Raw genomic sequence first — 55191 nt, 5'->3', positions numbered from 1 at the left:
CGATCACGCGCCAACGGCTCCAGCGCGACGATCACGTCGAGCGGCGGGAACGCCTTCGGGTGCACCTTGGAATAGTAGGTCTGGAGAGTCGATTTGCCGACACGACAGAATAAGGCCGCTGCCTCGACCCCGCCGACCGCTTCGATCAGCGCCTCGAAAGATTGCTTGAGGTGATGCTCGCGAGGCGTCATGCCGCCCCTCCGCTGGAAATCTCCGCTGGAGTTCCGGATGACGCTTCGCCCCCGTTACATGTACCACCTGCCTGGTGTCCGACGTCAGATCGTAGGGGCTTGAGCATAACGCCATGATCAGCCGCGAGTGCCATGACTTGGCTGCCCAGACCTGCGTCCTCAGCGATGCGGCGCAGGTGATTGAGACGCGACTCCGTCAGCCGTCGGCGCATGTTGTGCACCGTGGACATGGGCGTCTCAGCCAAACTGGCGACCTTGGCCGTGCCCCCCAGCGCGTCGATAAGAGCAGATGCAAAAGTGGACATAAGCGCTCAGATGCCAAGATGGCATGTAGATCGCAAGCTCAAAAGTGCCGCAACGGCATTTGCCATTATGGCAGAGATCGGGCCTTACGCGTGGTCATGGAAATCAGCGCCATCCGTCAGGCCATGAAGGAACGCGGCCTTAATCAGGCTGACCTCGCCGAGTTGCTCGGCATCGATCCCACTGCTGTATCCAAGCGGCTAACCGGCAAACGCCCGTTCAAGCACGACGAGATGCTCAAGGTCGAAGCATGGCTGGGCATGCCGAGCGCACCGCCGTTGACGGGTGACCCCGTGCGATTCCTTCCGATCATCGGGCAGGTTGCGGCGGGTGCATGGCGCGAAGCGATTGAGCGCCCGCTCGGGCGATTGCCGGTGCCGGACGACATGCCCCAGAACACGATTGCCCTTCGGGTTCAGGGCGACTCGATGGATCTGGAAATCGAAGATGGCGGCATCGTCCTAGTGGACGTTGACGACAAGGCATTATTCCCCGGACGCTTGTTCGTCGTGTTGAATGGCGACGGAGAAGCCACGTTCAAGCAGTTCGAGGCTGACCCCGCGCGACTTGAGCCGCGATCCTCGAATCCTGTGCATACCACGATCGCCATTGGCGACGGCCAGCCGTTTACGGTGCTCGGCCGCGTGATTGCCCTTCACCGTTCGCGCTAACGCCGCTGCTTCCTCCAGACTTACCCGCTCGCTGCGGACCTCCATGCCGCCGGGTACGGTGGTGTAAAAGCAGCCATATTCGTCGTACGAGCCTAAGTCCCGCGCAATAAGGTCGCGGCGAGCCCCGCCGTATCCAAATCGCCACGGTCCGCATGGAACGCCGAGGCACGTTGCACGACACCAATGAACGACGATGGACATTCTACCTCTCACGAACATCGTTGCGGGGGTGAAACATACATAGAACAAGAACGCAAGCGACATTGAAGATGCCGCAATGGCATTTTTGTGCTTGCGACAAAATATGCCATTATGGCATTTGCAGCTCGAAGGGAGCTGCGCATGCCTCAAGACGACAATCCAATCATTCCGCCGGTCCTGCTGCCCCAAGCGGATGAACAGAGGGACTGGACTGAGGGCGCCTGCCTCATCCACGTCGCGGTCGGAGTCGTCTATTTCGTAGCGCACTTCGTCGTTGCCGCTGCGCGGGGACTGTTGTGGTGAACCCGCGGCAAATGGCCGAGGCGCTCCGCAACACGCCGGCCCAAGCACTCCGGGACGCGGGCTACCTCGATCGAGCGGCCGAGATGCTCGATGCGTTCGTTGCCCCACCACGCGCGCCCGAGAAAGTGGAACGGGACGATGACAAACCGGCCGCATGGGCCGTTGCAGCCGAGCGCGCGGCGCAGGAGGCATACGCGCAGCACATGGGCGATCCTGACGGAAAAGACGATTGCCGCACCGCCAGCGGCGCGGCAGCACGCACGATCGAGCGTCACGCTATTGCCGCCCTCTCTCCGCAGGGGCTGGACGCGGTTACGGTCGAGCGGTGCGCGCAAATGGCGGAAGGCTTCAACGACCCTAACCGCGACTGGCTGAACCGTTCTGTTTGGGACAACATCAAGCGCGACACTGCGGCTCGCATCCGCGCGCTCCTCACCAAGCCGCGCCAGCAAAGCGCGGGCAGCGGAACGAGGTCCGATGCCTGACCTGCCCTTCACCAACGACTTGCCCTACTGCGGCTGGGCAGCGCTTCGGCTGCTGCGCGAACGCGAGCAGGGTTACAGCCGCCGCGTCGCCGCCGGGCAGATGACGAAGGTCGAGGCTTCGCACCAGGTCGCCATCGCCTCGGCGCTGGTCGCCCAGTGGCGCTGGGCAATCGACCCGCTCGTCCCGCCCTTTCCTGCCAGCGTTCCGCACACCCGCCCATTCGGCGCACTTCAAGCGGAACTGCTCCGACAACTGCGTGACACGGTCGCGTGGGAGCAGCGCCGCGCCGCCGCTGCGCCGGCCGACGCCGAGCACCGCGAACGCAAGCTACTGGCAGAGGCGTTGCTGTGGCATCAGGATGCGCCAGACGCCTGCTGGCCGCCGATCATCCACTATGGGCTTATCGCCCGCCGCACGCCCTCGCAGCGCTACGTTCCCGATCCTGAGGATGAGCCCTTCTATCAGGCGCTCGGCCTCTCGCTTCCGCCACTGGCGCGGGTCGGCTGATGGGCGTGTTACAAGCCTCAGCTGTCGGCATATGCCCGGAGTGTCAGGCAGCGTTCGTGCCTCAGCAGAACACACAGCTGTTCTGCTGCTCTCAGCATCGCGCCGCGTGGAACAACCGGATGACGGTGCGCGGTCGAGTCGCGACGCCGCTGATGATCGCGGCGCGCCTCACGCGTAACGGGACGCGTGGGGGATCGACGAGCGGCTATCGCGCCAGCGTCGACCTCGACACGCTCATTCGCCGCTGGCGGCAAGAGGATCAGGACGCCCGCCGCATGGCGACCGTTGCCTATGTCGACCGCCGCTACGCGCTGGGCTTCGACCCGATATGAGGCATGCGTCGCACACATCAGGCGAAAGCCTGCCACACCGCTCGATCGTGACCGCATGGCCGCGGCTGCTGTCGGTCGAGCTTGCCGCACAATATCTGTCGCTCAGCATGTCCACGCTTCGGGCGGCCGGGCCGGAGCCGAAGCGCCATGGTCGCCGCGTACTTTACGATATCCGCGATCTCGATCGCTGGGCGGATCGCCTCGACGGCCAGCCTCTGGACGAGCGCGAAGAAGAAGAAGAAGCTGCTGCTTTCGAGAAGCGGTGGATGGACAAGAGACGTGCCCGTGGCTGACGTTCCCTACACCTACGTGATCCGCAAACCGAGCGGCCGCGAATACTGGCGCTTCCGCCGGGGTCAGTTGCACACCGCGCTTCCCGGCAAGCCCGGCGAGGTGGCGTTCCAGAAGGAATATGCGCGGCTGCTGGAGCTGTCACAGGCACCAGCGCCCAGCAAGGCGGCGGAGGGCTCCTTCGCCTCGCTGATCGCCGCCTATCGTCTCAGCGCCGAGTTCAAGGCGCTGCGACCGACGACGCAGAAGGACTATGAGTACACGCTCGACCTGCTCAAGGACGAGCTGGGCGACGCGCCTTATCGGCTGGTGACGCAGGCGATGGTGAAGGCGATACGCGACGATCTCGCCGCAACACCGCGCAAGGCGCATAAGGTCAAGCAGATGGTCAGCCGGCTCTACAGTTGGGCGGGCGAGGAAAACCTCGTCAAGGAAGGCCACAACCCGGCCGCGAAAATCAAGCGACTCAAGGTGCGCGCCAAAACGATCACGCCATGGTCGGACAGCGAGATCGCGCTGTTCCTCGCCCATGCGCCGGCACATCTTCGCATGGCCGTGACGCTGATGCTCTACACTGGCCAGCGGGTGGAGGACGTCGCTTCGATGGAGTGGACGCAATATCAAGGCCGCTTCGTGCGCGTTCGCCAGTCGAAGACCGACGAGATGCTGGAGGTGGCGGTGCACCCGAACCTCGCCGCGCTGCTCGACCCGGTCAAAATACGCCGCGGTCGGATCTGCAAGTCGGCGAAGGGTCGCCCCTACACCGCCAACGCGCTTCGCAAGGCGATCAGCGACCAATGCGCCGCGATCGACGGCATGCCCGCGCGATCATCCCACGGGCTGCGCTACGCGGCTGCCGGCATGCTGGAGGAAGCGGGCTGCACCGTGGGTGAGATCACCTCGGTGATCGGTCACCGGACTTATCAGATGGCAATGAAGTACCTGACCGCCCGTCGCAATAGTCAGGCCGCTATGGCCAGGATATCAGCACTCACGGCCGGGAACCCAAATTCTTGATATTCGCTAAGTTGTAGATACTCGGCCCCATTAAACCTCCCCAAGACCCGCGAAACTCCTGATCCAGCTTTGCCACCCTGTCCTTAAACTCGTCGACAGTTATTGGTCCAAAGACTTTTGGAGCCCAGCTGTTGAAGAAGGAAACAGACTCAGACCTCGCAAAAAGCTCTGCGACACCACTCCGCCCTTTATTTGCAAAGGTTGTGGGCCACCAATTTTCCCAGCCGTTTGAGTCTTGCACGACCTGCCCCCTCAGGAAGAGTACCAAGTCAGCTTGGTTTAATGAGGTCAAATCCGGGTAACTGCTCAGATATGTCTCAGCTAGCAAATCAGCAAAAAGGTCTAGCCTTTTTACATTAAGACGATCCTTCCTGCGACGAAAACTTTCAATATCCTGACAAAATACCCGGTAAGTTACTGTAGCAGGACCGTCGCCCTTAGGCCGCCAATCAATAAGGTAAGGGTGTGACAAAGCCATACCGAGAAGGTCAAATCGACCTTCCTCAATGAGGACCGCAGAAAGTGAAAGGAATCCCTCGTAGCATATCACGCGATAGGAATCGTAATCAGTCTCACTCCAAGCCATTACCTCCGGCGGCCGGTACATTAAGCTGCCCATGCGCTCGAACAACTTAATGAACCTAGCAAAGTTTTTTCCGGCATATCGCGCCTCAGCTGCAACCAGTTGCACCAGATTCCGCAAAGCCGGCCGCATTTTTTCCGCCGAGTCAATGACTATTTGGTCCCATTGCCCGTCACTTGCGGTATCGGGCCGTAAGCCAACTAATTCATCTAATAGGCTGTCGCTAAAATCAGCGATGGAGCCGCCGGCTTGTGGTAAGTCCGCCTTTATAAACTGCTCGGCTTGTTTCATTTTCGATGTAGTGGCAGTACTAAATGACTCAGGCTCGTTGATGAACGAGGGCGTTGATCCGATCGCAGGCTTTTTATGTTGGGGCCAGTTGTAGAGCCATCTCAGCAGCTCCTGATACCGCTCTTCATGTCTTACCGGATCTGAGAAGTCGATATATTGGCGACTATGATAGTACGCTGGAGTAAAAGCCTTTCCATCGGCATCTTTTTCGGTGATAAGCGCGGCAAATTTGTCTTCGGACGCTTTATCGTAGATTTGAGCTGTAAGAATCTGAGTCTCTTTACCTACTCCACCTTCTCGCCCGTCGGCCTTCTCTTTGTATAAACGATCGCAGATCATTAAAACCTTCGTGACGTCCGGCCTTGTGACCATCTGCTCCATAAACACGATGGGATCACGACCCGGCTGAAGCTCCCATTTATCAAGGATCGCGTCGATCCCATCCTCACGCAGTCGGGTTGCCAGAGATAACACCCAATCTTCATGTGCCGGCGTCGACCACGAATATGAGATGAAAGCGCGAACACGCGCGGCAGGTTCAACAGACATCGGCTTCTCCTACCTGACCTTCCCAAGAGCCAACAGGAGGGTCAAGCCGATATCTGAAAACAGGAACAAATAGCGTCCATTGCTAACCGGCGCGGATTGTACTGCTAACTCGTCAACAGCAGGGGTTGACGCCGACCGAAAACCCCAGCATTTGCGCGCCCTCACCGGCCTCGAGGCGCGATGGCGGAGTGGTGACGCAGAGGACTGCAAATCCTTGCACCCGGGTTCGATTCCCGGTCGCGCCTCCAGCGGCCCGTTTCAACCGGGCCGCCCCACCGGAACGATATAGCGCTGCCCCGTCGCCGTGACGCCGGTCTCCACCGTCAGGCCATAGGTCGCGCCGACCAGTGCGGCGGTCAGCACATCCTCCGCCGCCCCGGCCGCCACGACACGCCCGTCGCGCAGCAGCACGACATCGTCGGCCAGTCGCGCCGCCAGGTTCAGGTCGTGGACCACCAGCACCACCCCGCTGCCGCCCGCCGCCACCGCGCGCAGCTGCGCGCCGACCTCCAGCTGGTGCGCGGGGTCGAGGCTGGCGAGCGGCTCGTCGGCGAGCAGCCACTCGGGCTCCCCGGCCAGCACCCGCGCCAGCAGCGCGCGCGCGCGCTCGCCGCCCGACAGGTGCTCGACCCCGCGCCGCGCGAATGCGGTCATGCCGGTCGCCGCCAGCGCCGCCTCCGCCGCCGCGCGATCCGCGGCGGTCTCGCCCCAGCGTCCGCGCCACGGCAGCCGCCCGAGCGCGACCAGCGTGGCGACGTCGATGTTCCAATGTACGTCGGCGGCTTGCGGCAGGAAGCCGATCCGCCGCGCGCGCGCCGGCGCGGGCATCGCGCGCACTTCCGCCCCGCCGAGCGTGGCGCGTCCCGCCTCCGGTGCGTGCAGCCCGGCGAGGCACGCCAGCAGGCTGCTCTTGCCCGCGCCGTTGGAGCCGAGCAGCGCGGTCACCCGCCCGCCCGAAAAGACGGCGTCGACCGACTCGAGCACGCGCTTCCCGCCCAGCACCAGCGAGATACCCTCGGCCGCCAGCACGCTCATGCCAGCCGCCTCCGCATCGAAATCAACAGGTAGAGAAAGAACGGCCCGCCCAGCATCGACATCGCGATCCCGAGTCGCAGCTCGCTGACGGTCGGGGCCAGCCGCACCAGGCTGTCGGCGACCGTCAACAGCAACGCCCCGCCGAGCGCTGCGGGCAGCAAGGTCGCGGACGGCCGGTGCCCCGCAAACGGGCGGACCAGATGCGGGACGATCAGCCCGACGAACCCGATCACTCCCGCCGCCGCCACCGACGCGCCGACCGTCAGCGCCACCCCGACGATCACCGCCAGCTGCAGCCGGTGCGGATCGACGCCCATCGACCGCGCCGCCTGCTCGCCGAGCGTCAGCGCATCCAGCGACCGCGCGGTGCGCGCCAGCACCGCCATCCCCAGCACGATCAGCGGCACCGACACCACCACCTCGTTCCAGCTCCGGTCGGTCAGCGCCCCCATCAGCCACGTCATGATCTCCGACGCCGCGAACGGCGTTGGCGCGAGGCTGAGCGCCAGCGCGGTCAGCGAGCCGGTAATGCTGGTCAGGATCATCCCCGCCAGCGTGAACAGGATCAGGCTGCCCGATCGCCCCGCGATCAAGGCCAGCGCCGCCATCGTGGCAGCGGCGCCGAACAGCGCGAAGCCGGGCAGCAGCCACGTCTGCGCCGCATAACCGAAATACAGCGAGCACACCGCCCCGAACGCCGCGCCCGACGACACGCCGAATAGCCCCGGATCGGCGAGCGGATTGCGCAGATAGCCCTGCATCGCGGCCCCCGACATCCCTAGCGCCGCGCCGACCGCGAGCGCGAGGATCGTGCGCGGCAGCCGCAACTCGACGATGATGATCGAGCGCGGATCGGCGGCAGTCCAGGCGTCGAGCGGCACCCACACCTTCCCCGCCGCGACCGACAGGATCGCGGCGATCAGCACGCCCAGCGCCAGCAAGGTCGTCGCACGCGTCATCGTGCCGCCACCTGCGCGCGCACCGCGCGCAACCGCGCCAGTGCGTCGATGATCGTCGGCCCGCCGCAATTCATCAGCCGGCCCGCAAACGGCGCAATCGTGATGCGCGTGCCCAGCCGCCGCAGCGCACGGTGCCGCTCCATCCGCTCGCCCGCGCCCTGCGCCGCCGCGACCGACAGCACGACGCGCGGCGGATCCGCGAGCAGATATTCGAGCGGCAGCACGTCCCAGCGCTTCAGCCCGTAGCCGGCGCTGGCGTTGCGGAACCCGGCACGCCGCAGCATCTCGTCGGGCAGCGTTCCCGCGCCCGGCACCAGCCCGCCCGGCCCGAAGATCAGCGCCGGCACCGGCGGCGCGCCGTCGGGCCGCGCGGCGGCGGTGATCCGCCCGGCCAGCGCCGCGCCGCGCGCCGGATGCCCGACGATCGCCGCAAGGTCGCGCACCTGCTGCGCGCTTTCCGCGATCGAGTCGGGCAAGGTGAATTGCTGCAACCGGATGTGCATCCGCGTCAGCGCCGCGACCGTGGCGGGCGCGACATGCCCGCTCGCCACCACCAAATCGGGGCGCAGCGCGACCACCTCCTCGGCGGTGCCCGAGGTCGCCGGGAAGCGCATCGCCCACGCCAGCGGGACCGAGGTGGCGCGCGGATCGTGCGAATAATGGCTGACCGCCGCGATCTGCGCCGGATCGGCGACCTGCATCAGCATCGCGTCGAGGCACGGATTGATCGACACCACGCGCGGTGCGCGCGCGGGCGCGGCGCCGAGCAGCAGCGGCGCGGCCAGCACCGCCGCGGCCACGCGCACTTTGCGAAAGTTGCTACCGTCCACTCCGTCATCCCCACGCCGACCCGACCCGTTCGTCGTCGCGCGGGAAAATTCCCGATCGCCCGGCACACCCCGTCCGCGCGAAGGACAACCGCGACCGGGCAGGTCTCCTGGCTCCCGGGTCGTCGCCGGTCGCCCGGCCTTCCCGGACTCGCGAACGGTCCAGTGGCACACGGGGGGCGAGCGGCTCGCCGGTCACAGTTGCGGGGGCAGCTCCGGATCGTTGCCTACCGGATTCCCTTTCCTGATCGCACGGCCGGCCTAGCCGCCCGCCAGCACGCGGGCAAGCGCCGCCAGCAACGGCACGTCGACCGGCGGCATCGGCAGCCGCGCCAGCGCCGCCGGCCGCTCCCAGCAGAACCCGTCGGCGGCGAGCGGCTGCGGCGTGCCGCGCCAGACGGCGCAGCGATAGAGGAGCATCGTCACCGGCATGTCGGTGGCGAAGCCGACCGGCGCCAGCGCGTCGGCGGCGACATCGATCGCCAGCTCTTCCGCCAGCTCACGCACCAGCGCAGCGGCGGGATGCTCGCCGGGCTCGACCTTGCCGCCGGGAAATTCCCAAAGCCCGCCATGCCGCTTGCCCTGCGGGCGTTGCTGCATGAGGCAGCGCCCTTCCCCGTCGATCAACGCCGCGGCGACCACCAGCATCGGCTTCGATCCTTCCTTAACCCGTCTCGGGCTATAATGCCGGTCATGCCACGTCCAGCCGCGCCCCGCTCGCTCCGCGCCCTCCTCCGTGCCGTCCTGCGGCAGACCCGGGGCGCGACGGCGGTCGAATATGGACTGATCGTTGCCATGATCGCGTTAACCGCGGTCGGCGGGATGTCGGCTGTCGGCCATCCGATCTCCGGGCTGTTCGGATCGATCAACAGCTATCTCACCACCGCTCGGTAACGCATCGCGACCGGGCGACGCTGCCCCAAGTTGCTCAATAAAAGAAAGCTTTGCACTTAAACCTTTATCAACCCTGCGCTTCTAGAACGACCTTTGATGGACCTGAACGGGACGTCGGCGGGTACAGAAATTAGGTTCCTAGTGGAGATCGACATGCAGAAGATTCGCTCGTTCCTGAAGAACAGCAAGGGCGCGACCGCTATCGAATACGGGCTCATCGCTGCCCTGATCGCGGTGGCCGCGATCGCCGCAATGCGCGGCATCGGCACGCAGCTCAACACCACCTTCTCCAACGTTCAGACGAAGATGGCGAACAATCCGGGCTAAGCTTTGAACGGCGGCCACTGGCAGGGCGGCGGGACAATGGTCCCGCCGCCCTTTTCTTTGTCGCCCCATTGCGAGCGCCGCGAAGCAATCCAGTGCCGGACCAGGACGCCTTGGCCTGCCTCGCTACGCTCGCGATGACGGCGCGAGTGCCTAGCCGACGCGACCCATCTTCAGGAACTTCGCCCGACGATCCTGCCGCAGCGCATCCGGCGTCAGCGGTGCCAGATCGCGCAGCATCCGTTCGACGCAATCGCCCAGCGCGCGGATCGCGCCATCGCGGTCGCGGTGCGCGCCGCCCAGCGGCTCGGGCACGATCGCGTCGATCACCCCCAGCGCCTTGAGGTCCTGCGCGGTCACCTTCATCGCTTCCGCAGCGTCGGGCGCCTTGTCGGCAGTACGCCACAGGATCGACGCGCAGCCTTCCGGCGAGATCACCGAATAGACCGCATGTTCGAACATCAGCACGCGATTGCCGCTCGCCAGCGCGATCGCGCCGCCCGAGCCGCCCTCGCCGACCACCGCCGCCACCATCGGCACGCCGAGCGCGAGGCACGCCTCGGTCGAGCGCGCGATCGCCTCGGCCTGCCCGCGCTCCTCGGCCTGGATGCCCGGGAACGCGCCCGAGGTGTCGACCAAGGTCACTACCGGCAGCCCGAACCGATCGGCCATTTCGAGCAGCCGGATCGCCTTGCGGTAACCCTCCGGCTTGCCCATCCCGAAATTGTGGCGCAGCCGGCTGGCGGTATCGTCGCCCTTCTCATGCCCCAGCACCATCACGCGCTGCCCACGGAAGGTTGCGAAGCCGCCGAGGATCGCCTGATCGTCGCCGAACGCGCGATCGCCCGCCAGCGGCACGAACTCGTCGAACAGCCCGGCGACGAAATGCTTGAAGTGCGGCCGCTCCGGATGGCGCGCGACCTGCGTCTTCTGCCACGGCGACAGCTTGCCGAACGTGTCCTTCAGCAGCTTGTCCGACTTCGCCTGCAGCTTGGCGATCTCGGCGGAGATGTCGACGGTGCCTTCGGCGCCGGTCTCGCGCAGTTCGTCGATACGCGCCTGCAGCTCGGCGATGGGCTTCTCGAAGTCGAGGAAAATACGCATCGGGCGCAGCTAGGCGCGCTTTCGCAACGCGTCAACGAGCGGGTGACGCTCGTTGACCAGCTCGACCAGCCGGCTGCTGTCGACATGGGTGTAGATTTCGGTGGTCGCGATATCGGCATGGCCGAGCATCGTCTGCAGCGCGCGCAGGTCCGCGCCGCCTTCCAGCAGGTGCGTCGCGAAAGCGTGGCGCAGGACGTGCGGGCTGATCCGCTCGGGCGCGATCCCGGCTTCGGCGGCGAGCGTGCGCACCAGCTGGAACAGGCGCACGCGCGAGATATGCGTCGCCCCCGACGGAAACAAAAACGGACGGTCGGTCGCGACATGCGCGCGCCACGCCGCCACCGCCGCGCGCGCGCGATCCGAGATCGGCACCAGCCGCTCGCGCCCGCCCTTGCCTTTCAGGATCAGGAACGGCCGGTCAGGATGGATCGCGCCGCGCGGCAGCGAGACGAGTTCGGTCGCGCGCAGCCCCGATCCGTAGAGCAGCTCGAACAGCGCCGACAGCCGCAGGTCGGTCGGGATCACCGGATCGCGCGCCAGCCGCGCGTCGATCGCCGCGAACAGCCGGTCGACGTCGCCGTGATCGAGCGTGCGCGGCAGCCGCCGCTGCATTCCCGGCCGCGGCAAGGCCGGCGAGGGATCGTCGGCGCGATCGCCCTCGTCGATCAGGAAGCCGAAGAAACGCCGCAGCGCCGCCGCTTTGCGCGCCACCGTCGCCTTGGAAAGCGCCGTCCAGCCATCCGCCAGCCGCTCCAGCGCCGCGCCGTCCGCCACCGCCAGCCCGCCGTCGAGCGCGGCCGACGCCAGCATCAGGTCGCGGCGATAGGCGGCGAGCGTGTTCTGCGCCGCGCCCGCCTGTGCCGCCATCATCTCGAGAAAGCGGTCGATCGCGGCGGCGTCGCTCACAGCCGCGCGATTGCCTCCGCCGCGATCATCCGCGCCTCGCCGTCCAGCCCGACCGCTCGCAACGCCCGGACGATGTGGAACAGGGCCGCGGGCGAGACATGCGCCCAGCCATCGGCCTGCATCCCGACCGCCGCGAGCAGCAACACCGTTCCCGCCTGCCCCTCGCCGGCGGCACGCTCGAGCGCGCTGGTCCAGGCGTTGCGCTGCGCGACCGGCACCGCCAGCCGTTCGGCGAGATCGTCGACCGCCGCCGCGGGCAGCCGCCCGAGCCCGGCCATGCCCGCGAAGAACAATTGCCGTTTGCGTTCGGCGAATGCGCCCGGCGGTGCGTAATCGGTGATCGTCGATGCCGACAGCTGCGTGATCGCGTCCGGATCGGCGAGCAACAGCATCGCCCAGCCGTCGCTGCCCGCCGGCACTGCGCCCTGCCAGCGCTGCGCGGTGCGATCGAGCCCGGCGGACAGCATCGACGCGATCAGCCGGTCGGCCTGCGCCTCATTGGCTGCGGCCGGCAGCCGGGCGGCGGCGCGGGCGGTCAGCACCAGCCGCGCATAGCGGGTCGCAGGCGTCTCCGCGGCGTCCCACAGCTTGACCATCGCCGCGATCCGCGTCGCGCGATCGTTGCCGACATAGGCGTCGCGCAGCGTCGCGGCGGTGTTCGACAGCGCGGCGGGCGCATCATTGCCCTCCGCGACCGCCGCATAGAGATCGACCATCGCCGCGCTCGACAGCACGCCCAGCGCCGCGGCGCGATCCGACACCGCGGCGCGCTCGGCGAGCGGCACGGCGGGGGCCAGCGCCTGCCAGCCGCGCACTTGCGGGCCGACCGTCGCGTAAAGCTCGTCGGGCACCGCGACCCCGGTCGCGGTCGCCAGCCCGAACCGCCACGCGGTCAGTTGCACCACCGGCGCCCATTCGACCGTCACCGCCTGCCGGCTGTTGAGCCCCGCGCCCATCACCTTCTGCGCCAGCGCCAGGTCGATCCCGCTCGCGACGCGGCGGCGACGGATGTCGGCGACCAGCGGTTGGGTCTTCCCCGCTCCCGTCAGCCCCGCGCAGATCGCGCGCGCGACGATCCACGCGCGCTCGCTGTCGCCCGCCGTTTCGGCAAGCGGGCACAGTCCGGCGGGATCGGCGGTGGCGAGCGCCGCCTGCATCCACACCTCGCGCAGCTTCGGCGTCACGCGGTCGCTGTCGACCGCCTGGGCGACCGCGCGCGCCGACACCGATTCGCCCATCCTCAGCAACAGCCACGCGCGCTCGGCGGCGAAGTCGGCGCCGTTGACGCGGGCCGGGGTCTCGACCTGCGCCACCAGCAACCGCCGCAGGCTGATCGACAGCCAGCGCGACGGCAGCGGTGCCGACAGATAGCGCATCAGTCGTTCGACATAGCGCCCGTCCGCGCTGCCGAACGCGTCGCGCGCAAAGCCCTGATCGGCCCCGACCGCCGCCAGCGAGCGGCGCGCGAACGACGGCAGCACATAGCGCGGCGTCGCCACTGGCGTCGGGCTCACGGTCGGCGACGGGAACGGCAAGGGTGGCAGCGGCGGCAGCGGCCCGGCCGGGGTCGTCGCCTGCACGCGCGGCGCAGCCGGCGGCGCTGTCGCGGCCGGGCTCGGCTGCGCGGCCGGCGGCTGCGCGGGCGCTGCGTCGCCGAAGCCGGGCGGCAACAGCGACTCGGGGCGGTCCTGGGCGATCGCCGCCGCCGCGAGGCCGAGCGCCGCGACGCCGGCCAGCGCGGCGCGTTTAGCCGGCGAGATTGCCAAGCTCGACCGCCTTCTCGACACGCGTGACCGGCTGCTCGGTCGCGCGGCCCGCAAAGAAGAACAATGCGCCCACCACGATCACCAGCAGCACGACGACGGAGACAATCAACCGGGTCATGAAATTCCCAACCTGCACACGCGACCTGTCACTTGCGCCCCAGCGGGCTGCGTGCCTGCTGTTGCCGGGGACGGAACGCGCTGTATAGCCGCAGGGACGATGTTGCAAAGCCCGCCCGTCCCGTCCCGCCGCTCGCCCCGCCGTCCGCCCCGCTGGACCGGCCGCCCGATCGTGCTGGTCGGGCTGATGGGCGCGGGCAAATCGACGGTCGGACGCCGGCTGGCGCTGCGGCTCGCGCTGCCGTTCGTCGACGCCGATACCGAGATCGAAACCGCGGCCGGCATGTCGATCCCCGACATCTTCGCGCGCTATGGCGAGGCCTATTTCCGCGATGGCGAGCGCCGCGTGATCCAGCGGCTGATCGACGGCCGCCCCAAAGTGATCGCGACCGGCGGCGGCGCGTTCGTCAACGACGAGACGCGCGCGCTGATCCTGTCCGATGCGCTCGCGATCTGGCTCGACGCGCCGGTCGAGGTGCTCGCCGAACGCGTCAAGCGCCGCGACACGCGCCCGCTGCTGCGCGGCAAGGACCCGGCGACCGTGCTGCGCGAGCTGGCCGCGGTCCGCAATCCGCTCTACGCGCTCGCGCATCTGCGCATCCCCAGCGCCAATACCCCGCACGACATGACCGTGCGCGCGATCATGGAGGCCCTGAGCAAATGACGACCGTGACCGTGGCGCTCGGCGACCGCAGCTATGACGTGCGGATCGAGCCGGGGCTGCTGGCGCGCGCGGGCGAGGCGCTCGCGCCGATCGTCGGCACGCGCCCGGTGGTGATCGTCGCGGACGCCAATGTCGTCGCCCACCTCGGCACATTGACCGCCGCGCTCGACGCCGCCGGTATTCGTCACGCGGAGATCGTCCTGCCGGCCGGCGAAGGCTCGAAGAGCTGGGCGACGCTCGAACGGCTCACCGACGAGCTGCTCGCGCTCGGCGTCGAGCGCGGCGATCATGTCGTGGCGCTGGGCGGCGGGGTGATCGGCGATCTGGTCGGCTTCGCCACCGCGATCCTCAAGCGCGGCTGCGGCTTCGTGCAGATCCCCACCACCCTGTTGTCGCAGGTCGATTCGTCGGTCGGCGGCAAGACCGGGATCAATGCGCGCGCCGGCAAGAACCTGATCGGCGCCTTCCACCAGCCCAAGATCGTGCTGATCGATCCCGACGTGCTCGACACCCTGCCCGCGCGGCAGGTGCGCGCCGGCTATGCCGAGGTCGTCAAATACGGGCTGATCGACGATGCCGGTTTCTTCGCGTGGTGCGAGGCGAACGGCGCGGCGCTGCTCGCGGGCGATCCCGACGCGCGGGTCCACGCAATCGCGCACGCGGTCGCCGCCAAGGCGCGGATCGTCGGCGAGGACGAGTTCGAGACAACCGGCCGCCGCGCCTTGCTCAACCTCGGTCACACCTTCGGCCATGCGCTGGAGGCGGAGGCGGGCTTCTCGGACCGGCTGCTCCACGGCGAGGCGGTCGCGGCCGGCTGCGGCCTCGCCTTCGCCTTCTCCGCCGCGACCGGACGCTGTTCGGCGGACGACGCGGCGCGCGTCGCCGCGCACTGGCGCGACAGCGGCCTGCCCGATGGCCTCGCTGCCTCGGGCATCACCGCCCCGCCCGCGCGGCTGGTCGAGCATATGCGCCACGACAAGAAGATGGCGGCCGGCACGCTGCCCTTCCTGCTCGCACACGGCATCGGGCGGACCTACCTCGACAAGACCGTGGCGCTCGATCAGGTCGAGGCGTTTATCGGCGAGCCGGGGCGGTAAGCCACCTCGTCATTCCCGCGAGATCACCTCCCACGTCATTCCCGCGCAGGCGGGAATGACGGCGTGAGTGTCCACCACTGACCCACAGCGGAACGCCCCTCCGAACCGCCCGTTACGCCTGCTCTGCCAAGGAGAGCCACATGCCGTATGTGAAGACGCGCGACGGGACCGACATCTACGTCAAGGATTGGGGCGAGGGTCGCCCGGTCGTTCTGATCCACGGCTGGCCGCTGTCCTCGGACAGCTGGGACCCGCAGATGAAGGCGCTCGCCGATGCCGGCTTCCGCGCCATCGCCTATGACCGCCGCGGGTTCGGCCGCTCGGGCCAGCCATGGTCGGGCTATGACTACGACACGCTCACCGACGACCTCCACGACGTGCTGGAAGCCGCCGGCGCGACGCAGGACATCACGCTGGTCGGCTTCTCGATGGGCGGCGGCGAGGTCGCGCGCTACCAGAGCCGCTACGACGGCAAGGGCGTGATCTCGGCCGCGCTGGTCAGTTCGGTCGTGCCGTACATGCTCAAGACCGACGACAATCCCGATGGCGTACCCGAAGAGACGCTGCAACAGATCGCCGATGGTATCCTGAAGGACCGGCCGAACTTCTTCCGGACCTTCTTCAAGGACTTTTTCGGGGTCGGCTACGTCACCAGCCCGGTCAGCGAGGCGACGCTCGACTGGGCGTGGCGGCTGGCAATGCAGGCCGGATTGCAGCCGACGCTGAAATGCGCCGAAAGCTTCGGCCACACCGATTTCCGCCCCGACCTCCCCGCCTTCCGTGTGCCGACGCTGGTGCTGCACGGCACCGCCGACAAGACGGTGCCGATCGACAGCAGCGGCCGCGCCGCCGCGGCCGGGATCGCGAATGCGCAACTGGTCGAATATGACGGCGCGCCGCACGGGCTGTTCGCCACCGAGGGCGACCGGCTGACCGGGGATCTGCTGACCTTCCTGGGGCGCTGACCCCGCGCAACCGGAATCCCGCTCCTGCCGCCGACCGGCGGCAACGAAGCGGGGTTCCGGGAGCGGTTCCGCCGCCAGCCGGCGCTTACGCCGTCGGTTTGGCGAGCAGGTCGGGCTCGAGCAGGCGGTGGAGGTGGACCACCACATATTTCATCTCGGCATCGTCGACGGTGCGCTGCGCGGCGGCCCGCCACGCCTTTTCGGCGCTGGCATAGTCCGGAAAGACGCCGACGATGTCGATCGACGACAGGTCGCTGAATTCAAGGGTGCGCGGATCGCTGACGCGACCGCCGAACACCAGGTGAAGCTTGCTCATGCACGCGCTCCCGCTTGGGATTGAACCATCACCGCGCACCCCGTTCGCGTCACCGCCGGAACAAGGAAAAGCCGCGGGCAGCGCGACAACGCGCCCCCGCGGCTCCCCATGTCACCGGATCGGCACCGAAGTAGGGCGATCGGTCTGAGCCTCCCCTAGCGCGGCGCGCAGACGGTTTGAAGGGGTCAGGACGTGCTCTTGACCCGTTCCTTGCCAGCCTGTGCCGCCGCGGAGCCGGCGGTGCCCGCCGCCTTCAGCACGCCCTGGAACAGCGAGCGCGCCTGATCGCGCGCGGCATTCGGGGTCAGGCCGAGCTGGTCGAGTTCCGCGCGCCCGGCGTCCTTGGCCGCCGCGAGTGCCGCAACCGCGGCAGTGTTGATCCTGCGACCGACGCCGGCCAGCAGTTCCTTCTCGCGCTGGCTGCGCGGCAGCGCCGCGGCGACCGCCGCGCCCAGCACCAGTCCGCCGACCAGCACGCCGAGCGGGTTCGACTCAAGCGTTTCGGCGGTGGCATGCGCGGCGTCGCTGGCGCGGTGGCGGGCGGTGTCGAGTGCGTTCGAGGCGGCCTCGCGGGCGTGGTCGACGCCGTCGCGCAACCGGCCGTGCTGCTCCTGATCGTGGGTATGTTCGGTCATGATCCGATCCTTTCGGCGGGTGTGGCGGTATCTTCTGGGGAGGGCAGACACTTCTGGCGCTTCTTCTTGCCGAAGAGACGCACGAGCTGTCGCCCGGTGACGAACGCCAGCAGCAAGGTCGCGCCGCCGGCGAACACGCCGGGGTTGCGGCGCGCGGCCTCGGTGCCGACGCGCACGGCGCGCTCGCCGCTCCCGGTCACCTCGGCAAGTGCGACGCGGGCGAGGCGGCGCGGCTCCAGCTCGGTATGCAGCCGGTCGACCGTGCCGTCGAGCCGCTGCCGGGCCGCGGCGACCCGCGCCTCGGCCAATGTCACGTCGGCGCCGGTCATGCGCCCGGCCCCGCGCGCAGCGCCGACTTGCCCGTCAGCGCGAGCAGCGCCGCGATCACTAGCACCACGCCGACGACCGCGAGCGTTGCCCAGCCCGGTCCGATCAGCGTCGCCAGCGACAGGATCGCCCCGACCAGCAGCGCGATCAGCGCCGCCAGCCCGAGCACGCCGGCGATCGCGAAGCGGATCGCCGCCGCTTTGTAACGGGTGACTGCAAAGAGCGCCTTGGTCTTGGCCAGCGCGATTTCCGCCTTCGCGACATCGCGCGCATCGGTCGCAAGCTGGGTGACCAGTTGCGGTATGCTGTCCGGCGCTATGCGGTCACGCACATCCATGTCGTCAGGCATCGCGCTGGTCGACGGCAGCACCGATCAGCCGCGCCAGCACGAAGCCGACGCCGGCCGCTAGACCGACCGCCACTTCGGGGCTCTTGCGGACGAGTTCGCGCGCGTCGTCGAGCAGATCCTCGACGCTCTTCTGGTCGATCGCGCTGGAGAAACCCTGCACGCGATCCGCCGCCGAGCGCGCATATTGCCCATATTGGCCGCCGAGCTTCTCATCGACCTGCCCGGCGGCATCGGTGAGCATCTGCGAGAGCTGCGTCAGTGCGTCGGTGGCCTTTGCCTTGCCGTCCTCGGCGAAGCCGCGCGCCTTGTCGGCGGCCTGCTCGCGGCCCTTGGCGACATAGTCGCGCGCGGACTGTTTGGCGTCGGCCAGCGTGCTGCCAGTGCCGCTGCCGTTGCCGGTTGCGCTTGTGTCTTCCGGCGTGAAATCGACGCCGGCATTCTTCAGCGGCTCTGCCGGCGTGAATGACGCGTCGGCGGGCGGCGGCGAGGCGTCCGCCGGAGTGGAATGCTGGAGCGTGTCGCGATCCTGCTCGTCGGCCATGATTCATCCTTCCCTGGTCGAGGTCTGACAACCCGGTGGCCGGGCCGCCGGTTCCATCGCGTTGCAGCATCGCCGGGCGACCGCTAGGAGGCGCCATGCCCTGCCGCGCCGGCAGAAAATAGGAGGATCGTTTCGTGACCGCAATCATCGACCTGCACGGACGCCAGATCATCGACAGCCGCGGCAACCCGACCGTCGAGGTCGACGTGCTGCTCGACGACGGCAGCTTCGGTCGCGCCGCGGTCCCGTCGGGAGCGTCGACCGGCGCGCATGAGGCGGTCGAGAAGCGCGACGGCGACAAGGCGCGCTGGGGCGGGAAGGGCGTCGACGACGCGGTCGAGGCGGTCAACGACGAGATCGCCGACGCAATCATCGGGCTCGACGCCGAGGATCAGCTCGAGATCGACCAGACGATGATCGAGCTGGACGGCACCGAGAACAAGGGTCGGCTGGGCGCAAACGCGATCCTCGGCGTCAGCCTCGCGGTGGCGAAGGCGGCGGCGGATGCGCGCGGGCTGCCGCTGTACCGCTATGTCGGCGGCGTCGCGGCGCATGTGCTGCCGGTGCCGATGATGAACATCATCAACGGCGGTGAACATGCCGACAACCCGATCGACTTCCAGGAATTCATGATCGTGCCGGTCGGCGCGGAATCGCTGGCCGAGGCGGTGCGCTGTGGCTCGGAGATCTTCCACACGCTCAAGAAGGGGCTGAGCGAGAAGGGCTTGGCGACCGCGGTCGGCGACGAGGGCGGGTTCGCGCCCAATCTCGCGAGCACCACCGATGCGCTCGACTTCATCATGACCTCGATCGAGCGCGCCGGCTACACGCCGGGCGACGACGTGATGCTGGCGCTCGACTGCGCCGCGACCGAATTCTTCAAGGACGGCAAGTACGTCATCTCGGGCGAGAATCTGACGCTCGAGCCGGGCGCGATGGCCGACTATCTCGCCGATCTCGCCGCGCGCTATCCGATCTTCTCGATCGAGGACGGCATGGCCGAGGACGATTTCGAGGGCTGGAAGGCGCTGACCGATGCGATCGGCAAGAAGGTGCAGCTGGTCGGCGACGACCTGTTCGTCACCAATCCCAAGCGGCTGCGTGACGGCATCGGGCAGGGGCTCGCCAACTCGTTGCTGGTGAAGGTCAACCAGATCGGCACCTTGTCCGAGACGCTGGAGGCGATTCGCATCGCCGAGCGCGCCGGCTATACCGCGGTGATGTCGCACCGGTCGGGCGAGACCGAGGATGCGACGATCGCCGATCTGGCGGTCGCGACCAACTGCGGTCAGATCAAGACCGGCAGCCTCGCGCGGTCGGATCGGTTGGCGAAGTACAACCAGCTGATCCGCATCGAGGAGGAACTGGGCACGATGGCGCGCTATGCGGGCCGGGACGTGGTGCGGACCCGCTGATAGGGGCTTGCAAAGGGCGTAGCGACTCGCGAGAATCGTTAGCGCTATGCCCCGTCCGTCGAACCGCCTCTCGCAAACGCTCCGGCGTGCCGCCGCCCCCGCCCTCGCGGTGGCGGTGATGGCGTTTTTCGGTGCCTATGCGGTGCTGGGGCCGAACGGGCTGATCGCGCTGGGTGATTACAAGCGGCAGCTGGTCGCGCGCGAGAAGCAATATGCCGCGCTCGATCAGCGGCGGACAATGTTGCAGAATCGCGTGACCCTGCTCGACCCGCGCCACGCCAATCCGGACATGGTCGACGAGCTGGTGCGCAAGGAACTCAACGTCGCGCACCCGGACGAGGTGATCGTGCCGCTGAAGTGAGGGGGGCGGGTTGGCCCGCGTCCGCCGTTCGCGTAACGTTATCGCCCCCGGATCACGGCCGGCGCGACAGGTTCGACGAGCCATGCCGGCGCTCTGGCCAACACGGTCGTCGCATCAGAACAATTCGTCCAACGTGCGGTGAAAAAGAAGCCGGTTCTCATCGAGCGACTCAAGATCAAGCTTGGCGAGCAGCATGCGCTGCGCCGCGTCGCCGAACTCACCGAGGTTTTCCCACAGGATCGCAACATCCTGATACGGGTCTGCAATCCCGAGCCGACCGACGTCGATGCACCCGATCACCTCGCCGGCCGAATCGAGCAGGAGGTTGCCGAGCGAAAAGTCACCATGCGTGACGACGCGACCGCTGGCATGGCTCGCCAACGCCTCGGCTTTCGCCAACACGGCGGCAGCGCTCATCCCGCGAAAATCGTCCCCGAAATCTGTCTCGTCGACCACGCCTGCCGAGACAAGCTTGCGCGCCGCGGAAAGCCGCACCGATGCCGACGCATCGAAGGCGCAATCGTCGACTGGAAGGGCGTGAAGCGTCCGCAGGAAGGTCGCGAAACCGCTGATGACCTGTGGCAGGAACTCAGGACGTTCCTCGATCCATGCATCGCCGGTCTTGCCCGGCGCGGCGCTGGTAAGCAGCCACGCAGCGTCCGCTTCGATGGCGGTGGAGACAAGCCGCACCGTCGCCACCCGCCCCTGCAACCAGCGCAGCCGAATGGCCTCATCGGCTACCGCATCCGCAATCGCGCCTTCGCCATACTTCAGGAACAGTCGCTCGCCGGTGCCAGCAACGATGCGGTAGATCAGGCCACCCGATTCGCCTTCCGGCTCGCGCTCCCATGTCGCGCCCGACAACCGCTCCCGCCATGATGGAGGGAGCGGGATCGGCATCAGATGAACTCGATCTTCGATACCAGATAATAGCGATCGCCCGCCGGCACCGACACCTCGACCTCGTCGTCGAGGCTGCGCCCGATCAGCGCGCGGCCCAGCGGCGAATTGTAGCTGATCCGCCCGGTCTTCGCATCGGCCTCGGTCTGGCCGACGATCTGATATTTGACCGGCTTCTCGTCCTCGTCGAGCAAGGTGACGGTCGCGCCGAACACGATCTTGTCACCCGACAGGTCGCGCGGATCGATAATCTGCGCGCGGCTCAACTTGTCCTCGATGTCGGCGATCGTCGCCTCGACCTGCCCCTGCCGCTCCTTGGCGGCATGATATTCGGCGTTTTCCGAAAGGTCGCCGTGCGCGCGCGCTTCCTCGATCGCATCGACGATCAGCGGGCGCTCGGTCTTCAGCCGCTTCAGGTCCGCAGTCAGCTTTTCATAGCCTTCCTGCAACATCGGCATCTTTTCGACCGTCGCCATCGCCCTTGTCCTTCGTAAAAACGCGTCCCCGGAAGCGGCCCTCTCCCTGCGAAGGCCGCTCCCTACATCAGCACATATGTCCGGGGATCAGTTGTGCGGCTGCGAATAATAGGATTGCAGCGGCCGTACTTCAAGGTTGCTTGCGCCATCGCCCTTGACCGCGGCATGGATCGCCTGCGCCGCCTGCACCGCCGCCGAGGCGGTGGTGAAATACGGCACCTTGCCGTTCACCGCCGAGGCGCGGATCGGCTGCGAGTCCTTCAGGCTCTGCCAGCCCTCGGTGGTGTTGAAGATCAACGCGATCGCCCCGTCCTTGATCCGGTCGACGATATGCGGCCGGCCCTGCGCGACCTTGTTGACCGTCTCGACCGGCAGCCCGGCGCGCGACAGGTGATCGGCGGTCCCGGTCGTCGCGACGATCGTGAAGCCCGCGTCGACCAAAGCGCGCACCGCCGGGACGATCAGGTCCTTGTCGCCCGACTTGACGCTGACGAACACCGCGCCGCTGGTCGGCAGGACGGTGCCCGCGCCGAGCTGCGACTTGGCGAAGGCGGTGGTGAAATCGGGCGAGATGCCCATCACCTCGCCGGTGCTCTTCATCTCCGGCGACAGCACCGGATCGATGCCGGGGAAGCGCGCGAACGGGAACACCGCTTCCTTGACCGCGAAATAATCGATGTCGCGGTCGATCTTCGGCAGGTCGCGCAATTTCTCGCCCGCCATCACGCGGCTGGCGATCTTGGCGATCGGTGCGCCGATCGCCTTGGCGACGAACGGCACAGTCCGGCTGGCGCGCGGATTGACCTCGATGAGATAGACTTGCCCGTCCTTGACCGCGAACTGGATGTTCATCAGCCCGACGACGCTCAGCCCGCGCGCCAGCGCCTCGGTCTGGCGCTCGATCTCGGCGATGATCTCGGCCGGCAACGAATAGGGCGGGATCGAGCAGGCGCTGTCGCCCGAATGGACCCCGGCTTCCTCGATATGCTGGAGCACGCCCGCGACGACCACATCCTCGCCGTCGCAGATCGCGTCGACATCGACCTCGATCGCGTCGCGCAGATACTGGTCGATCAGCACCGGCGCGTCGCCCGACACCTGCACTGCGGTCTGGATGTAATCCTCGAGCTGCTGGTCGCTGTCGACGATCTCCATCGCGCGCCCGCCGAGCACATAGCTCGGGCGCATCAGCACCGGATAGCCGATGCGATTGGCGACGTTGAGCGCCTCGGCGCGGCTGCGCGCGATGCCGTTCGACGGCTGAAGCAGCTTGAGCCGGTTGACCAACGCCGCGAACCGCTCGCGGTCCTCGGCCAGATCGATCGCGTCGGGCGAGGTGCCGAGGATCGGGATCCCCGCCTTCTCCAGCGCCCGCGCGAGGTTCAGCGGCGTCTGCCCGCCGAACTGCACGATCACCCCGACCAGCTCGCCCTTGGACTGTTCGACGTGCAGGATCTCCAGCACGTCCTCGGCGGTCAGCGGCTCGAAATAGAGGCGATCCGACGTGTCATAGTCGGTACTCACCGTCTCCGGATTGCAATTGACCATGATCGTCTCATAGCCCGCGTCCGCCAGCGCGAAGCAGGCGTGGCAGCAGCAATAATCGAACTCGATCCCCTGCCCGATCCGGTTCGGCCCGCCGCCCAGGATCACGATCTTGCGGCGATCCGACGGCTGCGCCTCGTTCTCGGGCTCGCCGAACGACGGCGCCTCATAGGTCGAGTACATGTACGGCGTCTTGGCGTCGAACTCGGCGGCGCAGGTGTCGATCCGCTTGAAGACCGGGCGCACGCCCAACTTCAGGCGATGCTCGCGCACCTCGTCCTCGGTGACGCCGCCGGTCATCGCCTTGACCGCCTCGTGGATCAGCCCCGAGCCGCGCGCGATGCCGCGCTCCATCCCGCGCAGATTCGCCGATTGCAGCGCCAGCCACGCGAGACGCTTGTCGGAGAAGCCCATCGCCTTCAGCCGGCGCATCCCCGCCGCCTCGATCGGCAGCCCGTCCTTCATCACCTCGTTCTCGGCGGCGACGATCTCCGCCATCCGCTCGAGGAACCACGGATCGTATTTGGCGATCGCATTCACTTCGGCGACGGTGAAGCCCTCGCGCAGCGCCTGCGCCGCGACCAGCAACCGGTCGGGGGTCGGCGAGGCGAGCGCCGCCTCGATCTCGGCACGCGGCGCGCCGACCAGCCGCTCGACATGGTTGAAGCCCGACAGGCCGGTCTCCAGCCCGCGCAGCGCCTTCTGCATCGATTCGTGGATGTTGCGGCCGATCGCCATCACCTCGCCGACCGACTTCATCGCGGTGCCCAGCACCGCCTCGGCGCCCTTGAACTTCTCGAACGCGAAGCGCGGGATCTTGGTGACGACATAGTCGATCGTCGGCTCGAAGCTCGCCGGGGTCGCGCCGGTGATGTCGTTCTCGATCTCGTCGAGCGTATAGCCGACCGCCAGCTTGGCGGCGACCTTGGCGATCGGGAAGCCGGTCGCCTTCGACGCCAGCGCCGACGAGCGCGACACGCGCGGGTTCATCTCGATCACGATCAGGCGGCCGTCCTTCGGATTGACCGCGAACTGCACGTTCGACCCGCCGGTCTCGACGCCGATCTCGCGCAGCACCGCGATGCTGGCGTTGCGCATGATCTGATATTCCTTGTCGGTCAGCGTCAGCGCCGGCGCGACCGTGATCGAGTCGCCCGTGTGGACGCCCATCGGATCGACGTTCTCGATCGAGCAGATGATGATGCAATTGTCCGCGCGGTCGCGGACCACCTCCATCTCATATTCCTTCCAGCCGAGCAGCGATTCCTCGATCAACACCTCGGTGGTCGGCGAGGCGTCGAGCCCCTTGCGGACGATCTCGATGAATTCCTCGCGATTGTACGCGATCCCGCCGCCGGTGCCGCCCAAAGTGAAGCTCGGGCGGATGATCGCGGGCAGCCCGACCTTCTCGAGCCCGTCCAGCGCTTCCTTTTCGGTATGCGCGATATGGCTGCGAGCGCTTTCCAGCCCGATCTTGTCCATCGCGTCGCGAAACTTCAGCCGGTCCTCGGCCTTGTCGATCGCATCGGCATCGGCGCCGATCATCGTCACGCCAAACTTCTCCAGCGTGCCGTCGCGGAACAGCGCCAGCGCGGTGTTGAGCGCGGTCTGTCCCCCCATGGTGGGGAGAACGGCATCGGGGCGTTCACGTTCGATGATGCGGGCGACGACTTCCGGGGTGATCGGCTCGACATAGGTCGCGTCGGCCAGCTCGGGATCGGTCATGATCGTCGCCGGGTTCGAATTGACCAGGACGATTCGATAGCCCTCTTCCTTGAGCGCCTTGATCGCCTGCGTGCCCGAATAATCGAACTCGCACGCCTGCCCGATGATGATCGGGCCCGCGCCGATGACAAGGATGGAGGAGATGTCGGTGCGTTTGGGCATCTTAGTTCGTATCCGCCTTCTTCTGTTCAGCGCCGGCAAGTGGATCACTCGGATTTAAACGTTGCTGCTCTTTTGCACATTTGCGTAGCGCTTCAACAGCTTCGCTCGAGCCGTCGAGCTTTAGAGACGCCAGAACTTTGTCATCCAATACAAATGCCATGACTGACGATGATGATAAATCTTTAAGCGCCTCCCAGCCCTTCAGAGACATGGAAATCCCACCGACACCATCGATTTTTGTCCCGAGGGCTGTAAGAACTCCCCACCCATCGTCAATTGCTCCACCCCTTACAAACGACAGGCTAATCTTGTACGATTTTCCACGATCCGCCGATCTAAAAGCGGGGTCAGTGTAGATAATACGAACATTATCTAAGCCATAGTCATAATTGACGAACAATGTACTTGCACTCTCATACTCTCTAGCGAGCAAGCAAGCACCATCGTTATCAGCAACAACCCATCCGTTGCTGCGATAGTGCGCACTTGTTCCAGCCAAAAGGACTGAAAGCAGCAAGCCAGTCATCTAGATAGACTCACGTAATGCACCCACAAACCGCTCGAACAGATAGAAGCTATCCTGCGGTCCCGGGCTCGCCTCGGGGTGATACTGCACCGAGAATGCCGGCCGATCGGTCAGCTCGATCCCCGCGTTCGACCCGTCGAACAGCGACACATGCGTCTCGCGTGCATTCGCGGGCAGCGAGTCGCGCTCGACCGCGAAGCCGTGGTTCATGCTGGTGATCTCGACCGCGCCGTCGTCGACGCGCTTGACCGGATGATTCGCGCCGCGATGCCCCTGGAACATCTTCGTCGTCCGCGCCCCCACCGCCAGCGCCAACAACTGGTGCCCGAGGCAGATGCCGAACAGCGGCTTGCCGGTGTCGAGCAATTGCCGGATCACCGGCACCGCATATTCCCCGGTCGCCGCAGGATCGCCGGGGCCGTTCGACAGGAAGATGCCGTCCGGGCCCAGGGCCATGATCTCGTCGAACGTCGCATTCGCCGGTACGACCGATACCTTCGCACCCGCCTGAACAATGTTCCGGAAGATGTTAAACTTGCTGCCATAGTCGATCGCGACGACATGCGGCCGCGCCGCGCTTTGGGCCCCGTCTGCGGCACCTTCGCCAACATCGAACCCGAAGCCGAGCTTCCAGATGCCGCCCGCCCACGTCCCGTGCGTCTCGCGGGTGACGTCCTTGGCGAGGTCCATCCCCTCCAGCCCCGGCCAGCCGCGCGCCATCTGGAGCAAGGCGTCGAGATCGAACGCCCCGGTCGGCGAGTGCGCGACCACGCCGTTCGGCGCGCCGCCCGAGCGGATGCGCCGCGTCAGCGCGCGCGTGTCGATCCCGGCCAGCCCGATGCGCGTGTGGCGCTTCATCCAGCCGTCGAGATTCTCCATCGCGCGGAAATTGCTGGGCGCGGTCGGGTCTTCGCGGACGATCATGCCCAAAGCGTGCGGGTTGTCCGCCTCGACGTCGTCGGGGTTCGCGCCGACGTTGCCGATATGCGGGAAGGTGAAGGTGATGATCTGCCCGGCAAAGGACGGATCGGTCATGATCTCCTGATAGCCGGTCATCGCGGTGTGGAAGCACACCTCGCCGACCGCCGCGCCCTCCGCCCCGAAGCCGCGCCCCCACGCGACCTCTCCATTGGCCAGAACGAGGACGCCGGTGGCGCCTTCGGGCATGGGGGCGTGCGGAAACTCTGGCTCGGCCATGATGGGCGGGCACTCCTTGAAAGGGTCGGCAATGTCGCTAAGCCCCGCCCGCTAGAGACGCATCGGCGATGCGTCAATCTGTTAAGGACGAGTAGATGATTCGCGACGACATCAAGGCAGCGCAGATCGCGGCGATGAAGGCCGGCGACAAGGAAGCGCGCGGCGCTATCGGCTTGATTCAGGCGGCGATCAAGAATCGCGACATCGAGGCGCGCACCGGCACGGCCCCGACCGACGATGACGCATTGGTAATCGAGGTGCTGCAGAAAATGGTGAAGCAGCGCCGCGAATCGATCGCGATGTACGAACAGGGCGGCCGGGCCGAGCTCGCCGCCGCCGAGGCCGCCGAGGTCGCGGTGATCGAGCGCTTCCTCCCCGCGCAGATGAGCGAGGACGAGACGAAGGCGGCGATCGAGACGATCAAGGCCGATCTGGGCGCGTCGGGCATGAAGGACATGGGCCGCGTGATGGCCGAACTAAAGGCGCGCCACGCCACGACGCTCGACATGAGCAAGGCAAGCGGGCTGGTGAAGGCGGCGTTGGCATGATCTGCGCCGATCGCCCATCAGGGCGCGCGTAACGGCACCCTGACGGGCGATCGGCGACGGTCCGTGAACGGTCATTGCCGGTTCACGGTAAATCGGCCATAAGCGCCGGTATAATGCGAAGGTGAGTTTGACCCCCGCCTTCCTCGACGAGCTTCGCGCGCGCACCTCGCTGACCGCGCTCGTCGGCAAAACGGTGAAGCTCACCCGCGCCGGCCGCGAGTCGAAGGGCTGCTGCCCGTTTCACAACGAAAAGACCCCCAGCTTCTACGTCAACGACGACAAGGGCTTCTACCATTGCTTCGGCTGCTCGGCGCATGGCGACGCGATTCGCTGGCTGACCGATCATCAGGGCCTGCCGTTCATGGATGCGGTGAAGGAACTCGCCGCCGCCGCCGGGATGGAGGTCCCCGCCCCCGACGCCCGCGCCGCGCAGCGCGCTGAAAAGGCGAAGTCGCTCCATGACGTGATGCAGGCCGCCGCCGACTGGTTCACCCAGCAACTCGGCGGCATCGACGGCGCCGAGGCGCGCGCGTTGCTCGACCGGCGCGGGATCAAGGACGCGACGCGCAAGGCGTTCGGCTTCGGCTACGCCCCCGACGCACGCGGCCGGCTGCGCACCGCGCTCAAGGATTTCGGCGACGAGATGCTCGTCGAGACCGGGCTGCTGATCCAGGTCGAGGGCAAGGAGCCCTATGATCGGTTCCGCGGCCGGCTGATGATCCCGATCCGCGATCCGCGCGGGCGGGTGATTGCGTTCGGCGGGCGGATCATCGGCGAAGGCGAGCCGAAATACCTCAACTCGCCCGACACCCCGCTCTTCGACAAGGGCCGCACGCTCTACAACCTCGATCGTGCCTTGCCCGCCGCGCGCAAGACCGCGCGGCTGTTCGTGGTCGAAGGCTATATGGACGCGATCGCGCTGGCGCAGGGCGGGATCGGCGAGACCGTCGCCCCGCTCGGCACCGCGCTGACCGAGCAGCAGCTCGAGCGGCTGTGGCGCGTCGTCGACGTGCCGATGCTGTGCTTCGATGGTGATAAACCCGGACAGAAGGCCGCGATCCGCGCCGCGCATCGCGCGCTGCCGATGCTGGCGCCCGGCCGCAGCCTCGGCTTCGCGACCTTGCCCGAGGGGCAGGACCCGGACGATCTGATGCGTGCCAAGGGCGCGCAGGGCTTCGAGGCGCTGGTCCGTGAGGCGGAGCCGCTGGTCGATCGCCTGTGGAAGCACGAACTCGCCGCCGAACCGCTCGACACGCCGGAGCAGCGCGCCGGCCTGAAGAAGCGGCTGAACGATCTCGCCGAGACGATCGCCGACCCGTCGGTGAAGTCCGAATACAAGGCGGAATTCCGCAACCGCTTCGACGAGCGCTTCGCGCGCCAGCGGCAGCCGTTCCAGCAGCGCCAACCCTTCTACCCGATGGGGCAGCGCAAGCCGGGCCAGAAATGGTCGCCGCCCCCGCCGCCCGTCACCGAAGACGCCAAGAAGGTCGGTGCCGCCGGCAATATCGACCGCGTGCTGGCCAAGGCGGTGCTCGCCGGGTTGATCCGCCACCCCGCGGAGATCGCGCGGCACATGGAGGTGCTGGGCAGCCTCAAGCTCGCCGACGGCGCGCTCGGACGGCTGTTTGAGGCGGTGGTCGATGTCGCACTGGAGGACCACCGCGCCGCGCCGCTTGATAGCGGCGGGCTCGTCACCATATTGGCGCGATCCGGTTTCGAAGCGATCGCCCACGATCTTCTGAGAGCCGATACGATGCCCTATTCGTTCACCCGTGCCGGTGGCGACGAGAAACAGGCACGCGAGGACCTCGACGAGGCGATCGCGGTGCTGATCGCGCGGCCGGAGGTAGATGCGGCGCTCGCGGAGGCAACCTCCGCGATGCAGACGCATTTCACCGCCGAGGCGTTCGAACGGCAGGTGGCATTGGTGAACGAACAGCGCGCGCTCGACGAGCGGCTTGCAAATCTGGTGCAGGCAAACGAAGACGCCCGCGCGCTTGGACCCGAGGACGATTGATGGCGAAGATGAACGGTGGCGGTGCTGACGAAGGCGCGGAAGTGGCCGATGCTCCGCTGATCGACCTGAACGACGCGAACATCAAGAAGCTGATCGCCCGCGCCAAGAAGCGCGGCTACATCACCTACGACCAGCTCAACGAAGCGCTCCCGCAGGATCAGATGTCCTCCGACCAGCTCGAGGACGTGATGTCGGCGCTCAACGAGATGGGCGTCAATATCGTCGAGAACGAGGAAGCGGGCGAGGACGGCGAGACCGAGGAGCGTGCCGACGACGACGAGCAGGAAGCCGTCGACGGCGAGGCCGATGGCTCTGCGCCTGCGGTCGAAAAGAAGAAAGAGACGATCGATCGCACCGACGATCCGGTGCGGATGTACCTGCGCGAGATGGGGGCGGTCGAGCTGCTGTCGCGCGAGGGCGAGATCGCGATCGCCAAGCGCATCGAGGCCGGCCGCGACACGATGATCCTCGGGCTGTGCGAAAGCCCGATCACCTTCAACGCGATCATCGACTGGTCGACCGCGCTCAACGAAGGCACGATGCAGCTGCGCGAGATCGTCGATCTCGACGCGATGCTCTCCAAGGGTCCGTCGGCCGAGCAGGTCGAGGGGGCCGAGGACGATACGGGCGAGATCAGCGCCTCGAACGCCGGACCGCAGTTCAAGGAAGAGGACGAGCCCGAGGAAGCGCCCGCCGACGACGATGACGACATGACCGAGCGTCGTGCGCCGCGGCCGTCCGACGAGGAAGAGGAGGACAATACCCTCAGCCTCGCGCAGATGGAGGAGACGCTCAAGCCGCAGGCGCTGGAGAAGTTCGCCAACATCACCGCCATCTACCGCAAGTTCTCCAAGATGCAGGAGAGCCGGCTGGAGGCGATGAGCGGCGGGATCGAGCTGTCGGCCGCCGAGGAGCGCAAGTACCAGAAGCTGCGCGAGGACCTCACCGCGGAGGTCGAGAGCGTCCAATTCCACCAGACGAAGATCGAATATCTGGTCGACCAGCTCTACAGCTACAACCGCCGGCTGACGACGCTGGGCGGGCAGATGCTGCGGCTGGCGGAGCGCCACAAGGTCAACCGCAAGGATTTCCTCGAGCGCTACATGGGGCATGAGCTGGACGAGGGCTTCCTCGCCTCGGTGACCGGGCTCGACAAGAAGTGGACGGCGTTCGCGACCAACGAGGTCGCGGCGGTCGATCGCATCCGTACCGAGATCAGCGAAATCTCGCAGCAGACCGGCATGGCGCTCAGCGAGTTCCGCCGCATCGTCAATATGGTTCAGAAGGCGGAGCGCGAGGCGCGCATCGCCAAGAAGGAGATGGTCGAGGCGAACCTGCGGCTCGTGATCTCGATCGCCAAGAAATACACCAACCGCGGATTGCAGTTTCTGGATCTGATCCAGGAGGGCAACATCGGGCTGATGAAGGCGGTCGACAAGTTCGAGTACCGCCGCGGCTACAAGTTCTCGACCTATGCGACGTGGTGGATCCGGCAGGCGATCACGCGCTCGATCGCGGATCAGGCGCGCACGATCCGCATCCCGGTCCATATGATCGAGACGATCAACAAGCTGGTGCGCACCAGCCGCCAGTTCCTGCACGAGCAGGGCCGCGAACCGACCCCGGAGGAGATGGCCGAGCGCCTCTCCATGCCGCTGGAGAAGGTCCGCAAGGTGATGAAGATCGCCAAGGAGCCGATCAGCCTCGAAACGCCGATCGGTGACGAGGAGGACAGCCACCTCGGCGACTTCATCGAGGACAAGAATGCGGTGATCCCGGTCGATGCCGCGATTCAGGCGAACCTCAAGGAGACCGTGACGCGCGTGCTGGCGTCGCTCACCCCTCGTGAGGAGCGCGTGCTGCGGATGCGGTTCGGCATCGGAATGAACACCGATCACACGCTGGAAGAGGTCGGCCAGCAATTCTCGGTCACGCGCGAGCGCATCCGCCAGATCGAGGCCAAGGCACTGCGCAAGCTCAAGCATCCGTCGCGCAGCCGCAAGATGCGCAGCTTCCTCGACCAGTAACCTTCTATGGAGAGCGGGCCGCATCCCGCTCTCCCGCCCGGCGCAGACCGACGATCCGGGTCAACGATCGTAAAATCGCCGTGGCGCTCATCTCGCTGTAAACCGCGCCTTCACTTCCCCGCCTTATCGTCATCGCCGACCCACCGCGCCGCTACCGGCCGACGGGCGCTACCGAGCGGAGGAAAGCGTGACCATCGCCATCGACAAGCGGCCGCAGGGCTGCGCCGGGACGATCATGGCAATGATCGCCAGCGACGGCACCGCCGCCGCACCGCACGCGCGCGCGCTGACCGAGCCGACCGCCACGTTGCGCGACATCGCCGATGCGATCCACGCCTTGTGCATCATTCACGGCTCCTTCCCCGGGGTCGTAGACCATGCGCACCGCGGCTGCACCGATCCGCTGACGCGCGACTGGCTGGAACAGGCTGTGACCGCGGTCAGCGGCGAACGCGCCTTGCTGGTTCGGCTGACCGCAGCGGTCGGGCCGCTTCCCTCGACGCCCGGTCAGGCCGCCTCGCAAGCTGCGATCCTCGGTCAGCGCAACGCCTTGGAAATGCTGTCGCGCTCCGATCGCGCGGGCTGCGCGACCGGCACGGCGATCGCTTTCGTGCTCGACTGGGTCGCGGTCCGCGGGGTGCTCGACAGTTGCGCGCGCCGCATGGCGCTGCCCGCCGGCACGCCCTTTGCGGGCGCGGCAAGTCAGGCGATCGCCATGCTCAAGGCCATCGAAGCGAGCGCCTCGATCGAACGCGCGATGGCGTTCGGCGCACAGCAGATGCTCGCCCAGCATCGTGGGCTGTGGCACTTGCTCGAGGCCCGCGCCGCCGCACGCCACGCGATGTAACGCCGCGTAGGCATGAGCAATCCAGCTGGCAGAGGCGCAGACTCGCTGGTTTACGGGTGACCGACTGTGGCTGATGACGCGCGATCTTATTCCGGGCGATGCGCGCTGCCCGCGAAACATTAGCGGTTGCGCATCACGCACCCATCATCGCGCAGGTTGCAATTGCTGCAACACACTTCCTTCACCAAATAACCGGCACACGCTGCACCGCAGCAATCCCGTATTTCGTGAGGCCGTGATGCTCTATCTCGTCTATCTGATCGCCCAATACCGCCAGCAGGCCCGTGCGCGCGCCGTCGCTGCCAATGACACCGACGTCCGTCGCGCCGCCTGACCCGCGCGGGCGCAGCGTCTATTTGGCGGCGCTGCGCACATAGGGCGTGAAATTGCCGAGCAGCAGCGACGCCTTGGGGATGCGCGACATACGGTTGAGCGGGCGCACCTGATCGTTGCGGCACAATTGTCCGCCGAATGGCTCGGTGATCAGGATATCGTCGTCGTCGAGCGTCTCGGCACGCGCCTGCGGTACGTTGACGTAGATCCGCGAGCCTATCCGCCATGCGAGCGCCCGGTGCGAGATGATCTGCACCGCATTATTGTCGGTCGGGCTCACCGGGATGCAGCGCACCGGCGCCGCCGCGACACGCCCCTTGAGCAATCGGGCGAGATCGGCATCGGGACTCGACTGCGCGGCCTGCACGGGAACGGCGAAGGCGGCGACCAGCGCCGCGGCGGCGATCAGTTTCATCATGGAAACCCTCCTGACATAGGCTCGCTGAACCGATGCTGACCCGTGTCGATCCACGGCTGATCTGAAGCAAGCGAATGACGGCGGAACGGCGATGGCGCACAGCCCGTTTCTACCGCCTATGGATGCTTCCCGCTGATGCCCGCCGTCGATCCGGCCGCCCCGCTTTCCGTCGCCGAACAGGCCGCGATGCTTGCCGAACTGCTGGCGAAGCAGAACCTCATCGTCGCGCTCGCCGACGATGTCCGCGCCGCGGCGGTGGCGCAGGCGCTGGAAGCGGCGATGCCCGACGCGGCCGTGCTATTCTGCCCCGGCAGCGATGCGCTGCCCGGCGAGGATGCGCCGCCCTCCCCGGCCAATGTCGGGCAGCGCGTCTCGGCGCTGCGCCGGGCGCGCCGGTTCGCGGCGGACAAGCGCCCGCCGCGGATCGCGCTCCTCACCACCGGCGAGGCCCTGGCGCGCGCCTATCCTGCACCCGCCGCATTCGAATCGGTGCCGCCGACCATCCGGCACGGCGCGGCGCTCGACCTTGCCGCGCTCTTCGCCGAACTCGAGGAGCTCGGCTATATCAGTGACGAACGCGTCGACGAACCCGGCGAGGTCGCGCTGCGCGGGCAGGTGCTCGATGTCTTCCCGGCCGATGCGGCGCTGCCATTGCGCGTCGAGGTCGCCGACGGAAAGGTGGTCGCGCTGCGCTGCTACGATCCCGCCGACCAGCGCTCGATCGACGATGTCGCGGAGCGCGAACTCGGCCGCGTCGCCGAACCCGCCCCCGGCGACGATCGCGCCACCTTGCTCGACCATCTGCCCGGCGCGACGGTCGTCATCGACGAGGCCGCCGACGATCGTCGTCGTCGCTTCCTGACGCTCGTCGCCGACGCGACCCGCCGCGCCCCCAAGCGCGCCGCGCGCGACGTGATCGACGGCGCAGCGTGGGAGAAAGCGCTTGCCGGGCGCGAGCGACAGACGTTGACGCGCGAAGGCGAGCCGCCGCCACGCTTCGCTGAGCACAAGGCGCCGCTGCGCGCCTTTGCCAGACTGGCGACGGAGGCACGTAAGGCGGGTGACCGCATCGTGCTGCTCGGCAGCGCGCGTGACCTGCGCTTCCTGCGCGCACGGATCGCCAAGGCGCTTGGGGAGGAACCTCTCGCGGTCGACGCATGGGCCAAAGTCGCCAAGGCAAAGCGCGGCGCATTGCTGACGCTCGCATGGGCAGCGGACCGAGGCTTCCGGCGCAAGGGCGTGCTCGCAGTCGCCGCCGCCGATTTGCTCGGGAGCCGCGCCGAGCGCGAGCAACGCGCCGGCGTGCCGACCGATGCCGGCCTGCTCGATTTTGGCGAGATCCGGATCGGTGATGTCGTCGTTCATGAGGATCACGGGATCGGTGTGGTCGGCGGGCTTGAGCAACTGCCCGATGACGGCGGCGATGCCATCAAGCTCACCTATGCGCAGGATGGCGTGCGACTGGTGCCCGTGGGCGAGGCCGACCGCGTCTGGCGCTACGGCGCGGAGGCGGATGCGGTGACGCTCGACCGGCTCGACGGATCGAGCTGGCAGAAGCGCCGTGGCGAGATCGACGCCGCGATCGCGCAGAGCGCGCGCGACCTGACCGCGCTCGCCGAGGAACGCGCCGCGCGCGATGCGCCGGTGCTCGACCCCGATCCTGCCGCCTATGAGCGGTTCGCGGCCGGCTTCGCCTTCACCGAGACCGCCGATCAGGCCAAGGCGATCGCCGCGGTGCGCGCCGACCTTGCCGCCGGGCGGCCGATGGACCGGCTGGTGATCGGCGATGTCGGTTATGGCAAGACCGAGGTCGCGCTGCGCGCCGCCGCGCTCGCCGCGCTCGCGGGCAAGCAGGTCGCGATCGCCGCGCCGACCACCGTGCTGGCCCGCCAGCATCTCGACACCTTCGTCACGCGCTTTGCCGACAGTGGCATCGAGGTGGCCGGGCTGTCGCGGCTGTCGAGCGCCGCCGAGAAGAAGCGCGTCAAGGCCGGGCTTGCCGACGGCACGATCCAGATCGTCGTCGGCACCGGCGCGGTCGCAAGTAAGGGCGTGACCTACAAGGAGCTCGCGCTGGTCGTCATCGACGAGGAGCAGCGCTTCGGCGCGGCCGACAAGGACAAGTTGCGCGCATTGTCCGCCGGGCACGTCCTGACGCTGTCGGCGACGCCGATCCCGCGGACGCTGCAATCGGCGCTGGTCGGGCTGCAGCAATTGTCGCTCATCGCCACGCCGCCCGCACGCCGCCAGCCGATCCGCACCGCGGTCGGCAGCTTCAACCCCGAGACGCTGCGCGGCGCGCTGCTGCGCGAGAAAAGCCGCGGCGGGCAGAGCTTTGTCGTGGTGCCGCGGATCGCCGACATGGCTCCGCTCGCCGAACAGCTCGGCAAGCTGGTGCCGGACCTCGAGGTGATCGAGGCGCATGGCAAATTGCCCGCCGACGATCTCGACGCGGCGATGGTGCGATTCGGGCGTGGCGAGGGCGACGTGCTGCTTGCCACCAACATCATTGAGGCCGGGCTCGACGTGCCGCGCGCCAATACGATGGTGATCGCGCACGCCGACCGCTTCGGGCTGTCGCAGCTCCACCAGCTGCGCGGGCGCGTCGGGCGCGGCAGCCGGCGCGGGCAGGTGCTGCTGTTCACCGATCCGGACCACGAGATCGCGCCGCGCACGCTCAAGCGGCTGCGGACGCTGGAGGCGTTCGACCGGCTCGGCGCGGGGTTCGCGATCAGCGCGCGCGATCTCGACATGCGCGGGGCGGGCGATTTGCTCGGCGAGACGCAGGCCGGGCATATGAAGCTGATCGGGATCGATCTTTATCAGCAGTTGCTTGAAGGCGCGCTGCGCCGCGCGCGCGGCGAGGAGGTCGAGCGCTGGACCCCCGAGCTGCACCTCGGCATCGAGGGGCGCCTGCCCGAGACATGGATCCCCGACGAGGAATTGCGCGTGACGCTATACGCGCGGCTGGCGCGGATCACCGAAGCGGCGGCGCTCGACGCGCTGGAGGAGGAGCTGGAGGACCGCTTCGGCGCCTTGCCGGAGGAGGCGCGGACGCTGCTGGCGACCGCGCGGTTGCGGGTGGATGCGCGGGCGGCCGGGATCGCCAAGGTCAATGCCGGGCCGGCGGCGGTGGCGCTGGAGCCGCACAACGGCACCGCGATCGATGCGGCGGCGTTCGGGCTGGAGCAGAAGGAACGGCGCTTCCTGCTGCGCGAGCGGATCGACGATCCGTTCGCCCGGCTGGAGCGCGCCGGCGAGCTGGTCCGCGAGATGGCCGAGGCGTGAGCGCGCCGATGTTGGCGAAGGTGGCGCAAAACGGGGCTTGAAGCGCGCGCCGTGGCGATGGCGTGTGCGCGGGGACTCCAACGATAGCGATTGTTGGAGGGTGTAGGACAGCCGTTCCTACATCAATTTCGTCATTCCCGCGAAGGCCGGGATCCAGGCGCGCAGGTCGTTGCAAGAGCCGCGACGTCAGAGGTTCTGGCTTCCCGCCTTCGCGGGAATGACGGAGTGGGGAGGGAGCGAACCCCCTCCCCCCCGCCATCATCAGAAGCGAACGCGACCGCCGAGCGAAAGCACCACGGCGTGCGCATCTTCCAGCTGGCCGTTGACGAGGATCGGCGTCTGCACCGCGGTGCCGGCATAAGCCGCCGTCGTGCGATCGATCGTCGCATCGGCGAAGTCGACGTAATTGGCGGCGGCATCCAGCGAGAAATGCGGGGTGACGTCGAACGACGCGCCCAGCGCGTAATTCCAGCGGTTCGCATCGGGCACGCGCGCGTCACGCTCGCCGTCGCGGGTCGGGGTCAGCGTGCGCTGCGCCCCGCCACGCACCGTCAGCCGCGGCGTCACGGCATAATCCACGCCCGCGGCATAGCTCCAGATGCTGCGGTAGTTCTCGGGCAGCGCGGCGTTGAGCGGCGCGCCGAGCCGGATCGCGTCGAACTTCTCCCAGGTCGAGCGGATCGTCTGCGCGTTGAGCGTCAGCCGGTCGGTGGCGCGGAAGCGGCCGCCGACCATGATCTGCGCAGGGGTGTAGAAGCTCGCCTCGACATCGTTCACCGTGCGGTTCTGGCCGGCAAGCGGGCCGAGCAGCCCGCTGACGGTCAGGTCGCCCTTGAGCGTGTGCTTGATCGCCGACTTGTAGCTGACGCCGACCGTCGCCCAGTCGTTGTGCATCTGGAAACCGGCGGTCCAGCCCACGTCCCAGCCGCTGCCGGCCAGCTTCTGGCTGCCGTCGGCGAGCGATGCCGAAAGATTGGGCAGCGCGTTCGTCAGGCTGGCGTCGGTATGCTCGATGTTGGCGGCCCCGCCGACGCGCAACCAGTCGGTGACCGCCACTGCGACCGACGGCTGGATGTCGAACGTGCGCAGATACGTGCGGTCGGCGCTGTAGCGAGCCCAGCTATTGTTGTCATAGTCGGTCGTGAAACTGTACGGCGAGGTCACCGCGAGGCCGACCGCCAACCGGTCGCCGAGCGGCACCGCCACCGCGCCGGAGGGCAGCACGCCCTTGTTGATCGGGTCGCGCGACGACGACTCGCCGCCGACCGGCGCAAAGGTGCCACCGGGACGGCGGATCACGGTGCCATTGTCGACCACGTCACCCTTGGGGAGGATCACCGAGGCGCTGACCGTCGCCTCCGCCTTTTCAATCCCGGCGATCGCCGCCGGGTTCCACCACAGCGACGCCGCGCCGGTGTCGGCGGTTTCACCCGAGAAGGCACGGCCAGCGCCGCGCGCGGCCTGCTCCTGAAGGTAAAAAGCCTGCGCCTGCGCGACGCCGGCCAGCGCGGACGAACCGGCGAGCACGGCCAGTGAGGCAGTGATGCGGTGACGAGTGTTCATGGCGATCCTCATGTCTTTTTGTGTCTGGGCCCGGTGTTCCTGCGCCCCGTTCCGTTGAACGCAGGATGAACTGTCTCCCCCGCCCGGACCGACGGGGGAGATGTGGGTCAATTGCGCAACGGTTTGCCGGTCATCAACATGCTTTCGACGCGCGCATGGGTGCGTTCGTCATGCGCGCTTTCCATAAAGGCCTCACGCTCCAAATCGAGCAATTGCTGCTCGGTGACGGTGTCGACCAGATCGGCCTCGCCGCCGGTCAGCACATTGGCGAGCCGCCCCGCGACCACCTCGTCATAGGCGGTGGCGACGCCCTTGCGGCGGAAGTCGGCGACCGCACCGGCCAGCCCGGTCCGCCCGCTCGCGCCCGGCAGGCGGAAGGTCGGCGGCTCGGGCGGGGTGTAGCCGTCGACCATCTCCAGCGCCTTCGCCTTGGCGTCGGCGAGCAGCCGGTCGCGGTTCATGGTGATGCCGTCGGAGGGACACAGGAACGCCATCTCCTTCGCCTGCGCCGCCGAACGCGACACCTGCGCGGTCGAGATCAGCTCGAACGCCTTCATGACCGCCGGCATCGGCCCGCGCGGCATGCCCTTCGATTTGGCGAGGCGATCGAGCAACTCGCCGTGGCCGCCCCAGCCCGGCACCAGCCCGACCCCGGCCTCGACCAGCCCGATATAGCTTTCGGCATGCGCCTGCACCGCGTCGGAGTGGAGCAACACCTCGCAGCCGCCGCCCAGCGCCATGCCCGCGGGCGCGCTGACCACCGGGAACGGCGCGTATTTCAGCGCCTTAAACGCCTGCTGCCCGCCGACGATCAGCTTCTCGATCTCGCCCCACGCCCCGGCCTTCACCGCGAACAACGCGAGCCCAAGGTTCGCCCCGGCCGAGAAGTTGCTACCCTCGTTATAGATCACCAGCGCCTTGAACCGCTCCTGCACCAGCGGGATCGCCTGCTGGATCAGGCTGGCGACCTCGCCGTCGAGCGCGTTCATCTTCGCGGTGAATTCGAGGCACAGTACGCCGTCGCCGATGTCCCACAGCGCGGCGGATGCGCTTTTCGCCACCGGCTGCGAGCGGCGCTTAATGTCCTCGAGCAGCACGACGCCCTCGGCACGCGGCACGTGGTGATAGCTGCCGTCGCTGCCGAGATATTGCCGCACCCCGCCCTCGACGCGGTAGAAGGGGCGGTCGCCGACGGTGTCGAGGATCGCGGGGACGGTGCGTCCCTCGGCGCGCAGCCGCTCGGCCAGCTTGCCTGGCCCGAGCCGGTCGATCAGCTCGAACGGGCCGAACTTCCAGTTATAGCCGAGCTTCATCGCGTCATCGATCGCGACCACGTCGTCGGCGGCCTCGCCGACCAGCATCGCGGCATAGCTCAGCACGTTGCCGAGGATCGTCCACGCATAATCGCCGACCTTGCCGGGGACGGTCACCAGCGCGGCGAGGTCCTTTTCGGCGGCGGCGGGCAGCGCCTCGGGCTTCGCCTCGGGGCGATAGTCGCCGGTGGTCAGGTCGATTGCCAGCTTGGTGCGCTTGCCGTCCGCGCCCCCCGCTCCAGATTTGTCGAGCCGGTAGAAGCCACCCTTGCCCTTGCGGCCGGTAAAGCCCTCCGCGATCATCCGGTCGACCAGCGGCAGCGGGCGGACGGTGGCGAAATACGGGTCGCCCTGCGGCAGCGTGTCCGACAGGCTCTTGGCGAGCAACGGCATCAGGTCGACGCCGACGAGGTCGATCAGCGCGAAGATCCCGGTCTTCGGCACGCCCATCGGACGGCCGCCGATCTGGTCGGCCTCCTCGACGGTCAGCCCCTGATCGATCGCGGCATTGACCGCGACCGCCAGCCAATAGGTGCCGATCCGGTTGGCGATGAAGCCGGGCGTATCCTTGGCGCGGACGATCCGCTTGCCCATGAAGCGGTCGACGAAGTCCTCGACCTTGCCGGCGGTGCCGGGGTCGGTATCCGCGCCGCGGACGATCTCGACCAGCCGCATGTAGCGCGGCGGGTTGAAGAAGTGCGTGATGAGGAAGTCGTGGCGGAACTGCTCGCTGCGCCCCTCGACCAGCCGTTCGAGCGGGATCGTCGAGGTGTTCGACGACACCGCGGTGCCCGGACGCTTCAACGTCTCCAGCTTCGCATAGAGCGATTGCTTGATGTCGAGCCGCTCGACGATCGCCTCGACGATCCAGTCGCATTCGGCGACGCGCGCCAGATGGTCGTCGATATTGCCGGTCTCGACCAGCTTCGCCGCCGCCTTGGACATGAAGGGAGCGGGCTCGGTCTTGAGCATCTTCGCGACCGCGCCCTTGGCGACCGCGTCGCGATCGTCACCCTGTTTTGCGGGGATGTCGAGCAGCAGCACCGGCACGCCGGCATTGGCGACCTGCGCGGCGATCCCCGCGCCCATCACGCCTGCGCCGATCACGCAGACCTTTTTGATCGCTTCCGTCATCACACGCGCTCCAGCACGGTGGCGATGCCCTGCCCACCGCCGATGCACTGGGTGGCGAGCGCATAGCGCTTGCCCTCGCGTGCGAGCAAAGCGGCGGCCTTGCCGACGATCCGTGCGCCGGTCGCCCCCAGCGGGTGGCCGATCGCGATCGCGCCGCCGTCGAGGTTGATCGTCTCTTCCTTCAGCCCGAGGTCGCGGATGCAGGCGATCGCCTGCGAGGCGAACGCCTCGTTGATCTCGACGATGTCGAGGTCGTTGGCGGAAATGCCGGCGCGCTCCAGCGCCTTCTTCGACGCGCCGATCGGGCCGAGCCCCATCGTCTCGGGATCGCAGCCCGAGACGCTGATCGCCTTGATCCGCGCGAGGATCGGCAAATTGTGTTGCTTTGCGAACGCCTCCGAGGTGACCAGCACCGCGCTCGCGCCATCGGTGAGCGGCGAGGAGGTGCCGGCGGTCACCGAGCCTTCTGCCGAGAAGGCGGGCTTGAGCCCGGCGAGCGCCTCGGCATTGGTGTCGGGGCGGAGCGTGCCGTCCTGATCGACCGCGCCGGCCTTGGTCTGGATCGCGACGATCTCGTCGGACAGGCGGCCGTCCTCGCGTGCGGCGGCGGCCTTCTGCTGGCTCTTGACCGCGAACGCTTCCTGCTCGGTGCGGGTGATCTGGTACTTTTGCGCGACATTCTCGGCGGTCTGCCCCATGCCCATGTAGGCGCCGGCGCTCTTGGCGGCGAGTTCCGGGTTGGGGAGCGGGTTGTAGCCGCCCATCGGCACGCGGCTCATCGATTCCAGCCCGGCGCAGATATACGCCTCGCCCGCACCGACCGCGATCTGCCCCATCGCGATATGGATCGCGCTCATCGACGAGCCGCAGAAGCGATTGACGGTCATCCCGCCGACCGACAGCGGCAGGTCGGCGAGCAAACCGATCATCCGCGCGACGTTGAGCCCCTGCTCGCCCTCGGGGAAGGCGCAGCCGAGCACGATGTCCTCGATCAGCGCGGCATCGATGCCGGTCTTCTCGATCAGCCCGCGGATCGTCTGCGCGGCGAGGTCGTCAGGCCGGACCCGCGCCAGCGCGCCCTTGCCCGCCAGATGGAACGGCGACCGGGCATAGCCGGCAATCACGACGTCGGTCATCGGTAACCCTCTCGATGCGATATGTTGGCTACCGTTTACGTCAACGTCAGTGAGCGCTCAAGGGGGTTCTGCCTATTCCGTCGCTCCTGCGGAGGCAGGGGCCTATGGCTGTCGAATGTCGTGGAGGGTCTGACACAAGGATGTCGTCCGTGTGTCAGGTGCCTCGATCCGACGATGCAGACATGGGCCCCTGCCTGCGCAGGGGCGACGGCGTTTTTAGGTGGTTGGTCAGATCCCCAGCGAGATCCGCGCCGCCAGCCGGTCGCCGGCATGTTCGCGCACCGCGAAGCGCGACACGTCCGGTCCGTTGCGGATGTCGGTACCGGTATATTCCAGCGCCACCGTCAGCGGCCCGGTGATATGCTGCACCCCCAGCGACCAGTCGTGATAGGTCCCGTCCGGACGCAGCCGCGCGGCGCGGATCGCGTCGTCGACGCTGCCCGACGAGCGGCCGGCGCTGGCGGTCACCGTCCATGGCGTCGCGGGGATGCCAACGCGCCCGCGCACGCCGAGATAGAGATTGTCGCCGCCGATCGCGCTTTGCGACGGGGCGTAGCGCGCCTCGACCCCGGCCTGCGCCGGGCCGAGCGAGTAATTGAGCCCCGCGCCCAGCTCGCCATAGTTCATGTTCCCGCGCGCGCCGGTGAAGAAATGCCCGGTCGCGAACGCATCGAGGCGGAAGCCGGCGAGGTCGCGCGAATAGCCGAGCGTCGGCTCAATCACGCCGTCCGCGCCATCGTGGCGCGCGTCGCCGCGCGTCGCGAGCATGCGCGCGCCGAGATCGAACCCGGCAGGCAGGTCGACGCGCGCATAGGCCGACGGCGCCGCCTTGCCCTCGCTCCAGCTGATCCCGCGGCGGCGCTCGTCGGTAGCGAGTTCGACGCCGGCCTGCACCTGCGCCGCGGCGGGGAGTGCCGCCACGCCCGAGAGCATGGCGGCGATCACGTAACGCATCCGCACCTCAGCCGCGGACCCGGTCGTGCGCGGCATCGAGTTCGGCGACCAGCGCGTCCTGGTCGCGCGCGGCGACCGCGAGCAGGTGGTCGCGGACCTTGCCGCTGCGCGCCGCGACATCCTTGGCGATTGCGTCGCGCTGCGTATCGCACCAGCCCGGACGGCTGCCGGTCAGCGGCGCGTCGGCGCTGATCGTGCGCGCCATCACATGCCCGGCGGCGTGGCGTGCCTCGCGGTGGACGTCGACCGAGGCGGTCCAGGCGCAGCGCAGCTCGCTCGGGCGGCCCGGCGCGCCGACCGCGCCGACCTGCTTGTGCGCGACGTCGACTTCGCTGCGATAGGTGACGTCGACCTGCTGTCCGCGGTGATCCATCTGCACGCGGTGCGCCTCTTCGGCGATGGGGGTGCCGAGCAGCAGCCCGGCGACGATCGAGACGATCATGGCGTTTCTCCTTGCGTCGGCCCCGGACCATGCTGCCCGGTGACCGTATTCCGAGATACGTACGCGCCGCGCCGCTTCAACGATCCGGCCGCGTCCGTAACAATTTGTCATCCGACGTTGTCGATCGCGCCACGACACGCCACAACAGGCCGCCATGCCGCTATCGCCCGCCCTGCCCACCATCGCCGAGGCGATCCAGGCCTCGCTCAGCCCGGTGTTCGTGCTGACCGGCATCGGCGCGCTGCTCAACGTGCTGACCGGCCGGCTGTCGCGCGTGATCGACCGCGTGCGGGTGCTGGAGGAGCGGCATCCGCAGATCGACCTCGACGAACGCGCGCGGCTGGTTTGGGAATTGCGCCGCCTCGCCAAGCGGATGAGCGTCATCAACTTCGCCTTGTTCCTTGCGGTGGCCAGCGCGGTGGCGACCTGTATCGTCGTCGCCTTGCTGTTCATCGGCGCGCTGACCCGCAGCCATATCGGTCCCTATGTGGCGCTCAGCTTCATTCTCGCGATGTCGCTGCTGATCGCCGCGTTCGTGGCGTTCATGATCGAGGTGCGGCTGTCGAGTCGCGCGATCCGGGTCCGCGACGAACTGCTGCATTGACGCGCCGACGCCTTATATGAGCGCCATGACCAGCGATCATGACACGGCGGCCCGGTTCGGCCGCCGCGACCTTCTGCGTGCCGGCGGCGTGCTGGCGGCGAGCGCCTGTGCCCCGACCTGGGCGCAGTCGGGCAGCGCCGGGATCGCCGCACGCCCGGAAGTGTCGGGCGACGACATCCACCTGCGCATCGCGCATCAGATGATGACGATCGACGGCCGCCGCCGCCATGCGATCGGCATCAACGGCAGCGTGCCCGCGCCGCTGATCCGGCTGCGCGAGGGCCAGACCGTCCGGCTGCACGTCGAGAATGCGCTGGACGAGGAAAGCTCGATCCACTGGCACGGGCTGCTCGTGCCCTTCCACATGGACGGGGTGCCGGGCGTCAGCTTCCCCGGGATCGCGCCGCGCTCGACCTTCACCTACCAGTTTCCGGTAAAGCAGGCCGGGACTTATTGGTACCACAGCCATTCGGGGTTGCAGGAGCAGATGGGGCTGTACGGCCCGATCGTGATCGACCCCGCCACCCCCGATGCCGCCGCACCGGCGCGCGAGCATGTGATCCTGCTGTCCGATCACAGCCAGCTTCACCCGCACACGATCTTCCGCAAGCTCAAGCAGCAGGGCGGCTATTTCAATTACCAGAAGCAGACGCTGGCCGGGCTGCTCGCCGGGCGCGACCAGCCCGCAGGCGAGCGGCGAGCGTGGGGAAAAATGCGGATGGACCCGGCCGATATCGCCGACGTCACCGCCGCGACCTACACCTATCTGGTCAATGGCCACGGCCCGCGCGACCAATGGACCGGGCTGTTCGCGCCCGGCGAGCGCGTGCGGCTGCGGCTGGTCAACGCGTCGGCGATGACGACCTTCAACGTGCGGCTGCCGGGGCTGGCGATGACGGTGGTCGCGGCCGATGGGCTGGCGCTGCGCCCGGTGACGGTCGACGAACTCCAGATCGCGGTCGCCGAAACCTATGACGTGATCGTCACGCCAGACGACGACCGCGCCTATGCGCTGGTCGCCGAGAGCGTCGATCGCTCGGGCATGGCGCTCGCCACGCTCGCGCCGCGCGTCGGGATGCGCACCGCCGCTCCGCCGCTGCGACCCCGGCCGCTCGCAACCATGAAGGACATGGGGATGGGCGCGATGGCGATGGGCGGCGGCGAGGCGACGCCCGCGCACGACATGACCGACCATGACATGGCCGGTCACCAGATGGGCGGTCACGCCGCGGCCGGTCACGAGATGGGCGCGATGAACCACTCGATGCGCGACTTCGCCAACGCGCCCGAGGTGAAGCGCTCGCCGACCGTCCAGACGATCGCGCCGATGCCGGTCGATCGCACCGGCGAGCCCGGTCAGGGGCTGGCCGATGTCGGGCATCGCGTGCTGACCTATCGCGATCTCGTCGCCGCAGCGCGCAACCCCGACGTGCGCGCGCCCGACCGCGCGCTGCGCATCCATCTGACCGGCAACATGGAACGCTATATGTGGGCGTTCGACGGCGAGAAGCTGAACGAGGTGACCGCGCCCTTCGCGTTCCTCGAGAATGAGCGCGTGCGCGTGACGCTGGTCAACGACACGATGATGGGTCATCCGATCCACCTGCACGGCCATTATTTCGAGCTGGTCACCGGGCATGGCGAACACGCGCCGCGCAAGCACACGGTACAGGTCCAGCCCGGCGGCACCGTCACCTTCGACCTGACCGCCGATGCGGTCGGCGACTGGGCGTTCCACTGCCACATGCTCTATCACATGCACGCCGGGATGATGCAGGTCGTCACCGTCCGCCCGCGCGGCGAGGGTGCGGCATGAGCGTGACGCTGGCGCTCGCGCTCGCCGCCGCGCAGATGCAGGGGATGGATCATGCCGGGCACATGCCGGGCATGACGATGCCGATGCACAGGCCGGCCGCGACGCCGAAGCCGAAGCCGCGTGCGGTGAAGCGCCCGACGCGGCACAGGGCGACCGCGATGCCGATGCCCGAGGTCGCGGCCTGTTCGCCCGAACACGCCGCGATGGGGCATTGCGAGGCCCCTGCCTCGATCCCGGCGACCGGTCCGTCCGAGCCCTGCCCGCCCGAACATGCCGCGATGGGCCATTGCACCGCCGCGTCGCGCGACGCGATGGCAAGCGGCACCGCGCTGCCCGTCGGCAACGCCCCTGCCCCCGCCGCGCCGGCACCGATCTATGCAGACCGCGTCTGGGGCGCAGGCGCGATGGCACCGGCCCGCGCGCGGTTGCGGCAAGAACACGGCGGGATGACCTTCACGCAGGTGATGCTCAACATCGCCGAGCTTCAGCCGCGCGGCGGCCGCGACGGCTATCGCTGGGACGGCGCGGCATGGTTCGGTGGTGACGTCGACCGGCTGGTGGTCAAGAGCGAGGGCGACGGCCGCTTCGGCACCCGCACCAGCGGCGAAGTGCAGGCGCTCTACAGCCGCGCGATCGGGCCCTATTTCAACGTGCAGGGCGGCGTGCGGCAGGACATCGGCGCGAACCGCCGCTATGCCGTCGCGGGCGTCGAGGGCCTTGCGCCTTATTGGTTCGACGTCGAGGCGACCGCCTTCGTCTCCGACCACGGCGACGTGCTGGCGCGCGTCGAGGGCTATTACGACCAGCGCATCACGCAGCGGCTGATCCTGCAACCGCGCGCCGAGCTGAACCTGTCGGCGCAGCAGGTCGTGCAGGACCGGATCGGCGCCGGGCTGGTCGATGCCGAGTTGGGCGTGCGGCTCCGCTACGAGCTGCATCGCGAGTTCGCGCCCTATGTCGGCGTGTCGTGGGAGCGCGCGTTCGGCGCGACGCGGCGGCTGCGCGGTGACGACGGCGGCGCGGTGGTGGCGCTGGGGGTGCGGGCGTGGTTTTGACGTCAGTCGGTTTCGGCTACCAACCAACGCTCACCGCACCAGCGCATCCCCGGTAATCTTGTCGATGCTGGTGCAACTGGTCAGCGCCATCGCCACCCGCATCTCGGCCTCGACGAGTTGCAGCATGTGGCTCACCCCCGCCTCGCCGCGCGCCGCGAGCGCATAGACCCACGCGCGCCCGAGCAGCACGCCGTGCGCGCCCAGCGCCAGCATCCGCACCACGTCGAGCCCCGAGCGCACCCCGCCGTCGGCCAGCACCGTCATCCGGTCGCGCACCGCCTCGGCGATCGCCGGCAAGGCGCGTGCGGTCGAGGGCACGCCGTCGAGCTGGCGGCCGCCGTGATTGGACACCACGATCCCGTCCGCGCCCAGTTCGGCGGCTGCCAGCGCGTCCTCACGGTCGAGAATGCCCTTGATGACCAGCGGCCCGTCCCAGCTGTCGCGGATGAACTCCAGATCGCGCCACGAGACGGTCGGGTCGAAATTGTTGCGCATCCAGGCAAAGAAATCCTCCAGCCCGGTATTGCGACCCAGCACCGGCGCGACGTTGCCGAGCTGGTGCGGACGCCCGCGCACCCCGACGTCCCACGCCCAGTGCGGGCGCAGGACCGACTGCCACGTCCGCCGCAGCGCCCCCGCCAGCCCCGGCGCGCCGGCTAGCCCGCTGCGATAGTCGCGGTAGCGCGAGCCCGGCACCGGCATGTCGACGGTGAAGATCAGCGCGCTGCACCCCGCCGCGCGCGCCTTCGCGAGCAGGTCCTTCATGAACGCGCGGTCGCGGATCATGTAGAGCTGGAACCAGAATGGCGCGTCGGTCTGCGCCGCGACCTCACCGATCGGGCAGGCCGAAACGGTCGACAGGCAGAACGGCACCCCGGCCTTGTTCGCGGCGCGCGCCGCCTGCACCTCGCCGCGTCGCGCGTTCATCCCCGCCAGCCCGATGGGTGCGAGCGCGACCGGCAATGCCTGCCGCCGCCCGAACAATTCGGTGGAAAGGTCGAGCGTCGAGACATCGGTCAGCACGCGCTGGCGCAGCGCGATCTCGGCGAGGTCGTCGACGTTGCGGCGCAGCGTCGCCTCGGCATAGCTGCCGCCGTCGATATATTCGAACAGGAACCGCGGCAGCCGCCGTCGCGCCAGTTCGCGATAGTCGAGCGCCGATGCTGCCTTCGCCATGTCCTGCCGCGTCCTCCGTCGTGATCGCGCGCCTACCTAGCCGAGGATCGCGACGATGCCACCCCTCGTCAGGCAGGTCGCCGCCTGCGCGCCGCCCCGGTCAGCTCGCGCCGCCGTCGCGCTGCGCCATCAGCATCTGCAACCCCGGCGGCTGCGCCTGTTGCAGCGACAGGTCGCGCAGCGGATCGGTCGGATCGGCGCGGAACGCCACCAGGCGGATATGCGCCGCGACATAGGAGTGCAGGAAACAGCTCTGGAAGATGCTGTCGCTCCACAGGCCGTTGAGCACATGCTCCATGTCGAGCGACAATTGCGCCATCAATTGCTGCGCGCCATCGGCGACCACCAGCACGCCGACCCCCGGCCAGCCATCCCCGACGAACGCCGCCGCCTCGCGGTTGAACGGCACGGTCGGCCCGGCATGTTCCTCGCGATAGGCGATCCCCGCCACCGTCACGCCGCGCGCGCGTGCGGCCTCCATGTCCTCGGCGAACAGGTCGAAGATCGCCGGGAACAGGTCGAACAGCACGATCTCGCGCGCCTCGGCGATCATCGCGCGGACGCGTTCGATGACGTGCGGCACCGAGCGAAGCTGGAAGAACTCCTCGGCGCGAGTCGGCTGATAGACCGCGCTCAGCGACTTGAACGCCTCGCCGTGCCGGCGGTCGAAATCACGCTTGAGCGAGGCGAACAGCTCGGCGGGCGGGATCGGGGTGTAGGTGACCGGATCGCTGCTGTTGCTTGCGAGCAGCACGCCCTTCTGCTCCATCACCTTCAGCGCCTGATAGACGTTGGCGGGCGCCTTGCCGACGCGCTGCGACAGGCGATAGCCGGTGGCGGGCGCCTGGCGGAGCAGCTCGGTATAGAGCGACGATTCGAGGTCGGTGAATCCGAAGGCGCTGAGCGCGGTGTTCGGCGGCATGGCATACTCCGGGAGAAATCGCGGGCGCCATGTCCCGGCCGACCCGCTGCGGCGCTATATAACAGATTTGCTACCAATCCAGCGACTTGCGTTGGCGAACGGCGGGTGTTCGTCGCAATGGTCGCACATCGGTGTTCCCGTCGGCGCTTCGACGTCCGCGATTACTCGGCCGCGCCGCTGCGGTGCGGCCGGGCCGGTCGAACGCGGGACACAGGCGGGCGCAGGGTCCGGCGCTGCGGGGAGTGCGACACAATCCGTCGATCCCGCCGCCGGGATGCCGCTGCCGACGGCGCCTGCCAGGGATCGAACGACCGCTGCGATCATTCCGCCACTTCAGCTCCCGGGGAAGGAACGGCGCGTGCCGATCGTCAGAAGGATCGCAAGAACCGCGCTCGCCGCCACCCTGCTGCTCGTCATCGCGACCGGCCTCGCGGTTACGATCATCCCGCGCTTCCTCGATCGCCGCTACTACGAAGGTCCGCGCTCCGATCATTATGATGGCGCGCGCTTCTTCAACCCGGACGGCGACGACACGATGGCGCCCCCTGCGGGCGGCAGCCGCGGCGGATTCCTGTGGCGGCAACTGACCGGCAGCGACGACCGCCCGGCCTGGCCCGACCGCGTCGCCGTCACCCCCGCCCGGCCACCGGCGCGCGTCGCCGGAACGCGGATGCTGGTGACATGGATCGGCCACGCCACCGTGCTGATCCAGACGCAGGGGCTCAACATCCTCACCGATCCCGTCTGGGGCGCGCGCGCCGGGCCGTTCGGCTTCGGCCCGCGTCGCGTCGCCGCGCCGGGGGTGCGCTTCGAGGATCTGCCGCGCATCGATCTCGTGCTGGTCAGCCACAATCATTACGACCATCTCGAACAAGCGACGCTCAAACGACTGTGGCAACGCGATCGCCCGACGATCGTCACCAGCCTCGGCAACGACAGCGTCATCGCGCAGACCGGTGCGCGCGCCATGGCGCTCGACTGGCGCGGCGGGGTGCAGATCCGCCCCGGCGTCCGCGTCGCGGTCACCCGCAACCACCATTGGGGCAGCCGCTGGTTCGCCGATCGCAATCGCGCCTTGTGGTCGAGCTTCGTCGTACAACTCCCTGCGGGCGGCAATCTGTTCTTTGCGGGCGACACCGGCTTCGGCGACGGACAATGGCCCGCGGAGGCCGCCGCGCTCGGCCCGGTCCGGCTCGCGCTGCTCCCGATCGGGGCGTTCCGCTTCGTCCCCGGGCAAATGGCGTCGGGCGCGCATATCGGCCCCGCGCAGGCGGCGCTGGTGTTCGAGCGACTGCGCGCCGCCCATGCGCTCGCGATCCATTGGGGGACGTTCCGGCTGTCCTATGAAGCGCGCGACACGCCGCCGCGGATGCTGTCGGCGGCGATGAAGTGCCTCGGGCGCACCGGCTTCGACGCGGTCGCGATCGGGCGGACGATCGAGGTGCCGCCCGCGACCACCGCGCCCCCGTCGCCGCCACCGCCACCGATGACGACCCCGGCCGCGATGCTCGCCTGCCTCGACACGCCCGCGGTGCGGGCAATGCGCTAGCCCGAGCCGCCATATACCCGCTTTGTTCCGCAAAACACTGGCGAGCCGCGCCGCCTGTTGCTACACGCGTCCCAGCACCGTGGCCACCGCTCGCAAGATCATCCATATCGACATGGACGCCTTTTATGCGTCGGTCGAACAGCGCGATGCGCCAGAGCTACGCGGGCGGCCGGTGGCGGTCGGCGGCAATCGCGCGCGCGGGGTGGTGGCAGCGGCCAGCTACGAGGCGCGCGTGTTCGGGGTGCGTTCGGCGATGCCGTCGGTGGTCGCGGCGCGGCGCTGCCCGGCGCTGGTGTTCGTGCCGCCGCGCTTCGACGTCTATCGCGCGGTCAGCCGCCAAATCCATGCGATCTTCACCGATTACGCCGATGCGATCGAACCGTTGTCGCTCGACGAAGCCTATCTCGACGTCAGCGAGGACCGTCGCGCGCTCGGCTCGGCCAGCGCGATCGCCGCCGAGATCCGCGCGCGGATCAAGGCCGACACCGGGCTCACCGCCTCGGCGGGGGTCAGCTACAACAAGTTCATCGCCAAGCTCGCCTCGGACCAGAACAAGCCCGACGGCCTGTGCGTGATCCCGCCCGCCCAGGGCGCGGCGTTCGTCGCCACGCTCCCGGTCAAGCGCTTCCACGGCATCGGCCCGGTCACCGCCGAGAAGATGGCGCGGCTCGGCATCCACACCGGCGCCGACCTGCGCGACCGTCCGATCGAGTTCCTGCGTGCGCATTTCGGCAGCCACGCCGATTATCTTCACGGCGCGGCGCGCGGCGTCGACGACCGTCCGGTCCGCGCCGAGCGCCAGACCAAATCGGTCGGCGCCGAACGCACCTTCGACACCAACCTTACCGACCCGGCGGAGATCGACGCCGCGCTGGAAACGGTCGCCGCCGCCGCCTGGACGCGCGTCGAGCGCGCCGACGTCCGAGGCCGGACCGCCACGCTCAAGCTGCGCCGCGCCGATTTCACGACGCTCACCCGCGCCCGCTCGGTCACCGGCGTCATCGAGACGCAGGACCAGTTGCTCGATCTCGGGCGCGGGCTGCTCGCCCCGTTGCTGCCCACACCGGGCGGGATCCGGCTGCTCGGGTTGACGCTGTCGGGCATCCTGCGCGACGAGGAACTCAAACAGCCCGCCCTTCCCCTTTGAAGCATAAGGAATCGCCGATGAAGCCGCCGATCGGCCCCGCCACCCGCCTGTGCATGTCGCTCGCCGCGCGCCCCGGCAATTTCGGATCGCGCTTCCACAACCATCTCTACGACGCGCTCGGGCTGAATTACGTCTACAAGGCGTTCACCACCGACGATCTCGCTGGTGCGATCACCGGCATCCGCGCGCTCGGCATCCGCGGCTGCGCGGTGTCGATGCCGTTCAAGGAAGCCGTCATTCCGATGCTCGACGGCCTGCGCGACAGTGCGGCGGCGATCGACAGCGTCAACACGATCGTCAACACCGACGGCGACTTGCTCGGCTACAACACCGATTACAGCGCGGTGCGCGACCTGATCGCCGACCTGCCGCGCGTGCCGTTCCTGCTGCGCGGCAGCGGCGGAATGGGCAAGGCGGTCGCGACCGCACTGGTCGACGCCGGCTTCCCCGACGGCACGATCGTCGCGCGCAACGAGGCCGCCGGGCGTACGCTCGCCGAGCGGCTCGGCTGCCGCTGGCAGGCGGAGGCGACCGGCGCGGCACCGCTGCTCGTCAACGTCACCCCGCTCGGCATGACCGGCGCGGATCAGGACGCGCTCGCCTTCACCCCCGACCAGATCGCCGCGGCGCAGATCATCATCGATGCGGTGGCCAAGCCGGTCGAAACGCCGCTGCTCCGCGCGGCGCAGGCGGCGGGCAAGACGGTCGTCACCGGCGCGCAGATTGCGACGCTGCAGGCGCTGGAACAGTTCGTGCTCTATACCGGCGTCCGCCCCAGCGACGAACAGGTCGCCGCGGCGGAGGCGTATGCGCTGAGCTGATTTGCGGACGATACCGAAAAGCCCATCAGGCTGAGGTGATCGTCACCCCGCGAGCACCTTGATTCCCGTCCGGTCCTCGAGCGCCTGCGCGCCGAGCACCACCGCGCCCAGCGGCCCGGCATTGCCGCCCAATGCCGCCGGCACGACGAACGTGTCCATGTCCGACACCGCCGGCAGCGCGACATAACCGTTGAGGCTCGCCGCGGTCGCCGCGCGCAGCCGCGGCAGCAGCCACGGATTGCCGACCATCACGCCGCCGCCCAGCACGATCCGCCGCGGCACCCCGGTCAGCGTCAGCGTCGCGAACAGCGACGACAGCGCGCCGACCACCGACTCCCACGCCGGGTGGTCGTGCGGCAGATCCTCGCCCTTGATCCCGGTCCGTGCCGCGATCGCCGGGCCGGCGGCGAGCCCCTCGACACACGCGCCGTGATAGGGGCACGATCCCGCCCAGTCGTCGCCGGGCAGCCGCGGCGGGCGGACATGGCCGAATTCGCTGTGCGTCAGCCCATCGACCGGCCGACCGTGCGCGATCATTCCCGCGCCGACGCCGGTCCCGACCGTGACATAGGCGAGGTCGCCCAGCCCCTGCCCCGCGCCCCAGCGCGCCTCGGCCATCGCCGCGCCGACCACGTCGCTGTGGAAGCCGACCGGCACGTCGTAACGCGCCGCCAGCCGCCGCGCGATATCGGTCCCCGCCCAGTGCGGCTTGGGGGTGGAGGTGATCTTGCCGTAATCGGGCGATTGCGGGTCGATCGATACCGGTCCGAAGCTGGCGATGCCGATCGCCGCGACGCCACGCCACTTGTCCATCGCCGCTTCCAGCGCGGGCAGCGTTTCCTCAGGCCGGGTGGTCGGAACGCGCACTTCCTCCAGGATCGCGTCGGGGCCGCTGGAGAGCACCGCGATGCACTTCGTGCCGCCAAGTTCCACACCCGCGATCAACGGCAGTTGCGCCATTCAGTCTTCCTCCTCGGCCGCGGCATCGATCCGCCGCAGCATGTCCGTAAAGCGCGCCAGTTCGCCGGCGTCGAATCGTCCGAAGATCCGGCGCTCCAATGCGACGGCCTGCGGCGCGACCTGCGCGTACAGCGCTTCGCCCTCCGGGCTCAAGCGCAGATGGTGCGATCGGCGGTCGGTGGCGTTCGGGGTCCGCGTCAGCAGCCCGCGATCGGTCAGCGCGATCGCGGCACGGCTGACCGTCACCTTGTCCATCCGGCTGCGTTCGCCGAGCTGCGCCTGCGTGACCGGCGCATATTCGGCGATCAGCGTCATCAGCCGCCATTCGGGGACCGTCAGCCCGAACGCCGCCTCATACGCACCCGCGATCCGTCCACTGACCCGGTTGGAGGTAACCGACAGCAGATACGGAAGGAATTGCTCGAGATGGAGGCGTTCTACCATGGGACACCCAACAAAGGACGGGAAAGAAACGATCGGAACCAGAAGCTGAAACGTTGCATTAATGTGACACAGGGCACAAGAACACAGTACCACTTTCACGGAGTCACATTCGGGAGGCGCAACGGAGCAGACGATGGCAGCGATCACGGCGAACGGCATCCAGATCGAATATGAGGACGAAGGCCCGCGCGACGGCCAGCCGATCCTGATGGTGATGGGGCTCGGCGCGCAACTGGTCCGCTGGCCGCAGGCCATGGTCGATGCTTTGATCGAGCATGGTTATCGCGTGATCCGCTTCGACAATCGTGACGTCGGCCTGTCCACCAAGTTCGACGACTGCGGCGCGCCGCATATCGTGTGGACCGCGATGCAGATGCAGTTCGGGCGCGTGCCTGCCGTTCCCTATACGCTAACCGACATGGCGCAGGACGGCGCCGGCCTGCTCGACGCGCTGGGGATCGACCGCGCGCATGTCGTCGGCGCGTCGATGGGCGGGATGATCGCGCAGCTGATCGCGGCGCGCTGGCCCGAACGGGTGCGGACGCTGACCTCGATCATGTCGACCACCGGCCATCCGCACTGCTCGCGTCCGACGATGCGCGCGACGGCATTGCTGCTCCGCCATCCGAAGAGCGACGATATCGAGGCGATCGTCGCGCACGGCACGATGGCCGGGCGCGCGGTCGGCGGGCGCTTTCCGATCGAGGATGCGATCATGGCCGATCGCATTCGCGCCGAAACGCTGCGCAACCGCTGCCCGACCGGTTTCCTGCGCCAGATGGCGGCGATCATCGCCGATGGCGACCGCACCGACCGCCTGCGCCGGATCACCGCACCCACGCTGGTGATCCACGGCAGCGACGATCCGCTGGTGCCGGTCGCGGGCGGGCGCGCGACCGCGCAGGCGATCCACGGCGCGCGGCTGCTGGAGATCGACGGCATGGGCCATACCCTGCCCCCCGAACTGGTCGACCCGATCGTCGCCGCGATCGACGATCACATCCGCCACCGCCGCCGCGATCCGATCCCGCAGGCGGCGTAGCGCCGGGAGCCGCGGTCCCGGATCAAATGCCGGGCGACGGACGGCGGGATGTGCTAAGGGACACCGTTCCTCCTGCAAAGGACGCGCATGTTCGTCGATTTCCGCGACCAGCCGCCGCCCCCGCCATGGCAGCCGCCCCGCCGCCGCCCGCGGCTGACGCCGCGGCAGGAGAAGACGCTCGCCGCGATCATCGGCTTCAACATCGTCCTGTTGATCATCGCCCCGATCGGCGGTGCGACGCTGATCGGCGTGCTGGCGCTGCTGTGGCGCTAACCCACCACGACATTATATAACAAAGCCAGCAATGATCGACACTTGCCGCTTGCGTTAAGTTAAGTCTATATATTGTCATCGTGCCGGGGGGCCGCGAGTTGGGGGGCATATCGTGATGCTGGACGGGGCGACGTTGTTGATCGCCAGCATGGCGGTCCAGTTCGTCATGGCGCTCTATTTCTGGACGTTGTGGCTCGGCCGACGCGACCAGCGCGTGCATCTCTGGATCGCTGCCTCGATCACCGCCGGGGTACTCGGCTGCGGCTGCTACATGCTGCGCGGCGTCGCGCCGGAACCGCTCGCTATGTGGGCGGCACAGCTCTGCTTCGTCCAGGTTTTCGCCTTTCTGTGGGGCGGCGTGCGGCTGGTCCATGCGCGGCCGCGGCCGGCATGGATCGTGTGGGGCGGGGCGGCGGTCCTGAGCGCGAGCTGCCTGATCCCGGCGCTGGTTGCCGCCGAAGCGCTCCGCAACGTCGTCGCGACGCTCGCCTTCTCCTCTTATGG

General features: G+C 68.0%; 58 protein-coding genes, 1 tRNA gene and 1 riboswitch (2 of these 60 cut by a window edge). Of the genes, 29 read left to right on the top strand and 30 right to left on the bottom strand.

Features of this window, described 5'->3' with window-relative positions; translation table 11 throughout:
* Positions 1-191 carry the beginning of a phage regulatory CII family protein gene (locus FHS97_RS04660; protein WP_184033730.1) on the bottom strand. The gene continues 280 nt to the left of window position 1, outside the view, so 191 of the gene's 471 nt are visible here — the first part of the coding sequence; the start codon lies at positions 189-191; the stop codon falls past the left edge of the window.
* Between the two features lie 401 nt (positions 192-592).
* Here FHS97_RS04660 and FHS97_RS04655 point away from each other — a divergent pair, with 401 nt between their 5' ends.
* The 6 genes from FHS97_RS04655 to FHS97_RS17690 all read left to right on the top strand — a co-directional run bounded on the left by FHS97_RS04655 (position 593) and on the right by FHS97_RS17690 (position 4302).
* Positions 593-1165 carry a LexA family protein gene (locus tag FHS97_RS04655; RefSeq protein WP_184033727.1) on the top strand — a complete coding sequence of 191 codons (573 nt, stop codon included), beginning with the start codon at positions 593-595 and terminating at the stop codon, positions 1163-1165.
* A gap of 515 nt (positions 1166-1680) precedes the next feature.
* The gene (locus FHS97_RS04650; protein WP_184033722.1) at positions 1681-2154 is read left to right on the top strand and encodes a hypothetical protein; all 474 of its coding nucleotides are present in this window, start codon (positions 1681-1683) and stop codon (positions 2152-2154) included.
* Positions 2147-2662, top strand: coding sequence for a hypothetical protein (locus FHS97_RS04645; RefSeq protein WP_184033719.1), 516 nt, complete (start codon positions 2147-2149; stop codon positions 2660-2662). Before FHS97_RS04650 ends, FHS97_RS04645 begins: the two co-directional genes overlap by 8 nt.
* A 119-nt stretch (positions 2663-2781) precedes the next feature.
* Positions 2782-2994, top strand: coding sequence for a hypothetical protein (locus tag FHS97_RS17410; RefSeq protein WP_246346440.1), 213 nt, complete (start codon positions 2782-2784; stop codon positions 2992-2994).
* Positions 2991-3287 (top strand): hypothetical protein, encoded by a 297-nt coding sequence (locus FHS97_RS04635; RefSeq protein ID WP_184033715.1) that lies wholly within the window; start codon positions 2991-2993, stop codon positions 3285-3287. Before FHS97_RS17410 ends, FHS97_RS04635 begins: the two co-directional genes overlap by 4 nt.
* Entirely contained in the window at positions 3280-4302 is a 1023-nt protein-coding gene (locus tag FHS97_RS17690; RefSeq protein ID WP_184033713.1) for a tyrosine-type recombinase/integrase, read from the top strand. Before FHS97_RS04635 ends, FHS97_RS17690 begins: the two co-directional genes overlap by 8 nt.
* Here the strand turns inward: FHS97_RS17690 and FHS97_RS04625 are convergent.
* Complete coding sequence (locus tag FHS97_RS04625; protein ID WP_184033711.1) at positions 4277-5725, bottom strand: toll/interleukin-1 receptor domain-containing protein; 1449 nt, start codon at positions 5723-5725, stop codon at positions 4277-4279. The genes FHS97_RS17690 and FHS97_RS04625 overlap by 26 nt on opposite strands.
* Positions 5726-5899: 174 nt before the next feature.
* On the opposite strand from FHS97_RS04625, the gene FHS97_RS04620 reads away from it, so the two are divergent.
* A tRNA-Cys gene (locus FHS97_RS04620) sits at positions 5900-5973 on the top strand.
* A 10-nt stretch (positions 5974-5983) separates the two neighbouring features.
* Here FHS97_RS04620 and FHS97_RS04615 read toward each other — a convergent pair.
* From FHS97_RS04615 to FHS97_RS04600, 4 genes are all read right to left on the bottom strand, one after another.
* Positions 5984-6760: an ABC transporter ATP-binding protein gene (locus FHS97_RS04615; protein ID WP_184033709.1), complete on the bottom strand. Its 777-nt coding sequence runs from the start codon at positions 6758-6760 to the stop codon at positions 5984-5986.
* Positions 6757-7719, bottom strand: a complete 963-nt coding sequence (locus FHS97_RS04610) for a FecCD family ABC transporter permease (protein ID WP_184033707.1) — start codon at positions 7717-7719, stop codon at positions 6757-6759. Before FHS97_RS04610 ends, FHS97_RS04615 begins: the two co-directional genes overlap by 4 nt.
* Positions 7716-8549, bottom strand: a complete 834-nt coding sequence (locus FHS97_RS04605) for an ABC transporter substrate-binding protein (RefSeq protein ID WP_311770371.1) — start codon at positions 8547-8549, stop codon at positions 7716-7718. Before FHS97_RS04605 ends, FHS97_RS04610 begins: the two co-directional genes overlap by 4 nt.
* A gap of 80 nt (positions 8550-8629) precedes the next feature.
* Positions 8630-8826, bottom strand: a riboswitch (cobalamin riboswitch).
* A complete protein-coding gene (locus tag FHS97_RS04600; protein WP_184033704.1) occupies positions 8808-9194 on the bottom strand; it encodes a (deoxy)nucleoside triphosphate pyrophosphohydrolase in 387 nt (128 codons plus the stop codon). (Overlaps the previous riboswitch by 19 nt.)
* On the opposite strand from FHS97_RS04600, the gene FHS97_RS17685 reads away from it, so the two are divergent.
* Together FHS97_RS17685 and FHS97_RS04590 are read left to right on the top strand one after the other, a co-directional pair.
* The gene (locus FHS97_RS17685) at positions 9117-9440 is read left to right on the top strand and encodes a Flp family type IVb pilin (RefSeq protein WP_343053370.1); all 324 of its coding nucleotides are present in this window, start codon (positions 9117-9119) and stop codon (positions 9438-9440) included. The genes FHS97_RS04600 and FHS97_RS17685 overlap by 78 nt on opposite strands.
* 153 nt (positions 9441-9593) lie before the next feature.
* Positions 9594-9767 (top strand): Flp family type IVb pilin, encoded by a 174-nt coding sequence (locus tag FHS97_RS04590; RefSeq protein ID WP_184033697.1) that lies wholly within the window; start codon positions 9594-9596, stop codon positions 9765-9767.
* Between the two features lie 150 nt (positions 9768-9917).
* Here the strand turns inward: FHS97_RS04590 and FHS97_RS04585 are convergent, their stop codons facing one another.
* From FHS97_RS04585 to FHS97_RS04570, 4 genes are read right to left on the bottom strand one after another with little or no spacing between them, the layout of a single operon-like run.
* The gene (locus FHS97_RS04585) at positions 9918-10868 is read right to left on the bottom strand and encodes an acetyl-CoA carboxylase carboxyltransferase subunit alpha (RefSeq protein ID WP_184033694.1); all 951 of its coding nucleotides are present in this window, start codon (positions 10866-10868) and stop codon (positions 9918-9920) included.
* Positions 10869-10877: 9 nt separating this feature from the next.
* A complete protein-coding gene (locus tag FHS97_RS04580) occupies positions 10878-11774 on the bottom strand; it encodes a tyrosine-type recombinase/integrase (RefSeq protein ID WP_184033691.1) in 897 nt (298 codons plus the stop codon).
* Positions 11771-13540, bottom strand: a complete 1770-nt coding sequence (locus FHS97_RS04575; RefSeq protein WP_184033688.1) for a hypothetical protein — start codon at positions 13538-13540, stop codon at positions 11771-11773. Before FHS97_RS04575 ends, FHS97_RS04580 begins: the two co-directional genes overlap by 4 nt.
* Positions 13521-13658, bottom strand: coding sequence for a hypothetical protein (locus tag FHS97_RS04570; protein WP_184033684.1), 138 nt, complete (start codon positions 13656-13658; stop codon positions 13521-13523). The genes FHS97_RS04575 and FHS97_RS04570 overlap by 20 nt, the downstream gene beginning before the upstream one ends.
* Positions 13659-13757: 99 nt before the next feature.
* On the opposite strand from FHS97_RS04570, the gene FHS97_RS04565 reads away from it, so the two are divergent.
* The 3 genes from FHS97_RS04565 to FHS97_RS04555 all read left to right on the top strand — a co-directional run bounded on the left by FHS97_RS04565 (position 13758) and on the right by FHS97_RS04555 (position 16383).
* Entirely contained in the window at positions 13758-14321 is a 564-nt protein-coding gene (locus FHS97_RS04565; RefSeq protein WP_184033680.1) for a shikimate kinase, read from the top strand.
* The gene (gene aroB / locus FHS97_RS04560) at positions 14318-15418 is read left to right on the top strand and encodes a 3-dehydroquinate synthase (protein WP_184033677.1); all 1101 of its coding nucleotides are present in this window, start codon (positions 14318-14320) and stop codon (positions 15416-15418) included. The genes FHS97_RS04565 and aroB overlap by 4 nt, the downstream gene beginning before the upstream one ends.
* Before the next feature lie 140 nt (positions 15419-15558).
* A complete protein-coding gene (locus FHS97_RS04555) occupies positions 15559-16383 on the top strand; it encodes an alpha/beta fold hydrolase (protein WP_184033674.1) in 825 nt (274 codons plus the stop codon).
* A gap of 85 nt (positions 16384-16468) precedes the next feature.
* Here the strand turns inward: FHS97_RS04555 and FHS97_RS04550 are convergent, their stop codons facing one another.
* From FHS97_RS04550 to FHS97_RS04530, 5 genes are all read right to left on the bottom strand, one after another.
* Positions 16469-16699: a DUF4170 domain-containing protein gene (locus tag FHS97_RS04550; RefSeq protein WP_184033671.1), complete on the bottom strand. Its 231-nt coding sequence runs from the start codon at positions 16697-16699 to the stop codon at positions 16469-16471.
* Positions 16700-16884: 185 nt separating this feature from the next.
* Positions 16885-17334, bottom strand: coding sequence for a hypothetical protein (locus tag FHS97_RS04545; protein WP_184033668.1), 450 nt, complete (start codon positions 17332-17334; stop codon positions 16885-16887).
* Entirely contained in the window at positions 17331-17663 is a 333-nt protein-coding gene (locus tag FHS97_RS04540; RefSeq protein ID WP_184033665.1) for a phosphatase, read from the bottom strand. The genes FHS97_RS04545 and FHS97_RS04540 overlap by 4 nt, the downstream gene beginning before the upstream one ends.
* Positions 17660-17998 (bottom strand): phage holin family protein, encoded by a 339-nt coding sequence (locus FHS97_RS04535; RefSeq protein WP_184034120.1) that lies wholly within the window; start codon positions 17996-17998, stop codon positions 17660-17662. Before FHS97_RS04535 ends, FHS97_RS04540 begins: the two co-directional genes overlap by 4 nt.
* Positions 17999-18002: 4 nt before the next feature.
* Positions 18003-18551 (bottom strand): hypothetical protein, encoded by a 549-nt coding sequence (locus FHS97_RS04530; RefSeq protein WP_184033662.1) that lies wholly within the window; start codon positions 18549-18551, stop codon positions 18003-18005.
* A 134-nt stretch (positions 18552-18685) separates the two neighbouring features.
* On the opposite strand from FHS97_RS04530, the gene eno reads away from it, so the two are divergent.
* Together eno and FHS97_RS04520 are read left to right on the top strand one after the other, a co-directional pair.
* Complete coding sequence (gene eno / locus FHS97_RS04525) at positions 18686-19966, top strand: phosphopyruvate hydratase (protein ID WP_184033659.1); 1281 nt, start codon at positions 18686-18688, stop codon at positions 19964-19966.
* Positions 19967-20012: 46 nt separating this feature from the next.
* Positions 20013-20327, top strand: a complete 315-nt coding sequence (locus tag FHS97_RS04520) for an FtsB family cell division protein (RefSeq protein ID WP_246346439.1) — start codon at positions 20013-20015, stop codon at positions 20325-20327.
* Positions 20328-20441: 114 nt separating this feature from the next.
* On the opposite strand, the gene FHS97_RS04515 is transcribed toward FHS97_RS04520, so the two are convergent.
* From FHS97_RS04515 to carA, 5 genes are all read right to left on the bottom strand, one after another.
* Complete coding sequence (locus tag FHS97_RS04515; protein WP_184033656.1) at positions 20442-21227, bottom strand: APH(3') family aminoglycoside O-phosphotransferase; 786 nt, start codon at positions 21225-21227, stop codon at positions 20442-20444.
* Positions 21227-21703 carry a transcription elongation factor GreA gene (greA, locus tag FHS97_RS04510; RefSeq protein WP_184033653.1) on the bottom strand — a complete coding sequence of 159 codons (477 nt, stop codon included), beginning with the start codon at positions 21701-21703 and terminating at the stop codon, positions 21227-21229. Before greA ends, FHS97_RS04515 begins: the two co-directional genes overlap by 1 nt.
* 87 nt (positions 21704-21790) lie before the next feature.
* Positions 21791-25135 (bottom strand): carbamoyl-phosphate synthase large subunit, encoded by a 3345-nt coding sequence (gene carB, locus FHS97_RS04505; RefSeq protein ID WP_184033650.1) that lies wholly within the window; start codon positions 25133-25135, stop codon positions 21791-21793.
* Position 25136: 1 nt separating this feature from the next.
* Entirely contained in the window at positions 25137-25661 is a 525-nt protein-coding gene (locus FHS97_RS04500; RefSeq protein ID WP_184033646.1) for a hypothetical protein, read from the bottom strand.
* The gene (gene carA, locus FHS97_RS04495) at positions 25662-26858 is read right to left on the bottom strand and encodes a glutamine-hydrolyzing carbamoyl-phosphate synthase small subunit (RefSeq protein WP_184033643.1); all 1197 of its coding nucleotides are present in this window, start codon (positions 26856-26858) and stop codon (positions 25662-25664) included.
* Positions 26859-26953: 95 nt separating this feature from the next.
* On the opposite strand from carA, the gene FHS97_RS04490 reads away from it, so the two are divergent.
* From FHS97_RS04490 to FHS97_RS04470, 5 genes are all read left to right on the top strand, one after another.
* A complete protein-coding gene (locus FHS97_RS04490; protein WP_184033640.1) occupies positions 26954-27406 on the top strand; it encodes a GatB/YqeY domain-containing protein in 453 nt (150 codons plus the stop codon).
* Positions 27407-27527: 121 nt separating this feature from the next.
* Positions 27528-29423, top strand: coding sequence for a DNA primase (dnaG, locus tag FHS97_RS04485; RefSeq protein WP_184033637.1), 1896 nt, complete (start codon positions 27528-27530; stop codon positions 29421-29423).
* Entirely contained in the window at positions 29423-31450 is a 2028-nt protein-coding gene (gene rpoD / locus FHS97_RS04480; protein ID WP_184033634.1) for an RNA polymerase sigma factor RpoD, read from the top strand. The genes dnaG and rpoD overlap by 1 nt, the downstream gene beginning before the upstream one ends.
* Before the next feature lie 187 nt (positions 31451-31637).
* The gene (locus tag FHS97_RS04475; protein ID WP_343053365.1) at positions 31638-32297 is read left to right on the top strand and encodes a DUF6975 family protein; all 660 of its coding nucleotides are present in this window, start codon (positions 31638-31640) and stop codon (positions 32295-32297) included.
* A gap of 73 nt (positions 32298-32370) precedes the next feature.
* On the top strand, positions 32371-32631 hold the full coding sequence (locus FHS97_RS04470) for a hypothetical protein (RefSeq protein WP_184033631.1): 261 nt from the start codon (positions 32371-32373) through the stop codon (positions 32629-32631).
* A gap of 18 nt (positions 32632-32649) precedes the next feature.
* Here FHS97_RS04470 and FHS97_RS04465 read toward each other — a convergent pair whose 3' ends face one another.
* Positions 32650-33048, bottom strand: a complete 399-nt coding sequence (locus FHS97_RS04465) for a hypothetical protein (protein WP_184033628.1) — start codon at positions 33046-33048, stop codon at positions 32650-32652.
* A 135-nt stretch (positions 33049-33183) separates the two neighbouring features.
* On the opposite strand from FHS97_RS04465, the gene FHS97_RS04460 reads away from it, so the two are divergent.
* Positions 33184-36336, top strand: a complete 3153-nt coding sequence (locus tag FHS97_RS04460; RefSeq protein WP_184033625.1) for a TRCF domain-containing protein — start codon at positions 33184-33186, stop codon at positions 36334-36336.
* A 261-nt stretch (positions 36337-36597) separates the two neighbouring features.
* On the opposite strand, the gene FHS97_RS04455 is transcribed toward FHS97_RS04460, so the two are convergent.
* From FHS97_RS04455 to FHS97_RS04435, 5 genes are all read right to left on the bottom strand, one after another.
* The gene (locus FHS97_RS04455) at positions 36598-37899 is read right to left on the bottom strand and encodes an OmpP1/FadL family transporter (RefSeq protein WP_184033622.1); all 1302 of its coding nucleotides are present in this window, start codon (positions 37897-37899) and stop codon (positions 36598-36600) included.
* Between the two features lie 107 nt (positions 37900-38006).
* Positions 38007-40346, bottom strand: coding sequence for a 3-hydroxyacyl-CoA dehydrogenase/enoyl-CoA hydratase family protein (locus FHS97_RS04450; protein ID WP_184033618.1), 2340 nt, complete (start codon positions 40344-40346; stop codon positions 38007-38009).
* Positions 40346-41482 (bottom strand): thiolase family protein, encoded by a 1137-nt coding sequence (locus FHS97_RS04445; RefSeq protein ID WP_184033615.1) that lies wholly within the window; start codon positions 41480-41482, stop codon positions 40346-40348. The genes FHS97_RS04450 and FHS97_RS04445 overlap by 1 nt, the downstream gene beginning before the upstream one ends.
* Positions 41483-41710: 228 nt before the next feature.
* On the bottom strand, positions 41711-42436 hold the full coding sequence (locus FHS97_RS04440) for a TorF family putative porin (protein WP_184033612.1): 726 nt from the start codon (positions 42434-42436) through the stop codon (positions 41711-41713).
* A 7-nt stretch (positions 42437-42443) separates the two neighbouring features.
* Complete coding sequence (locus FHS97_RS04435) at positions 42444-42878, bottom strand: hypothetical protein (RefSeq protein WP_184033609.1); 435 nt, start codon at positions 42876-42878, stop codon at positions 42444-42446.
* 154 nt (positions 42879-43032) lie between these two features.
* Between FHS97_RS04435 and FHS97_RS04430 the strand changes: the two genes are divergently transcribed.
* From FHS97_RS04430 to FHS97_RS04420, 3 genes are read left to right on the top strand one after another with little or no spacing between them, the layout of a single operon-like run.
* Positions 43033-43482: a DUF2721 domain-containing protein gene (locus tag FHS97_RS04430; RefSeq protein WP_184033606.1), complete on the top strand. Its 450-nt coding sequence runs from the start codon at positions 43033-43035 to the stop codon at positions 43480-43482.
* Positions 43483-43507: 25 nt separating this feature from the next.
* Positions 43508-45298: a copper resistance system multicopper oxidase gene (locus FHS97_RS04425; protein WP_184033603.1), complete on the top strand. Its 1791-nt coding sequence runs from the start codon at positions 43508-43510 to the stop codon at positions 45296-45298.
* Positions 45295-46353 carry a copper resistance protein B gene (locus FHS97_RS04420; protein ID WP_246346438.1) on the top strand — a complete coding sequence of 353 codons (1059 nt, stop codon included), beginning with the start codon at positions 45295-45297 and terminating at the stop codon, positions 46351-46353. Before FHS97_RS04425 ends, FHS97_RS04420 begins: the two co-directional genes overlap by 4 nt.
* 30 nt (positions 46354-46383) lie before the next feature.
* Here the strand turns inward: FHS97_RS04420 and lldD are convergent, their stop codons facing one another.
* Together lldD and FHS97_RS04410 are read right to left on the bottom strand one after the other, a co-directional pair.
* Positions 46384-47529 (bottom strand): FMN-dependent L-lactate dehydrogenase LldD, encoded by a 1146-nt coding sequence (gene lldD, locus FHS97_RS04415; RefSeq protein WP_184033599.1) that lies wholly within the window; start codon positions 47527-47529, stop codon positions 46384-46386.
* 100 nt (positions 47530-47629) lie between these two features.
* Positions 47630-48451 (bottom strand): TrmB family transcriptional regulator, encoded by an 822-nt coding sequence (locus tag FHS97_RS04410; RefSeq protein ID WP_184033596.1) that lies wholly within the window; start codon positions 48449-48451, stop codon positions 47630-47632.
* 364 nt (positions 48452-48815) lie between these two features.
* Between FHS97_RS04410 and FHS97_RS04405 the strand changes: the two genes are divergently transcribed.
* The 3 genes from FHS97_RS04405 to FHS97_RS04395 all read left to right on the top strand — a co-directional run bounded on the left by FHS97_RS04405 (position 48816) and on the right by FHS97_RS04395 (position 51968).
* Positions 48816-50000, top strand: a complete 1185-nt coding sequence (locus tag FHS97_RS04405; protein WP_425506282.1) for an MBL fold metallo-hydrolase — start codon at positions 48816-48818, stop codon at positions 49998-50000.
* A gap of 112 nt (positions 50001-50112) precedes the next feature.
* Positions 50113-51147: a DNA polymerase IV gene (gene dinB / locus FHS97_RS04400; RefSeq protein ID WP_184034107.1), complete on the top strand. Its 1035-nt coding sequence runs from the start codon at positions 50113-50115 to the stop codon at positions 51145-51147.
* Between the two features lie 17 nt (positions 51148-51164).
* Positions 51165-51968, top strand: coding sequence for a shikimate 5-dehydrogenase (locus FHS97_RS04395; protein ID WP_184033590.1), 804 nt, complete (start codon positions 51165-51167; stop codon positions 51966-51968).
* 42 nt (positions 51969-52010) lie between these two features.
* On the opposite strand, the gene FHS97_RS04390 is transcribed toward FHS97_RS04395, so the two are convergent.
* Positions 52011-52928 carry an ROK family protein gene (locus FHS97_RS04390; protein WP_184033585.1) on the bottom strand — a complete coding sequence of 306 codons (918 nt, stop codon included), beginning with the start codon at positions 52926-52928 and terminating at the stop codon, positions 52011-52013.
* Positions 52929-53372, bottom strand: a complete 444-nt coding sequence (locus tag FHS97_RS04385) for a MarR family winged helix-turn-helix transcriptional regulator (protein WP_184033582.1) — start codon at positions 53370-53372, stop codon at positions 52929-52931.
* Between the two features lie 133 nt (positions 53373-53505).
* Here FHS97_RS04385 and FHS97_RS04380 point away from each other — a divergent pair, with 133 nt between their 5' ends.
* The 3 genes from FHS97_RS04380 to FHS97_RS04370 form a co-directional block, all read left to right on the top strand.
* Positions 53506-54414, top strand: a complete 909-nt coding sequence (locus FHS97_RS04380) for an alpha/beta fold hydrolase (protein ID WP_184033580.1) — start codon at positions 53506-53508, stop codon at positions 54412-54414.
* Between the two features lie 87 nt (positions 54415-54501).
* Entirely contained in the window at positions 54502-54687 is a 186-nt protein-coding gene (locus tag FHS97_RS04375; protein WP_184033578.1) for a hypothetical protein, read from the top strand.
* 115 nt (positions 54688-54802) lie between these two features.
* On the top strand, positions 54803-55191 hold the beginning of the coding sequence (locus FHS97_RS04370) for a GGDEF domain-containing protein (protein ID WP_246346476.1). Its footprint extends 778 nt past the window's final position; the window shows 389 of its 1167 coding nt (coding positions 1-389); it begins with the start codon at positions 54803-54805; its stop codon lies beyond the right edge, outside the window.

It is taken from the genome of Sphingomonas endophytica, assembly GCF_014199415.1.
GTDB lineage: Bacteria > Pseudomonadota > Alphaproteobacteria > Sphingomonadales > Sphingomonadaceae > Sphingomonas > Sphingomonas endophytica.
Note: the sequence above shows the minus strand (reverse complement) of the source record. Positions and strands in the feature narration are given on the sequence as shown.

Coding starts and splice junctions, on each gene's coding strand:
- greA (WP_184033653.1), bottom strand. CDS start 21,703: ATGGCGACGGTCGAAAAGATGCCGATGTTGCAGGAAGGCTATGAAAAG.
- lldD (WP_184033599.1), bottom strand. CDS start 47,529: ATGGCGAAGGCAGCATCGGCGCTCGACTATCGCGAACTGGCGCGACGG.
- FHS97_RS04425 (WP_184033603.1), top strand. CDS start 43,508: ATGACCAGCGATCATGACACGGCGGCCCGGTTCGGCCGCCGCGACCTT.
- FHS97_RS04435 (WP_184033609.1), bottom strand. CDS start 42,878: ATGATCGTCTCGATCGTCGCCGGGCTGCTGCTCGGCACCCCCATCGCC.
- FHS97_RS04645 (WP_184033719.1), top strand. CDS start 2,147: ATGCCTGACCTGCCCTTCACCAACGACTTGCCCTACTGCGGCTGGGCA.
- FHS97_RS04385 (WP_184033582.1), bottom strand. CDS start 53,372: ATGGTAGAACGCCTCCATCTCGAGCAATTCCTTCCGTATCTGCTGTCG.
- dinB (WP_184034107.1), top strand. CDS start 50,113: ATGGACGCCTTTTATGCGTCGGTCGAACAGCGCGATGCGCCAGAGCTA.
- FHS97_RS04655 (WP_184033727.1), top strand. CDS start 593: ATGGAAATCAGCGCCATCCGTCAGGCCATGAAGGAACGCGGCCTTAAT.
- FHS97_RS04540 (WP_184033665.1), bottom strand. CDS start 17,663: ATGACCGGCGCCGACGTGACATTGGCCGAGGCGCGGGTCGCCGCGGCC.
- FHS97_RS17685 (WP_343053370.1), top strand. CDS start 9,117: ATGCCGCTTGCCCTGCGGGCGTTGCTGCATGAGGCAGCGCCCTTCCCC.
- FHS97_RS04420 (WP_246346438.1), top strand. CDS start 45,295: ATGAGCGTGACGCTGGCGCTCGCGCTCGCCGCCGCGCAGATGCAGGGG.
- FHS97_RS04450 (WP_184033618.1), bottom strand. CDS start 40,346: ATGACGGAAGCGATCAAAAAGGTCTGCGTGATCGGCGCAGGCGTGATG.
- FHS97_RS04520 (WP_246346439.1), top strand. CDS start 20,013: ATGCCCCGTCCGTCGAACCGCCTCTCGCAAACGCTCCGGCGTGCCGCC.
- aroB (WP_184033677.1), top strand. CDS start 14,318: ATGACGACCGTGACCGTGGCGCTCGGCGACCGCAGCTATGACGTGCGG.
- FHS97_RS04490 (WP_184033640.1), top strand. CDS start 26,954: ATGATTCGCGACGACATCAAGGCAGCGCAGATCGCGGCGATGAAGGCC.
- carB (WP_184033650.1), bottom strand. CDS start 25,135: ATGCCCAAACGCACCGACATCTCCTCCATCCTTGTCATCGGCGCGGGC.
- FHS97_RS04535 (WP_184034120.1), bottom strand. CDS start 17,998: ATGGATGTGCGTGACCGCATAGCGCCGGACAGCATACCGCAACTGGTC.
- FHS97_RS04380 (WP_184033580.1), top strand. CDS start 53,506: ATGGCAGCGATCACGGCGAACGGCATCCAGATCGAATATGAGGACGAA.
- FHS97_RS04555 (WP_184033674.1), top strand. CDS start 15,559: ATGCCGTATGTGAAGACGCGCGACGGGACCGACATCTACGTCAAGGAT.
- FHS97_RS04625 (WP_184033711.1), bottom strand. CDS start 5,725: ATGTCTGTTGAACCTGCCGCGCGTGTTCGCGCTTTCATCTCATATTCG.
- FHS97_RS04440 (WP_184033612.1), bottom strand. CDS start 42,436: ATGCGTTACGTGATCGCCGCCATGCTCTCGGGCGTGGCGGCACTCCCC.
- FHS97_RS04585 (WP_184033694.1), bottom strand. CDS start 10,868: ATGCGTATTTTCCTCGACTTCGAGAAGCCCATCGCCGAGCTGCAGGCG.
- FHS97_RS04455 (WP_184033622.1), bottom strand. CDS start 37,899: ATGAACACTCGTCACCGCATCACTGCCTCACTGGCCGTGCTCGCCGGT.
- FHS97_RS04570 (WP_184033684.1), bottom strand. CDS start 13,658: ATGACCCGGTTGATTGTCTCCGTCGTCGTGCTGCTGGTGATCGTGGTG.
- FHS97_RS17410 (WP_246346440.1), top strand. CDS start 2,782: ATGACGGTGCGCGGTCGAGTCGCGACGCCGCTGATGATCGCGGCGCGC.
- FHS97_RS04445 (WP_184033615.1), bottom strand. CDS start 41,482: ATGACCGACGTCGTGATTGCCGGCTATGCCCGGTCGCCGTTCCATCTG.
- carA (WP_184033643.1), bottom strand. CDS start 26,858: ATGGCCGAGCCAGAGTTTCCGCACGCCCCCATGCCCGAAGGCGCCACC.
- FHS97_RS04530 (WP_184033662.1), bottom strand. CDS start 18,551: ATGGCCGACGAGCAGGATCGCGACACGCTCCAGCATTCCACTCCGGCG.
- FHS97_RS04615 (WP_184033709.1), bottom strand. CDS start 6,760: ATGAGCGTGCTGGCGGCCGAGGGTATCTCGCTGGTGCTGGGCGGGAAG.
- FHS97_RS04515 (WP_184033656.1), bottom strand. CDS start 21,227: ATGCCGATCCCGCTCCCTCCATCATGGCGGGAGCGGTTGTCGGGCGCG.
- FHS97_RS04390 (WP_184033585.1), bottom strand. CDS start 52,928: ATGGCGCAACTGCCGTTGATCGCGGGTGTGGAACTTGGCGGCACGAAG.
- FHS97_RS04635 (WP_184033715.1), top strand. CDS start 2,991: ATGAGGCATGCGTCGCACACATCAGGCGAAAGCCTGCCACACCGCTCG.
- FHS97_RS04590 (WP_184033697.1), top strand. CDS start 9,594: ATGCAGAAGATTCGCTCGTTCCTGAAGAACAGCAAGGGCGCGACCGCT.
- FHS97_RS04650 (WP_184033722.1), top strand. CDS start 1,681: ATGGCCGAGGCGCTCCGCAACACGCCGGCCCAAGCACTCCGGGACGCG.
- FHS97_RS04430 (WP_184033606.1), top strand. CDS start 43,033: ATGCCGCTATCGCCCGCCCTGCCCACCATCGCCGAGGCGATCCAGGCC.
- FHS97_RS04470 (WP_184033631.1), top strand. CDS start 32,371: ATGACGCGCGATCTTATTCCGGGCGATGCGCGCTGCCCGCGAAACATT.
- FHS97_RS04600 (WP_184033704.1), bottom strand. CDS start 9,194: ATGCTGGTGGTCGCCGCGGCGTTGATCGACGGGGAAGGGCGCTGCCTC.
- FHS97_RS04395 (WP_184033590.1), top strand. CDS start 51,165: ATGAAGCCGCCGATCGGCCCCGCCACCCGCCTGTGCATGTCGCTCGCC.
- FHS97_RS04610 (WP_184033707.1), bottom strand. CDS start 7,719: ATGACGCGTGCGACGACCTTGCTGGCGCTGGGCGTGCTGATCGCCGCG.
- FHS97_RS04410 (WP_184033596.1), bottom strand. CDS start 48,451: ATGCCGCCGAACACCGCGCTCAGCGCCTTCGGATTCACCGACCTCGAA.
- FHS97_RS04550 (WP_184033671.1), bottom strand. CDS start 16,699: ATGAGCAAGCTTCACCTGGTGTTCGGCGGTCGCGTCAGCGATCCGCGC.
- FHS97_RS04375 (WP_184033578.1), top strand. CDS start 54,502: ATGTTCGTCGATTTCCGCGACCAGCCGCCGCCCCCGCCATGGCAGCCG.
- rpoD (WP_184033634.1), top strand. CDS start 29,423: ATGGCGAAGATGAACGGTGGCGGTGCTGACGAAGGCGCGGAAGTGGCC.
- FHS97_RS04460 (WP_184033625.1), top strand. CDS start 33,184: ATGCCCGCCGTCGATCCGGCCGCCCCGCTTTCCGTCGCCGAACAGGCC.
- FHS97_RS04500 (WP_184033646.1), bottom strand. CDS start 25,661: ATGACTGGCTTGCTGCTTTCAGTCCTTTTGGCTGGAACAAGTGCGCAC.
- FHS97_RS04545 (WP_184033668.1), bottom strand. CDS start 17,334: ATGACCGAACATACCCACGATCAGGAGCAGCACGGCCGGTTGCGCGAC.
- FHS97_RS04465 (WP_184033628.1), bottom strand. CDS start 33,048: ATGATGAAACTGATCGCCGCCGCGGCGCTGGTCGCCGCCTTCGCCGTT.
- FHS97_RS04565 (WP_184033680.1), top strand. CDS start 13,758: ATGTTGCAAAGCCCGCCCGTCCCGTCCCGCCGCTCGCCCCGCCGTCCG.